Source organism: Haloleucobacter albus (assembly GCF_052492075.1).
This window is the reverse complement of sequence record NZ_JBQWAS010000030.1, coordinates 57,672-115,342: the sequence shown is the minus strand read 5'-3', so window position 1 is coordinate 115,342 and position 57,671 is coordinate 57,672. Positions and strand designations below refer to the sequence as shown.

Annotated in this window: 48 protein-coding genes and 1 tRNA gene (2 of these 49 cut by a window edge); 26 read left to right on the top strand and 23 right to left on the bottom strand. The window is 61.9% G+C overall.

The window, feature by feature from the left end; translation table 11 throughout:
• Nucleotides 1-868 carry the 5' portion of a tRNA glutamyl-Q(34) synthetase GluQRS gene (gene gluQRS, locus ACT6QH_RS14075; RefSeq protein WP_444975457.1) on the bottom strand. The gene continues 59 nt to the left of window position 1, outside the view, so 868 of the gene's 927 nt are visible here — the first part of the coding sequence; its start codon is at nt 866-868; the stop codon falls past the left edge of the window.
• Between the two features lie 342 nt (nt 869-1,210).
• On the opposite strand from gluQRS, the gene ACT6QH_RS14070 reads away from it, so the two are divergent.
• Together ACT6QH_RS14070 and ACT6QH_RS14065 are read left to right on the top strand one after the other, a co-directional pair.
• The gene (locus tag ACT6QH_RS14070; RefSeq protein ID WP_444975456.1) at nt 1,211-1,933 is read left to right on the top strand and encodes an alpha/beta hydrolase; all 723 of its coding nucleotides are present in this window, start codon (nt 1,211-1,213) and stop codon (nt 1,931-1,933) included.
• Between the two features lie 157 nt (nt 1,934-2,090).
• On the top strand, nt 2,091-2,648 hold the full coding sequence (locus ACT6QH_RS14065; RefSeq protein WP_444975455.1) for an HNH endonuclease: 558 nt from the start codon (nt 2,091-2,093) through the stop codon (nt 2,646-2,648).
• A gap of 17 nt (nt 2,649-2,665) precedes the next feature.
• On the opposite strand, the gene ACT6QH_RS14060 is transcribed toward ACT6QH_RS14065, so the two are convergent.
• Nucleotides 2,666-3,190, bottom strand: a complete 525-nt coding sequence (locus tag ACT6QH_RS14060; protein ID WP_444975454.1) for a disulfide bond formation protein B — start codon at nt 3,188-3,190, stop codon at nt 2,666-2,668.
• A 380-nt stretch (nt 3,191-3,570) separates the two neighbouring features.
• Between ACT6QH_RS14060 and irrA the strand changes: the two genes are divergently transcribed.
• Nucleotides 3,571-4,035: an iron response transcriptional regulator IrrA gene (irrA, locus tag ACT6QH_RS14055; RefSeq protein WP_444975559.1), complete on the top strand. Its 465-nt coding sequence runs from the start codon at nt 3,571-3,573 to the stop codon at nt 4,033-4,035.
• Between the two features lie 493 nt (nt 4,036-4,528).
• Entirely contained in the window at nt 4,529-5,185 is a 657-nt protein-coding gene (locus ACT6QH_RS14050; RefSeq protein WP_444975453.1) for an SCO family protein, read from the top strand.
• Here the strand turns inward: ACT6QH_RS14050 and ACT6QH_RS14045 are convergent.
• The gene (locus tag ACT6QH_RS14045) at nt 5,176-7,212 is read right to left on the bottom strand and encodes a glycosyltransferase (protein WP_444975452.1); all 2,037 of its coding nucleotides are present in this window, start codon (nt 7,210-7,212) and stop codon (nt 5,176-5,178) included. The genes ACT6QH_RS14050 and ACT6QH_RS14045 overlap by 10 nt on opposite strands.
• A 381-nt stretch (nt 7,213-7,593) precedes the next feature.
• Here ACT6QH_RS14045 and ACT6QH_RS14040 point away from each other — a divergent pair, with 381 nt between their 5' ends.
• Nucleotides 7,594-8,364: a transporter substrate-binding domain-containing protein gene (locus tag ACT6QH_RS14040; RefSeq protein WP_444975451.1), complete on the top strand. Its 771-nt coding sequence runs from the start codon at nt 7,594-7,596 to the stop codon at nt 8,362-8,364.
• Here the strand turns inward: ACT6QH_RS14040 and ACT6QH_RS14035 are convergent.
• Both ACT6QH_RS14035 and ACT6QH_RS14030 read right to left on the bottom strand, forming a co-directional pair.
• A complete protein-coding gene (locus ACT6QH_RS14035; RefSeq protein WP_444975450.1) occupies nt 8,358-9,026 on the bottom strand; it encodes a TetR/AcrR family transcriptional regulator in 669 nt (222 codons plus the stop codon). The genes ACT6QH_RS14040 and ACT6QH_RS14035 overlap by 7 nt on opposite strands.
• Before the next feature lie 77 nt (nt 9,027-9,103).
• A complete protein-coding gene (locus ACT6QH_RS14030) occupies nt 9,104-9,247 on the bottom strand; it encodes a hypothetical protein (protein ID WP_444975449.1) in 144 nt (47 codons plus the stop codon).
• A gap of 7 nt (nt 9,248-9,254) precedes the next feature.
• On the opposite strand from ACT6QH_RS14030, the gene ACT6QH_RS14025 reads away from it, so the two are divergent.
• Nucleotides 9,255-9,491 (top strand): hypothetical protein, encoded by a 237-nt coding sequence (locus ACT6QH_RS14025; RefSeq protein ID WP_444975448.1) that lies wholly within the window; start codon nt 9,255-9,257, stop codon nt 9,489-9,491.
• 49 nt (nt 9,492-9,540) lie between these two features.
• The gene (locus tag ACT6QH_RS14020; RefSeq protein WP_444975447.1) at nt 9,541-11,205 is read left to right on the top strand and encodes a lysine--tRNA ligase; all 1,665 of its coding nucleotides are present in this window, start codon (nt 9,541-9,543) and stop codon (nt 11,203-11,205) included.
• A gap of 79 nt (nt 11,206-11,284) precedes the next feature.
• On the opposite strand, the gene ACT6QH_RS14015 is transcribed toward ACT6QH_RS14020, so the two are convergent.
• Together ACT6QH_RS14015 and ACT6QH_RS14010 are read right to left on the bottom strand one after the other, a co-directional pair.
• The gene (locus tag ACT6QH_RS14015; protein WP_444975446.1) at nt 11,285-11,716 is read right to left on the bottom strand and encodes a CBS domain-containing protein; all 432 of its coding nucleotides are present in this window, start codon (nt 11,714-11,716) and stop codon (nt 11,285-11,287) included.
• A 194-nt stretch (nt 11,717-11,910) separates the two neighbouring features.
• Nucleotides 11,911-12,660 carry a rhomboid family intramembrane serine protease gene (locus ACT6QH_RS14010; RefSeq protein ID WP_444975445.1) on the bottom strand — a complete coding sequence of 250 codons (750 nt, stop codon included), beginning with the start codon at nt 12,658-12,660 and terminating at the stop codon, nt 11,911-11,913.
• A 194-nt stretch (nt 12,661-12,854) separates the two neighbouring features.
• On the opposite strand from ACT6QH_RS14010, the gene ACT6QH_RS14005 reads away from it, so the two are divergent.
• Nucleotides 12,855-13,526 (top strand): transglutaminase-like cysteine peptidase, encoded by a 672-nt coding sequence (locus tag ACT6QH_RS14005; protein WP_444975444.1) that lies wholly within the window; start codon nt 12,855-12,857, stop codon nt 13,524-13,526.
• Nucleotides 13,527-13,604: 78 nt separating this feature from the next.
• On the opposite strand, the gene ACT6QH_RS14000 is transcribed toward ACT6QH_RS14005, so the two are convergent.
• Entirely contained in the window at nt 13,605-14,351 is a 747-nt protein-coding gene (locus ACT6QH_RS14000) for a TerC family protein (protein WP_444975443.1), read from the bottom strand.
• A 1,267-nt stretch (nt 14,352-15,618) separates the two neighbouring features.
• Here ACT6QH_RS14000 and ACT6QH_RS13995 point away from each other — a divergent pair.
• The 12 genes from ACT6QH_RS13995 to ACT6QH_RS13940 all read left to right on the top strand — a co-directional run bounded on the left by ACT6QH_RS13995 (nt 15,619) and on the right by ACT6QH_RS13940 (nt 32,596).
• Complete coding sequence (locus ACT6QH_RS13995) at nt 15,619-16,320, top strand: TetR/AcrR family transcriptional regulator (protein WP_444975442.1); 702 nt, start codon at nt 15,619-15,621, stop codon at nt 16,318-16,320.
• 60 nt (nt 16,321-16,380) lie between these two features.
• Nucleotides 16,381-16,740, top strand: a complete 360-nt coding sequence (locus tag ACT6QH_RS13990) for an ArsC family reductase (protein WP_444975441.1) — start codon at nt 16,381-16,383, stop codon at nt 16,738-16,740.
• A 165-nt stretch (nt 16,741-16,905) separates the two neighbouring features.
• Nucleotides 16,906-18,072: an LPS export ABC transporter permease LptF gene (gene lptF / locus ACT6QH_RS13985; protein WP_444975440.1), complete on the top strand. Its 1,167-nt coding sequence runs from the start codon at nt 16,906-16,908 to the stop codon at nt 18,070-18,072.
• Nucleotides 18,073-18,097: 25 nt separating this feature from the next.
• On the top strand, nt 18,098-19,189 hold the full coding sequence (gene lptG / locus ACT6QH_RS13980) for an LPS export ABC transporter permease LptG (RefSeq protein WP_444975439.1): 1,092 nt from the start codon (nt 18,098-18,100) through the stop codon (nt 19,187-19,189).
• Nucleotides 19,190-19,263: 74 nt separating this feature from the next.
• Nucleotides 19,264-21,726: an LPS-assembly protein LptD gene (locus ACT6QH_RS13975; protein WP_444975438.1), complete on the top strand. Its 2,463-nt coding sequence runs from the start codon at nt 19,264-19,266 to the stop codon at nt 21,724-21,726.
• A 397-nt stretch (nt 21,727-22,123) separates the two neighbouring features.
• A complete protein-coding gene (gene dnaG / locus ACT6QH_RS13970; RefSeq protein WP_444975437.1) occupies nt 22,124-24,130 on the top strand; it encodes a DNA primase in 2,007 nt (668 codons plus the stop codon).
• 240 nt (nt 24,131-24,370) lie between these two features.
• Nucleotides 24,371-26,353 carry an RNA polymerase sigma factor RpoD gene (gene rpoD, locus ACT6QH_RS13965; RefSeq protein ID WP_444975436.1) on the top strand — a complete coding sequence of 661 codons (1,983 nt, stop codon included), beginning with the start codon at nt 24,371-24,373 and terminating at the stop codon, nt 26,351-26,353.
• A gap of 233 nt (nt 26,354-26,586) precedes the next feature.
• Nucleotides 26,587-29,397 (top strand): [protein-PII] uridylyltransferase, encoded by a 2,811-nt coding sequence (locus ACT6QH_RS13960; protein WP_444975435.1) that lies wholly within the window; start codon nt 26,587-26,589, stop codon nt 29,395-29,397.
• Nucleotides 29,398-29,874: 477 nt separating this feature from the next.
• Complete coding sequence (mnmA, locus tag ACT6QH_RS13955) at nt 29,875-31,062, top strand: tRNA 2-thiouridine(34) synthase MnmA (protein WP_444975434.1); 1,188 nt, start codon at nt 29,875-29,877, stop codon at nt 31,060-31,062.
• A gap of 85 nt (nt 31,063-31,147) precedes the next feature.
• The gene (locus ACT6QH_RS13950; protein ID WP_444975433.1) at nt 31,148-31,792 is read left to right on the top strand and encodes a class I SAM-dependent methyltransferase; all 645 of its coding nucleotides are present in this window, start codon (nt 31,148-31,150) and stop codon (nt 31,790-31,792) included.
• 99 nt (nt 31,793-31,891) lie between these two features.
• Nucleotides 31,892-31,968 (top strand) — tRNA-Met (locus tag ACT6QH_RS13945).
• A 130-nt stretch (nt 31,969-32,098) separates the two neighbouring features.
• The gene (locus tag ACT6QH_RS13940) at nt 32,099-32,596 is read left to right on the top strand and encodes a GNAT family N-acetyltransferase (RefSeq protein ID WP_444975432.1); all 498 of its coding nucleotides are present in this window, start codon (nt 32,099-32,101) and stop codon (nt 32,594-32,596) included.
• Between the two features lie 12 nt (nt 32,597-32,608).
• Here the strand turns inward: ACT6QH_RS13940 and mmsB are convergent, their stop codons facing one another.
• From mmsB to ACT6QH_RS13925, 3 genes are all read right to left on the bottom strand, one after another.
• A complete protein-coding gene (gene mmsB, locus ACT6QH_RS13935; RefSeq protein WP_444975431.1) occupies nt 32,609-33,508 on the bottom strand; it encodes a 3-hydroxyisobutyrate dehydrogenase in 900 nt (299 codons plus the stop codon).
• Between the two features lie 80 nt (nt 33,509-33,588).
• On the bottom strand, nt 33,589-34,749 hold the full coding sequence (locus ACT6QH_RS13930; RefSeq protein WP_444975430.1) for an isobutyryl-CoA dehydrogenase: 1,161 nt from the start codon (nt 34,747-34,749) through the stop codon (nt 33,589-33,591).
• Between the two features lie 210 nt (nt 34,750-34,959).
• On the bottom strand, nt 34,960-36,456 hold the full coding sequence (locus tag ACT6QH_RS13925) for a CoA-acylating methylmalonate-semialdehyde dehydrogenase (protein WP_444975429.1): 1,497 nt from the start codon (nt 36,454-36,456) through the stop codon (nt 34,960-34,962).
• A 218-nt stretch (nt 36,457-36,674) separates the two neighbouring features.
• Between ACT6QH_RS13925 and ACT6QH_RS13920 the strand changes: the two genes are divergently transcribed.
• Nucleotides 36,675-37,640 carry a LysR family transcriptional regulator gene (locus tag ACT6QH_RS13920; protein WP_444975428.1) on the top strand — a complete coding sequence of 322 codons (966 nt, stop codon included), beginning with the start codon at nt 36,675-36,677 and terminating at the stop codon, nt 37,638-37,640.
• Nucleotides 37,641-37,904: 264 nt separating this feature from the next.
• Nucleotides 37,905-38,486: a ribonuclease HII gene (rnhB, locus tag ACT6QH_RS13915; protein ID WP_444975427.1), complete on the top strand. Its 582-nt coding sequence runs from the start codon at nt 37,905-37,907 to the stop codon at nt 38,484-38,486.
• A 103-nt stretch (nt 38,487-38,589) separates the two neighbouring features.
• Here rnhB and ACT6QH_RS13910 read toward each other — a convergent pair whose 3' ends face one another.
• The 5 genes from ACT6QH_RS13910 to ACT6QH_RS13890 all read right to left on the bottom strand — a co-directional run bounded on the left by ACT6QH_RS13910 (nt 38,590) and on the right by ACT6QH_RS13890 (nt 45,668).
• Nucleotides 38,590-38,826, bottom strand: coding sequence for a hypothetical protein (locus tag ACT6QH_RS13910; protein ID WP_444975426.1), 237 nt, complete (start codon nt 38,824-38,826; stop codon nt 38,590-38,592).
• A gap of 13 nt (nt 38,827-38,839) precedes the next feature.
• Nucleotides 38,840-39,988: a cytochrome d ubiquinol oxidase subunit II gene (cydB, locus tag ACT6QH_RS13905; RefSeq protein ID WP_444975425.1), complete on the bottom strand. Its 1,149-nt coding sequence runs from the start codon at nt 39,986-39,988 to the stop codon at nt 38,840-38,842.
• Between the two features lies 1 nt (nt 39,989).
• Nucleotides 39,990-41,549 (bottom strand): cytochrome ubiquinol oxidase subunit I, encoded by a 1,560-nt coding sequence (locus ACT6QH_RS13900; protein ID WP_444975424.1) that lies wholly within the window; start codon nt 41,547-41,549, stop codon nt 39,990-39,992.
• A gap of 649 nt (nt 41,550-42,198) precedes the next feature.
• Nucleotides 42,199-42,732 (bottom strand): CAP domain-containing protein, encoded by a 534-nt coding sequence (locus tag ACT6QH_RS13895; protein WP_444975423.1) that lies wholly within the window; start codon nt 42,730-42,732, stop codon nt 42,199-42,201.
• 128 nt (nt 42,733-42,860) lie between these two features.
• Complete coding sequence (locus tag ACT6QH_RS13890; RefSeq protein ID WP_444975422.1) at nt 42,861-45,668, bottom strand: DUF3772 domain-containing protein; 2,808 nt, start codon at nt 45,666-45,668, stop codon at nt 42,861-42,863.
• Nucleotides 45,669-46,001: 333 nt separating this feature from the next.
• Between ACT6QH_RS13890 and dapE the strand changes: the two genes are divergently transcribed.
• Entirely contained in the window at nt 46,002-47,183 is a 1,182-nt protein-coding gene (gene dapE, locus ACT6QH_RS13885; RefSeq protein WP_444975421.1) for a succinyl-diaminopimelate desuccinylase, read from the top strand.
• Nucleotides 47,184-47,214: 31 nt separating this feature from the next.
• On the top strand, nt 47,215-47,997 hold the full coding sequence (locus ACT6QH_RS13880; protein WP_444975420.1) for an alpha/beta hydrolase: 783 nt from the start codon (nt 47,215-47,217) through the stop codon (nt 47,995-47,997).
• Between the two features lie 290 nt (nt 47,998-48,287).
• On the opposite strand, the gene ACT6QH_RS13875 is transcribed toward ACT6QH_RS13880, so the two are convergent.
• Nucleotides 48,288-49,748, bottom strand: coding sequence for an HNH endonuclease (locus ACT6QH_RS13875; protein ID WP_444975419.1), 1,461 nt, complete (start codon nt 49,746-49,748; stop codon nt 48,288-48,290).
• Between the two features lie 304 nt (nt 49,749-50,052).
• Nucleotides 50,053-50,352 carry a 50S ribosomal protein L28 gene (gene rpmB, locus ACT6QH_RS13870; protein ID WP_444975418.1) on the bottom strand — a complete coding sequence of 100 codons (300 nt, stop codon included), beginning with the start codon at nt 50,350-50,352 and terminating at the stop codon, nt 50,053-50,055.
• 278 nt (nt 50,353-50,630) lie between these two features.
• Here rpmB and ACT6QH_RS13865 point away from each other — a divergent pair, with 278 nt between their 5' ends.
• Nucleotides 50,631-51,860, top strand: coding sequence for an argininosuccinate synthase (locus ACT6QH_RS13865; RefSeq protein WP_444975417.1), 1,230 nt, complete (start codon nt 50,631-50,633; stop codon nt 51,858-51,860).
• A gap of 135 nt (nt 51,861-51,995) precedes the next feature.
• Nucleotides 51,996-52,712 (top strand): NAD-dependent deacylase, encoded by a 717-nt coding sequence (locus ACT6QH_RS13860; RefSeq protein ID WP_444975416.1) that lies wholly within the window; start codon nt 51,996-51,998, stop codon nt 52,710-52,712.
• Between the two features lie 145 nt (nt 52,713-52,857).
• Here the strand turns inward: ACT6QH_RS13860 and dapD are convergent, their stop codons facing one another.
• The 5 genes from dapD to ACT6QH_RS13835 form a co-directional block, all read right to left on the bottom strand.
• Nucleotides 52,858-53,706, bottom strand: a complete 849-nt coding sequence (gene dapD / locus ACT6QH_RS13855; protein ID WP_444975415.1) for a 2,3,4,5-tetrahydropyridine-2,6-dicarboxylate N-succinyltransferase — start codon at nt 53,704-53,706, stop codon at nt 52,858-52,860.
• Nucleotides 53,707-53,763: 57 nt separating this feature from the next.
• Nucleotides 53,764-55,374: a peptide chain release factor 3 gene (locus ACT6QH_RS13850; protein ID WP_444975414.1), complete on the bottom strand. Its 1,611-nt coding sequence runs from the start codon at nt 55,372-55,374 to the stop codon at nt 53,764-53,766.
• A gap of 161 nt (nt 55,375-55,535) precedes the next feature.
• Complete coding sequence (gene fdxA, locus ACT6QH_RS13845; protein WP_444975413.1) at nt 55,536-55,871, bottom strand: ferredoxin FdxA; 336 nt, start codon at nt 55,869-55,871, stop codon at nt 55,536-55,538.
• A 68-nt stretch (nt 55,872-55,939) separates the two neighbouring features.
• Nucleotides 55,940-56,215, bottom strand: coding sequence for an RNA-binding S4 domain-containing protein (locus ACT6QH_RS13840; protein WP_444975412.1), 276 nt, complete (start codon nt 56,213-56,215; stop codon nt 55,940-55,942).
• 3 nt (nt 56,216-56,218) lie between these two features.
• Nucleotides 56,219-57,671 carry the 3' end of a helicase-related protein gene (locus ACT6QH_RS13835; protein WP_444975411.1) on the bottom strand. Its footprint extends 1,733 nt past the window's final position, so only the last 1,453 of its 3,186 coding nucleotides appear in the window; the start codon falls outside the window, past its right edge; the stop codon is at nt 56,219-56,221.

The window sequence follows — 57,671 nt, the reverse complement described above, 5'->3', positions numbered from 1 at the left end:
CATATATCTCCTGCGCCGATACACCCGCAGCGCGCAGAGCCCGCAGGCTGGTTGCCCCATGGCTTTTGGAAAGCTTGTGACCAGCCTCATCCAGAATGAGCCGGTGGTGGTGATAAACCGGCGACGGCAGCCCCAGCAGGCGTTGCAGCAGCACATGAACCACGCTCGCCGCTTTCAGATCCGCCCCACGAATGACATGAGTGACACCCTGAAGCGCATCATCCACCACAACGGAGAGATGGTAGGATGTCGGCGTATCGCGCCGCGCCAGCACGACATCCCCCCATGCATGCGCATCCATATGCTGCACAGCCGCCGGTGAACCGAGCGGATCATCGCCCTGCGTTTCCTGCCAGACCGGCGCTGCTCCCACCACCTCAAGCGCCGCCGCCATATCCAGACGCAGCACGAAAGCCTCTCCCGCCGCGCGCCGTTGCGCCCGCGCGACATCAGACAAGCTGGTTCGCGAAAAGGGATAAAGTGGTGCGCCATCCGGGTCCCGACGGGCCGGCACGCCGCGCGCCTCTTCCTGTGCGACAACCGCACGAGCGATTTCGCCCCGGCTTTCAAAGGTGGGGTAGATCAACCCCATCGCTTCCAGCCGATCCAGAACCGCAGCATAATCGGCGAAATGGGCAGATTGCCGGCGCGGTGGCTCTGCCGCTTGAAGCCCCAGCCAGGCCATATCTTCCAGAATAGCCCGCTCATATTCCGGGCGACAGCGTGCGGAATCGATATCTTCCAGCCGCAGCAGAAACCGCCCCCCGGCCCGCTCGGCCGTGCGCGCATTCAATATGGCCGAAAATGCATGGCCCAGATGCAGATACCCATTAGGGCTGGGCGCGAAACGACACACAAGCGTGCTCATGCCCGCACCCCTTTTGCGCACGGGGACGGACAAGGACAGCAGAACATCACTTCAGGGATGATCGTCATGGCGGGGATCAGGTGACGGGTGGAACCAGGTGGAGGGAAAGAAAGGCAACATAACATGAGAGGGCAAAAGCATGAGCCCTGCCAGGAGCATGGCCCATGCCCGCACCCCATCAAACTTCCCCTACGGAAATAAAAACAGCTTCTCGACCTGCATTTCACCGTCAGGCCATGGCCTGACGGTGCATTTCATGCCTAGAATGTGGGCTCTCCGGCAGCCTGAGATATTCGGCTGCTGTCTGTTCAGTGCGTTTACAAGCCCGGAGGAGCCTTGCTCATGCCCCTTCACGACGAAACGACGCCTGTTCTGGATGGTCCGCGCCTGCCGCCGCGTCATGGCGGCCCCGCAGACAGCCTTGTGGTGCTGCTGCATGGCTATGGCGCCGACGGACGGGACCTGATTGATCTGGGCGAAAGCTGGAGCGCCCATATGCCGGGTACAGCTTTCGTTTCCCCCCACGCGCCCCAGCCCTGTAGCGAAGCCCCGGTGGGCCGGCAGTGGTTTCCACTGGATGCGCTGGACCCACACGAACTCGCACGCGGAGTGGAGGCCGCCGCTCCCATGCTGGAAGCCTTTCTGGCCCAGGAGCTGGCCCGGCTGAACCTGCCCGCCGAACGCATGGCGCTGGTGGGCTTTAGCCAGGGTGCGATGATGGCGCTTCACGCCGGGCTGAATGCCGCCCGGCCGCCGGCGGCTATCATTTCCTATTCCGGCCTGTGGGCAGGCATTGCCCACCCACCTGCGGAAGCCTTCAGCGCGCCACCGCCGGTTCTGCTGGTGCATGGCGCACAGGATGAGGTGGTGCCCTCCGATGCGCTGTTTGCCTCCGCCAACGCCCTGACCAATGCCGGCGTGCCGGTGGAATGGCATATGTGCCCGGACCTGCCCCACGGCATAGATACGGCTGGAATCACACGCGGTGGCGATTTTCTCTCCGCCCTGCTCGGCCCCCAGACCTTCGGCGCGCCACCTCTTGGCGCTCATGGCACCGTGCACTGAAAACAAGATAAAGAAGACAGCTTCACAAGAATGACACGCGCCATGTAGAATATGGCCGCGCGGAAGCGCTGTAGCTGGCGTTTCCCGCGGCACTTTCATGCGTCCGAACTGCAATGCGTCCGTTCTGCACGGGGCGTATGGCGGGGGAGCAAAGCCCTTGAGCTGTGCAATAAAATCCGGCAGCTGGCCTGCCCTTGTGCTCAACGCTGACTATCGGCCTCTGAGCTACTATCCCTTGTCCGTCTGGTCCTGGCAGGATGCGGTCAAGGCGGTGTTTCTGGACCGGGTAAATATCGTCGAATATTACGATAAGGCGGTCCGAAGTCCTGGGTTCGAGTTTCGATTACCCAGCGTCATTTCCCTCCGAACTTTCGTGAAGCCCACCCGACAACCGGCCTTCACCCGCTTCAATGTCTTTTTGAGAGATCGCTTCTCCTGCCAATATTGTGGCTCCCGCGATGATCTCACCTTCGATCACCTCATTCCCCGCGCCCGGGGCGGGCAAACCACCTGGGAAAATGTCGTAACGGCCTGTTCGCCCTGTAATCTGCGCAAGGGCAGCGCCATGCCCGCCGATATCGACATGTGGCCGGCTCAGATGCCCTACCCCCCTTCCATTCAGGATCTTCACCAGAACGGGCGCCAGTTTCCGCCCAATTATCTGCATGAGAGCTGGCTGGATTATCTCTATTGGGATACCGAGCTGGAGCCCTGACCCGGCGCGAAATACCTTCAGCCCTTTCGGGGCCAGAGCGCGCCACAGCTTGCAACACCGCCAAGGCCCGCAGCGATCAGCACGTTCCAGCCCGCCATGGAAACGCCAAACAGCCGCCACGGCGCATCATCACAGCGCGGCACGCGTGCGCCCTTCAGCGCAGCCAGCACATCTGTCGTCATTTGCGGGACACCGCCGGCGCAACTGGCCGGTCCGGCCCAGAAGCCCCATTCCACCCCGGCATGATAGGCCGCCAGCCCCGCATTCGCGAACATGGCCAGAGCCAGCACGCCCAACAGCACCCGCCCCATCCGCACCCATGCGTGATGCTCCGTGCCAAAAACAAGCAGAACAAGGCTGAGAAGGGCCAGAGGCACGCCGGCATAATAGGCCATGCGCTGCTCCAGACATAACGGACAGGGCGCCAGCCCAATAACCAGCTGGAAATACCAGGCCGCCGCCAGCGCGAAGAGAGAGCCCAGCGCGAGAATCAGGGCGCTTGCAGCCGGCAGGGAAAAGGCCGAACGGGGATTTGAGCTCACGCAAACCTCTTCTGAACCGGTCCGTACAGGCGCAACAAACGCCTGCACCGGGCTCCCGAAATGTCATTCCGGGGTATCGCGCATCTGCCGGAATGTCCACCAGCTCAAGCACAAAGCCGCTTCAGCTCCGCCATGGCCTTCCCCACGCGGGCGCCAGTTTAGAGTCATTCTCATTCTACCAGAGAAAGATGGCGCACCCGAATGATTTCGGCTATAAGTCGCAAGTCGTGTTCGGAGGCATTCGCAACTAGAGCGCCTCCCGGACCGACAGACCTGATGGTAGCTCAAGCGGATTGCGGCCTGACATGAACGATATGACTCGAACCCGCTCCGCCTTCGGCATTCCCGTCACGCCGGGCGCTGAAGGCACTGAGGATCTCATGCTTCCAGTGGCACAGTTGCGTGACATTTCCGTGGCGCGGCGCACAGGATGCCCATTCCATGATGTGCGCGAAATGCTGCGCGAAGTGGGCCTGCGCCCCACGCGCCAGCGTCTCGCCCTCGGCTGGCTGCTTTTCGCCAAGGGCAACCGCCATGTGACCGCGGAAATCCTTCATGAGGAAGCCATCAAGGCACGCTTCCCGGTTTCTCTCGCCACCGTCTACAACACCTTGCATCAGTTCACGGAATCCAAACTGCTGCGCGAAGTGGCGGTGGATGGTTCCAAGACTTATTTTGATACCAACTCTTCAGATCACCACCATTTCTATCTCGAGGAGAAGAATGATCTGGTGGATATTCCGGCCCGTGAGGTAGAGCTGAGCCACCTGCCCGAGCCGCCCGAGGGTTATGAAATTGCCCGCGTGGATGTCGTGGTGCGGCTGCGCAAGGTCTCCCGAGTCTGATGGCCTGAGCCTTGCCAGGCTGAATATCACGGGCTGACAGGCATGTTTCTGTCACCCCGAATTGTCGCAAGCCCGGCAGGATTGCGGGCCTTGCGCTCTTTTTCCGGCTGCGGCACCATAAAGCTGAACAGATGGCGCGTGGGCTCCGTCGTCCAAAGGGGGCCAGCTTCTGACATGTCGCCCAGCACGTTCCCAGATCCGCGACAGGTTGCATCTCATGATGCACCAGGTGCCGGGAAACCGGGACCAGATGCACGGCGGCCCGTGCGCCAGCACATCTTCAGCCCTCTTGCCCTGGGCCTTTCAGCGCTGGGCGCGGCATTGCTGCTCATTGCACTCCTTCTCTGGACCCGGTACGGAACGACGGTTTTCTTCGATGTGATGAATGCCGGCCTTGCCACCTGCATGTAGTTTCGCCCTTCAGGGAAGGCCCGTGGCAGGCTGAGCTTTCCGCTCTGCGGCATCATCGTGCCGAACAGAGGAAGTGCCTGCCATGTCCACTCGCCCGCAGAAGCCATCCCGCCCGGCCAAACGCCCGGCTGCCCGGCCATCCACTTCTGCACGCAACCGCACCATTGCCCTGTTCGCGGCATTTGCGGCAGGCGCCGCCATTCTGGTGGCGGTGGTTTCCCTTCTTCTGCCTTCCGCACCACCGCAGGGCATCACATCCTCGGCCAGCGTGGGCGGCCCCTTCCGGCTGGTGGATCAGAACGGCGTGGTGGTGACAGAAGCCGATCTGAAGGGCAAACCCACCCTCATCTTCTTCGGCTTCACCCACTGCCCTGATGTCTGCCCCACCTCCCTGTTTGAAATGTCCGAGATTTTTGCCGCTCTCGGCCCGGATGCCGACAAGGTGCAATCCTTCTTCGTGAGCGTGGACCCGGAACGCGATACGCCGGAGGTGATGAACTCCTACCTCGCCAGCTTCGCCCCGCAATTGCGCGGCCTCAGCGGCACACCGGAAGAGGTGGAAAGCATCAAGCGGCTTTATCGTGTCTATGCCCGCAAGGTGCCGCTGGAAGATGGCGATTACACCATGGACCACACCGCCACCATCTATCTCATGGACAAGACCGGCAGTTTTGCCGGCCCCTTCAATGCCAAGCGCCCGCCGGAAGAGGCCGCGCAGGAGCTGCGACGCTATTTCTGAAGCGCCACCCCAAGGCCGGGCCTGCCGCGCCGGCGGGAAAGGCCGTGCTCGGTCTTCTTCCAGTAGAAAGGCCGCCAGACCAGATCCACCAGCGCATTGAAGGTGGCGACGGAAGCCAGCACCCAATAGACCGGAATGGTCATCACCACGCGCCAGCGCACGCTCTGCCCCCGTCGCCGCCAGCCCATCATCACAGCAAACGCCGCCCCCAGCGTCCCCACCAGCAAGGTGCAGTAGGAAAGCCCGGACACCACGACTTCCAGAGACGTTTCACAGGGCAGCCCCACCACCCCCTGGGACAGATCATACAGCAGCAGCAACAGAAAGAAGGGATGCGCCAGCGCGGCGGCAAAGGGCCCCACGGTCAGCAGCGCCAACACCAGTGTATCCCTCAGCCCCAGCTGCCGCACCAGCGCACCGGGCTGGCGGCCATGCACCAATATGGTCTGCGCCCAGCCCTTCATCCACCGGGTGCGCTGGCCCAGCCAGGCCCGCCATGTCAGCGGCGCTTCCTCGAAGGTTGAGGCAGCAATCACCCGCGTGCGCCAGCCGGCCCGCGCCAGACGAATGCCGAGATCCGCATCTTCCGTGACATTGAACGGGTCCCACGCGCCCACTTTCTCCAGCACATCCCGGCGGAAATGGTTGGAAGTGCCGCCCAGCAAAATGGGAAGCTCCAGCGCGTTCAGTAATGGCAGCAGCACATCGAACTGGGCCGCATATTCCGCTGCGAACTGGCCACTGATCCAGCTTTCATCGCCATTATCCACGCAAAGCCGGGCCTGAACACAGCCCACCTCCGGCTGCCCGCGAAAGGCCGCCAAGGCCCGGCGCAACTGATCCGGCTCCGGCAAATCCTCGGCGTCGAAAATGCAGACATAGGCGCCACGTGTGAAGGCCAGCGCCATATCCAGCGCCTTGGGCTTGGTGCGTGGGCCAATATCGGCAACCGCCACCTCCTCCATGCAGGCTGGCAGCGCCGTAGACGCAATAGCGGCGCGGGTGGCAGTATCATCTGCCTCCACCACCAGCTTGATGTCGAGCTTCTCGGGCGGATAATCCAGCGCGCCCAGCGCTTCCACAAGCTGTGGCACCACGGCGGCTTCACGGTAGAGCGGCACCAGAATGGAGTAGACCGGCAACGCGCGATCATCAGCCGCACCACGCTCCCCCGCCTCACAGCTCTCTTCAGACGGGTGGCGCGGCCATTCCGCGTCATAGAGGCAACCGGCCAGACGCAGGGTAATCCAGAACAGGAAAACCAGAGACAGAACGAATTGCAGAATGAGAAAGCCGGAGGTCACCGGCTGCCCCAGCATCAGGGGCACCAGAAGGGCCGCCAGCAAAGGCGTGGCGATGGCCAGCCCCAACATGGTGGTCACAAAAGGCTGGGAAAGCGTGCCGGCAGAGGCTTCAGGCTTTGTATCACGCAGATGAAAGGCCGCATCCCGTGTCAGAGCCCGGCTGGCGCGGGCCATCACCAGAGCGCGCAGATCGGCAGGCGCCAGAAGCCGAACGCGATGATGCAAGGTGGTATCGGCTTTCAGGGCGCGGGCCAGATGGCGCACCTCCCGCCCTTCTGCGGCCAGATTGAACCGCGTGCGCCCATCCGCCAGCATTTCCGGTACGGCACCCGTGCGTAACAGGGCCTTGAGCGTGGCAGCATCAGGAGGCAGATGCAGATGCTCCGGCTGCGCCAGTTCCAGCCCCAGATGATCGGCCAGACATTGCGCGGCCTGCCGAGGCGTGACATGCCCCTGCGCCACCAGAACCTGATCGCCCCCCACACCCAGATCGCGCGCGCGGCGCGCGGCGGCGGCCAGTACATCTGGCGAGAGAAGGCCACGAAAGGCTTCCAGCTCAACCGGGAGGCGCTCCGGCCCGGCATCCGGCCCGAAACCTCCTCCAGTCTGATCGCCCATATGATCGCCCTTGCTCCCCCGGCGGGCCTGCCCCACCATAGGCGCATCGCCCGCCCCTGCATGCGTGACGCCGGAACCCCTGCGAGCCTGATCCCTGTCGTTCATGAGCCCCCGAACATGCGCATCGACATGCCCCCACGATCCGCCCTCATGACACGCCGTCATCGCGCACGACACATGGTGGTGCGCGCCAGATGCGAACTCAATCACTGGCTGTTCTTTTCCCTCATAAGCAGCAGGCGTTTCACACTCCATTGGCCTGCGGTTGCAGTTTCAGGGGCGACACACAACCCTTGCGGGATGAAGCCTTCCCCAGAACGGGAACAGAAGCGGCGCAGGCCCGGCCGGAACTGGAACCGGCTTCTGGCGAGCCTGCTTTTTCTGCTTCTTCTGCCTGTGTTCGCCCATGCACAGACGGATGAACCGCCCGACCCCGGCACAAGAGCAAAGACAACGGCAGAGACAACGGCAGTATCTTGGCCCGCTGTGACCATTCCCAACTTCTGGAACATGGCCCGGCGGCAGGAGCGACCCGATTCCGCCCGCTTGCCACGCGAACTGCGCTTCGTGACAGCAGACGATTTTCCGCCCTTCAATTTCCGCGATGGCAAGGGGCGGGTCATCGGCTTCAACATTGATTTGGCTCACGCCATCTGCGCGGAACTGGCCCTGCCCTGCGCCATCCAGACCACGCCCTTCGACGCCATTATTCCAGAACTGGAAGAAGGCCGCGCTGATGCGGCCATGGCCGGCATTGCCGTAACGCCAGCCTCCCGGCAAATTCTGGATTTTTCAGAGCGCTATCTGGGCCTGCCGGCCCGTTTCATCGCCCGGAGGGATGATGCCGCCCTGCACCAGCAGGCCACGCCCGAATATCTGGCAACCCGACGCATTGGCGTGGTGAGCCGCACCGCACATGAAGCCTATCTGCGCTCTTTCTTCAACGAGGCGGCGATCCGGCCCTTCCCCGATCTGGCCAGCGCCCGCGCCGCACTGAAGGCCGGCGAGGTAGATCTTCTGTTTGCTGATGGCCCCACACTGGCCCTGTGGCTGAATGGTGCAGATTCGCAAGGCTGCTGCCAGTTTGTCGGCGGCCCCTTCACGGAAAGCCTGTTCTTCGGCGAAGGGCTGGCCGTGGCCGTGCGACAGGGGGATGCACCACTACGCGAAGCCATCAATTATGCCCTTCAACGTATTTGGCAGAAGGGTATCTATACGAATCTGTATCTGCGCTGGTTCCCGGTCAGCTTTTACTGATCCGGCATATCCGCATTTTTGCCTGCTGCCGCCAGAAGCTGCGCCATGGCGCGGATCTCCCCCTCTTTTTCTTCCAGCTGGCCGGTAAGAAGATGAAGCCAGTTGAAGCCGATATAGAGCTGGACCAGCATATCCACCGCCCCGGCCTGCACCTCCCCGCGCGCAGCCGCCCGGCTGAACAGGGTGTGCGCATCCTTCAGACGTCGGGGCATGAAGGTGTTTCGCAGCGAATCAAGCGCTGTCGCACTGGCCTGCGCTTCGGCAACCAGCGCGCGAAAAGTGCTGCCACAAGGGGTTTCCTGCCAGTAGCGCCACAGGGCGCAGGTATAGGTTTCCAGATCCTGCAACAGGCAGCCATGATCGGGCAGAAGCAGGCTGGAGCGCTTTTCCTGGCTGTAAATCTCAATGAAGAGATCCGCCTTGCTCGGCCACCAGCGATAGATGGTCGGCTTTCCGGCTCCGGCCCGTCGCGCCACTGCATCAATTGAAAAGCCGGCATAGCCCTTTTCGGCCAGCAGGCTGCGCCCGGCTTCCAGAATGGCGGCCTGCGTCTCCGGATTGCGCCGCGCACCAATGGAGGCGCGCCGGCAGCCCCCCTCTTCCGTCGGAGACGGCTGCGCTTCTGAAGCATGGACCTCAGGTGCTTCTTTCAAATCGGACACGTCTGGCTCTCCTTTGCGCTTGATATAATCGAAACGGATCGTTTATATCAAGAATAACGAAACGAACCGTTCCGTTATCAGGAATCGCCCATGCCCACATCCACATCCACTTCTACGTCCACCCCCACCGCCTCCTGCCCGCCGCCAGCATCCGCCCCACAGGAGGCCAGCGCAGCCGAAACGGCGCCCGGCCAGACGCCCCGCCGCCCTGTTCTGCGCATACCGCATATGTCGCATCTGCGATTTCTGGCGCTGATGATGGTGGGGGCCTATCTGCTCATCAACGCCATCTTGTATGTTCTGGCCCCGCTCACGGAAGGTTGGCCGATATGGCTCACCACGCTGGTGGCGGTGCCTTTCATGGTCATCGGAATGGTGCATGTGATCGCGCCATTCGCCGCGCCGAAGAAGCCCAAGGCCGCCCCTGCGCCCGAACATGCATCAAAGCCGTCATCCGCGCGTTGACGCCATGGCCGGACATTCCTAAGTTCTCGCTCCATTTCCGGAGCCTGACATGACAGAAACCTCGTCCGCCTCGGCCACGCCTGCCGAACTTGCCGCCGAACTGCGCCAGCTTGCCGAAACCGCCGGCGCGTGGCCCTTCGAGGAAGCGCGCAAGATCGTGGAGCGGCTGAAGCGCAAACCCAAGGACGAGGTTTTGTTCGAAACCGGCTATGGCCCCTCCGGCCTGCCGCATATCGGCACCTTCGGCGAAGTGGCGCGCACCACCATGGTGCGCCATGCCTTTCGTGTGCTGACCGAAGACAAGATCAAGACCCGCCTGCTGTGCTTCTCCGATGATATGGACGGCATGCGCAAGGTGCCGGAGAATGTGCCGGATGTGGAGGCGCTGAAGCCCTATCTCCAGCTGCCCCTCACCAAGGTGCCCAACCCCTTTGGCGGGGATTATGAGAGCTTCGGGCATCACAATAATGCGATGCTGCGCCGCTTCCTTGATACATTCGGCTTCGATTACGAATTCGCCAGCGCAAGCGACTATTACCACTCCGGCAAGCTGGACGCGGTGCTGCTGAAGGCCGCCGAGAAGTATGATGACATCATGGCCATCATGCTGCCCACGCTGGGTGAGGAGCGCCAGGCCACCTACAGCCCCTTCCTGCCCATTTCCCCCACTTCCGGGCGCATTCTCTATGTGCAGCTCAAGGCGGTGGATGCTGAGGCCGGCACCATCACCTTCACCGATGAGGATGGGGTGGACAAGACCATTCCCGTCACCGGCGGGCATGTGAAGTTGCAATGGAAGCCGGATTTCGGCGCACGCTGGGCCGCGCTGGATGTTGATTTCGAGATGTTCGGCAAGGACCACCAGACCAACGCGCCGATCTATGACCGGATCTGCAATGTTCTGGGTGGCGTTGCGCCGGAGCATTTTGTCTATGAGCTGTTTCTGGATCAGAACGGCCAGAAGATCTCCAAGTCCAAGGGCAACGGCCTCACCATTGATGAATGGCTGACCTATGCCAGCCCGGAGAGTCTGGCCCTCTATATGTTCCAGTCTCCGCGCTCGGCGAAGAAGCTGCATTTCGATGTCATCCCGAAGGCGGTGGACGAATATTTCAACTTCCTCTCCCGCTATGAAACGCAGGACTGGAAGCTGCGGCTCAACAATCCGGTGTGGCACATCCATGCGGGCAACCCGCCCAAGCTGGATATGCCGGTATCCTTCACCATGCTGCTCAATCTCGCCTCGGCCTCCAATACCGAGGAGAAGGAAACGCTGTGGGGCTTCCTGCGCCGTCATGTGCCGGGTATCTCGCCTGAAACCCACCCCAAGCTGGATGAGCTGGTGGGCTATGCGGTGCGCTATTTCCAGGATTTCGTGAAGCCGGGCAAGGTGTTCCGCACGCCCGACGAGGTCGAGCGCGATGCCCTGCAAAAGCTGAACGCCGCCCTTGCCGCCCTGCCGGAAAACGCCAGCGCGGAAGACATCCAGACCGCGCTTTACGATGTGGCCCGCCCCATTGAGCGCTATCAGGATTTCAAGGCCAAGAACGCCACACCGGAACGGCCGGGCGTTTCGGTGCAGTGGTTCAATACGCTGTATCAGGTACTTCTGGGCTTGCAGAAGGGGCCGCGATTCGGCTCATTCGTGGAGATTTACGGCGTGCCGGAAACCCGCGCCCTCATCTCCCAGGCGCTTGATGGCACCTTGCAGTAAGCCGGAAGCCCTGGCCTAAAAACCATATGAAGAAAAGCACGTTCCCGGCCGGCGCTTTGCCGGCCGGTTGCGTATGGCATCAGGCCGTCATGATATAATCGCGCAGTTCCGCATGCTGACGCTCCATCTCCTCCAGACGATACTTCACCACGTCACCGATGGAGATGATGCCCACGAGCCGCGTGCCGGAAACCACCGGCACATGACGGAAGCGCCCGCGCGTCATCCGCTCCATGATGGTGGTGATGTTTTCATCCGGGGTGCAGGTCACGACGGCATGGGTCATCACCGTATCCAGCTTTGCTTCCAGCGCTTTGGTTTCATGGCGTGAGAGCAGACGCACAATGTCGCGCTCGGAAATGATGCCCACCACGGCTTGCGCGTCATCCACAATGACAACGGCGCCAATACGGTTTTCCGTCAGGCAGGCGACAGCCTCCGCCACCGTGGCATCCGGCTTCATGGCGACGATATCGCTGCCCTTGTTCTTGAGAATGATGCTGACAGTCATAGGCCATGGCTCCCTTCTTCCGCCTTCCCGGTTGATCCGGTGTTATCCAGGCGGCCCGTTTCCGAAGTGAAATGATCCACACAAGCGGCCTCTCGCACAAGAGCGCAACTCGCACTTGCAGAAAGAAATCGAAACGAGAAAGAAAGTTCCCTCCCGGAACGGGAGGTGCCCAGCCCCTCAGCAGAGCGGACGCCTTACCCTGCCCGACCAGCGCGCACCGGATCAAACAGGTCAAACAACAGCAAGCCGGCCAGGAACCCGCCAATATGGGCTTGCCAGGCCACTTCGGCCCCTTCTGTCCCCGGCAGGGAAATACCTAGCCCCAGCAACAGGTTGAAGCCTACCCACAGGCCCACGAACACCAGCACGCGCCGGTCTCGCAGCCCCTCCCCCAAGGTATGGGCGGTATTCTGCTCGGATGGCGGGCCGGACCAGCGTGGTGAGAGCGCGCCCCCCGGAGCGAAAGCAAAGCGCACCGCAGCCGCCATGACACCTGAAATGGCGCCGGATGCCCCCACCAGCGGTACGCCGCCTTCCGGGTAGCTGAGATAATGCGCCCCCGCTCCGGCAACCGCAGTCACCGCGCAAAACAGGATGAAGCGTGTGGCACCAAACCGCCGGGCGACCGGAGTGCCGAAGGCCACGAACCACACCAGATTGAAGCCCAGATGCATCCAGCTGCCATGCAGCAGCGCATAAGTCACCGGCGTCCACAGGCGCGGACCCAGCCCGGTGGCCGCAAAAAACTCTGCTTCCGGCAGGCCATAGCGGCGCGGAATGAAGGCGAGCTGGAGCAACACCTCAAAATCCACCGCATCACTCAGCAGCAGAACCCGGATGGCATGGATAGCGACAAGCAGCCCGGACAGCGCAACCACACAGGTGGGCGCATTGAAAACGGGCTGGCGCGCAGGGGCGGGCCTGTAGGGCGGAAGCTGAGACACCCCCTGTCCATAAGAAGGCCGACGCATCCGGGCAAGGAAAAAAGGCAAGGCCATCGCCAGCGCGCCAGACCTGTCACCGCTATGCCCGCTTCCGGCCCAATATCTTAACGGATATTAAGGTTAACAAGAGGTTGACGAAGCAATTGCGGCCAATCTCGGGCATTATCATTTCATTAACCGAAGGTGCGGTGCCCATGACAAAGCGCTTCTTCCAGACCCTGACGATGATCCTGCTGCTTGCGACAGCCGGGCCGTTCGTCTCGTTCCCGTTCGGCATGGCCTCCCAGGCTGTGGCGCAGGAGTTGCGGTTTGCCAATCTCTCGGCCAGCTTTGCGCCGCGCCATCTGCCGGATAGCGGATACACATCCGCGCCGAAGGGCTTCGTGCGCTTCTGCGCCGGACACCCGGAAGATTGTCGTGCGCCGGAAAGAACCGTACGAGCCGTGCGTCTCGGCGCGCTTCAGCGCCAGCAGCTCAACCAGATCAACCTCCAGTACAATGCCGCTATCGCCCCCGTGACCGATATGGAACAGCATGGCCAGACGGAGCACTGGTCCTATGCGGAGACCGGACAGGGTGACTGTGAGGATTATGTACTGGAAAAGCGCCGCGCCCTCATCGAAATGGGCTGGCCGGCCTCGGTTCTGCTCATCACCGTGGTGCGCGACCATAATGGCGACGGCCATGCCGTGCTGACCGTGGTAACCGACAAGGGCGACCTGATCCTCGACAATCAGGAAAATGCCATTCTGCCCTGGAAGGAAACCGGCTACCGCTATGTGAAGCGTCAGTCTTATGAAAACCCGAATACATGGGTTTTTCTAGGTGAAACCATGGTGCCGACAGTGGTGGGCGGTCGTCGCTGAAGCTGACATGACGAGCCGGGGACTATCGGCGTCCGGGCGCAGGCCTGCGGACGCCGATAGATTTCAGCTGGGCAGCGCCTATTTGCGAGCCACCTTTTCATGACGCTGCCGGGCCAGCATGTTCAGCCCTTCAATGGCGGCGGAAAAGCCCATGGCAGCATAAACATAGCCCTTCGGCACATGGGCACCAAAACCATCCGCGATCAGCGTCATGCCAATCATGATGAGGAAGCCCAGCGCCAGCATCACTACGGTGGGGTTGGCCTCAATGAATTTGGCCAATGGGTCCGCCGCCAGCAACATGCAGGACACAGCCACGATAACCGCAATAATCATGATCGGAATATGCTCCGTCATGCCCACAGCGGTGATGATGCTGTCAATCGAGAAGACCAGATCCAGCAACAGGATCTGCACAATGGCAGCAGTGAAGCCGATGGAGACGGCAGCCGGCGCATCAAACAGATCATCATCGGGGTGCGGGTCCACATTGTGATGGATTTCCTTGGTGGCCTTCCACACCAGGAACAGACCGCCCGCGATGAGAATGAGATCGCGCCAGGAAAATCCATGGCCGAACAGCGTGAAGATCGGCGTCGTGAGCGTGACGATGATGGCCACCGTGCCCAGCAGGGCCAGACGCAGAATGAGGGCCAGGCTGATGCCGATGCGCCGCGCTTTCTGCCGATATTGCTGCGGCAGCTTGTTGGTGAGGATGGAGATGAAGATCAGATTGTCCACCCCCAGCACCACTTCCATGGCGATCAGGGTGACGAGAGCGACCCACGCGGCGGGGTCAACAGCAAGGTGCAGCAGATAATCCATTCCGGAAAACTTTCACTGACAAGGCAGGCCATGCACAGCCCCCCTGCGCCAACGGATGCTTGCAGCAGCCAAAACGCAACCGGGCTGGACATGCGGAACATCAGGGTGATGGAACGCAAAGACAGCCTCCGTGTGACAGGCCGGGCAGATCATCTGCCGCCGGCCGACACAGGAGCATGAGACACAACACAATGGAGCAAAGGGCGCGGGAGCAAGGGGCGCACGATACGAAAGCGCGATGCGGGCCGCGCCGCTCACTTTCCGCCAGAGGGCGGATCTGCCCCACCGGACTCCGCAGGGCCGGCGCGGGCAAGGGGCGCAAGCGACAGGAAAGACCACGACAGGAAAGACCACGACAGGAAAGGCCACGGCGTGCAGAACCGCAACATGCGCGACCGGGCGGAAGATACTTCTCCCCCCTGCACGAACATGTAGCGATAACAGACGGAAAAAACCGAACTCGCGCGCTGGCTCAAGCGCAAGACAGACATGACGGACCCGATCCCGGAAGCCCTCTCGTCCGCGCTGCCAGGCATATACCCAGACAGCAGCGAAACACGGGAGCTTGCTTGCAGATGATGCGATGATCCGACATCACGCGGGCCATGGCCGAGCCGGAAGGCGCTGCACCACGGTCCGCGCCAGAGGGGCCCGGATCGGTGCCCATAAGGTAAAGCAACTTCCGCGCAGACCAAGCCTCCCTGATCCGCGACAAATCGTCACGCCAACGCGTGTGAAATCATTTTCGAAAGCGTCACGCGTGGCGCGGCCAGACATCGCCGGAAGCATCCGCGCAGATGCACCAGAACCCATTGCCGGCAACGCAACATACCGGAATATCAGGATAAAGCGTCGATCAAAAAAGGAGGGAGGAGAGCGGGGGGCGATGCCCTCCTCCCTCGGCCCGGTCATTCCGCAGGTTGCGGACCACGGAATGACCGAACGGTTCGGTCGACGTTTTTTGACATAGCGCAAGGCATCGGATAGGGCAAGAGAGAACTAAACGGTTCGGTCACTTTGGTGCGCATTCCCCCATTCGGTGCGGCCTCCCGGCCACAGGCGTCCCGGTCCGGGGCAAAACAGGCCTGCTGGCGGCGCAAACACACACCGCCCAGCCGCACAAAGCCGTGTAGAGACCCGCCCAGATGCAGATCTGGCTTGAAGACGCTGGAACAGCAGGGAATATGGCAGAGAAAATGACACGCCATACTCGCCAGCCGCACCCCATATGCTCTTTGGCATTGGGAAATGAAGGAGGAGAGATGCCTTGAAAACACACATGCCCGGCTCACCCGCCTCCTCCGCGAACCTGCACACTCCAGGCGTTGAAGCCTGCGGCCCCCTTCAGGACCACAGCTCCGGGGCCGGGCAGGACCCGGAAAAGCGTCGTCGCATTCTGGCCGGTGCGCGCAGTGTGTTTCTGGAGCGCGGGTTTGATGCCGCCAGCATGGGCGATATCGCCCGTGTCGCCGGCGTCTCCAAGGGCACGCTCTATGTCTATTTCCGCGACAAGGAAGATCTCTTCGCATCCCTTGTCGCGGGGGATTGCACCGCCACCACCGCACGCCTGTTTGAACTGGACACCGAGGAGCCGGATGTCGAAAGGGTTCTGCACCGGCTCGGCATGTCTTTCGTCAGCGCCATGATCCGCGAAGACAATATCGCCATCCTGCGTATGGTGATTGCAGTTGGCAGCAAGTTCCCGGAAATCAGTCAGCGCTTCTTTGAAGCCGGCCCTTGTACCGGCAATCGCCGCCTTGCAACCTACCTTCGCGAAAAGGTAGACCTTGGCCTGTTGGAGATTGAGGATATCGAGCTGGCGACTGCGCAATTTTTTGCCCTCTGCAAGGGCAATATCACACTACCCATGCTTCTGGGCAGTGAACCTGCCCTGGGCCCGGTCGATATCAAGCGGGTTGTCGATGGGGCGGTGCGCTTGTTCATGAACACATATGCCGCCAGACGCTGAACTGCCCCCTCCATATGCGCGGCTGCGCCACCCAACCGATGAACCGGCCGGAAAGGCACCATGACCGTCACCATCTATGGCATCAAAGCCTGCGACACCATGAAGAAAGCCCGCACATGGCTGGACACGCACGGCGTCAGCTACAGCTTTCACGATTACAAGAAGGACGGCCTCTTGCGCCCGGTGCTGGAGGGGTGGGCGCAGCAACTGGGCTGGAGCGTGCTGCTGAACCGCGCCGGCACCACATTTCGCAAGCTGCCCGAAGCCGACAAGAGCGAGCTGGACGCAGACAAGGCGATTGCGCTGATGCTGGAACACACATCCCTCATCAAACGCCCGGTTCTGGATCTGAACGGCCAGCTTCTGGTGGGCTTCAAGCCCGAAGCCTATGAGGCTGCATTCGCCACACCACGAGCCTGATGAACCGCTCTGCGCAAAGGACATTTGTGCATTGCGACGCGTGCCTGTATCCATTCGCCAGTCTGGAGCGCATCCAGTCTGGCCGCACGTGGCGCAAGCGCACACAAACGGCCCGCATCATACCGGGCAAGCCGGGCGCAAGCCCTCTAATGTGACTGAGGATTGATGGGCCGTCTCGATCGCTACATCTTCTCCACTGCGGCCATAGCCTTTCTTGGCGTGGTGGTGGTGCTTGCCGGCATGATCTGGTCTACCCAGGCGCTGCGCCAGCTCGATCTGGTAACCAGCCAGGGGCAGACGATTCTTGCCTTCGTGGCCATTACCGGGCTCACCATGCCCACTCTGGTGCAGGTCATCTCGCCGGCGGCGCTGTTCATCGCCACAGCCTATACGTTGCTGAAGCTGAATGGCGACAGTGAGATCGTGGTGATGGCCTCAGCCGGCATGAGCCCGTGGCGGGTGATCCGGCCGCTGATTCTTCTGGCTGTTCTGGTCTCCGTCTTCTGCGGAGCTCTGGCGATTGAGGTGGTGCCCAATTCACTGCGCATGTTCCGTGAGCAGGTGACGCGGGTGCGGGCGGATGTGGTGTCTTTTGTGGCCCAGCCCGGCCGGTTCATCCAGCTCTCCGAAGGGCTCGTGTTTCATGTGCGTGAACGCGATTCCAATGGCGTGATGAGCGGCATTCTCATCAATGACGGGCGCGATGACAGCGCCATCACCACCTATATCGCCGACCGCGGCCATATTGTGGACAGCAAGGCCGGCACATTTCTGGTGCTGGAAGATGGCTCCATTCACCGCCGGGGCGCGAAGGACAATGGCACCTCCGTGGTGGAATTCCGCCGTTATGCCTTTGATCTGTCCAGCCTCACCCCTGAAAGCCAGGGCGAGCTGCACCTGCCGGCGGAGCGCTCCTTTGTCTATGTGCTGAACCCGCCTGATGATGATTTCTTCAAGCTGGTTCAACCCGGCCGGTTCCGGGAGGAATTGCACAAGCGCCTTTCGGCCGGGCTTTATCCCCTGGCCTTCTTCGCCATTGCCGCAGCGGCACTGGCCCGCCCCCGCACCACCCGGCAGAGCCGCGGCTTCGCCCTCATGGCCATCATCCCCGCCATGGGCATCCTCCAGATCGGCAATTTTGCCCTGATCGGCCAGTTGCGCACGCAGGACATCGCCGCGCCTCTCATCTACGCCCTGCCCGTCATCACCATTCTCCTGTGCGCCATGGTGCTACAGGGCTGGTTGCGCCCGCGCGCACCGGCATGGATGATGCGCACCGCCGAAGCGCTGCGCCAGCGCTTTACCCGTCCTTCCGCACAGCGCCCGTCATGAGCGCGCGCGAACAGCAGTTGAGCTCATGATCGGACGAATCCTCGGCTTCTATTTCGCGCGGCGCTTCACCTGGGCGGTAGCGCTGATTTTCTTCTCCTGCGTCAGCCTCATCATGCTGGTGGATTTTCTGGAGATGGCGCGCCGCACGGCCGACCGCGAGAATGTGACCACGACCATGCTGGCTCTGGTCACCATTTATCGCACACCGGCCTTTACCGAGCAGCTCCTCCCCTTCGCAGTGCTGTTTGGGGCCATGGCCACCTTTGTGATGCTGTCCCGCAATCTGGAACTGGTGGTGGCGCGGGCCGTGGGCCTGTCCGTCTGGCAGTTCATTGCGCCGGCCATCATCGTGGCGTTCCTCATCGGCGTGTTCGCCACCACGGTGTTCAATCCCCTCTCGGCGGACTTCAAGGAACGCGCGAATCAGCTTGAGAGCGAGATTTTCGGCACATCCGGCTCTTTCCTGTCGGATGCGCGAAATGAGTTCTGGATTCGCCAGCAGAGCATTGACGGGCAAGCCATCATCCAGGCCACCGCATCCCAGGATGATGGACGCCAACTTTCCAATGTTGTGGTTTACGAATTCGACCAGAAGGATCGGCTGACGGCGCGGATCGACGCCAAAAGCGCCCGCCTTCTCGATGGCGTCTGGGAACTCACAGATGCCCGTGTTCTGGCTCCCGGCCAGGATCTGCAACGCTTTGAGACCTTCCTCATCACCACCAATCTCGACCCGGAGCGTATACAGGAATCGCTGATGGCGCCCGAAACTGTACCCTTCTGGCAACTGCCCGCAGCTATCCACAGCGCGGAACAGACCGGTTTCGGTGCAGAACGCTACAGGTTGCAGCTGCAAAGCCTTCTGGCGCGCCCCTTTCTGCTGGTTGCCATGGTGTTGATCGCAGCTGTGGTCGGGCTGCGTGTTTTCCGCTTCGGTGGGGTGGGACAAACGATTCTCGGTGGCGTGCTGGCGGGCTTTCTGCTTTATGTTGGCACGAAGCTCGCTGAAGACCTTGGCGAAGCGGGCATTGTTCATCCTGTTGCGGCGGCGTGGTTTCCCGCCACCGTTGGGATTATCGTGGGGGTTCTAGTTCTGTTGCACCGGGAGGACGGATGACGGCCATGCCGCGCCCCATCGCAGGGACAGAAACACAAACTCGCAGCTGCAAGGCTGACGGGAAGGGCATTGCTATGTCGTCTTCCATCGTGGCTGAAAAAGCCAGGCATCCATCCCGGCGCCTGCGCCTGTTGCTGACGACAGCAGCCACTGTTTCCACGCTCCTGCTGGCACAGACAGCCCTGACCGCGCCTGCGCTGGCCCAAAGCGGCATGGCCGCGAACGGCCTCAGCAGCCGCCAGGTTGACCCCAATGCGCGCATGCTCGTGCGGGCCGACCAGCTGGAATATGATTCCAAGCGCGAGACCGTCTCTGCCGTCGGCAATGTCGAAATTTATTATGACGGCGCAACGCTTCAGGCCAATCGCGTGGAGTTGGAGCGCTCCACCAACCGCGTGCGCGCCATCGGCAATGTGCACCTGAAGGACCGTGACGGGAAGGTTGTCACCTCTGAAAATCTGGACCTGACGCAGGATTTCCGCGAAGGCTTCATTGATTCCCTGCGCCTCGACACGCCGGACAACACCCATTTCGCCGCTGCCCGCGCCGACCGCACGGAAGGCAATGTCACCATCTTCCAGAATGGTGTCTACACGGCCTGCGAACCCTGTAAGGAAAACCCGGAAAAGCCCCCGCTCTGGCAAATCAAGGCAAAGCGGATCATCCACGATCAAGAAGAGCGGATGATCTATTACGAGAACGCCAAGCTGGAGTTCTTCGGGCTGCCGATTGCCTATCTCCCGTTCATGTCCACGCCAGACCCGACGGTGAAGCGCAAGACCGGCTTCCTGTTCCCGCAATTCTTCGGCTCCAGCCAGATCGGCTATGGCGCAGGTATTCCCTTCTTCTGGAATATTGCCCCTGATCGCGACATCACGCTGACCCCGTCCTATATCTCGAAGCAGGGCTTCCTGATGCAGGGCGAGTGGCGGCAGCGGCTGATCAATGGCAGCTACTCCATCCGGGCCTCTGGCATCATCCAGCAGGACAAGGATCAGTTCCTTTCCGGCGGTGTGACCCCGCTGCCGGGCTATCGCGACCAGCGCGGCGCGATCGAGACCTCCGGCTCCTTCATGCTGAATCCGTTCTGGAATTTCGGCTGGGACGCCACGCTGGTCTCGGATCGCACCTATCTGCGCGATTACAGCCTTGCGCCGACGGGTGATTTGACCCGCACTTCCACCATTTATCTGACAGGCCAGCGCGACCAGTCCTATTTCGATCTGCGCGGCCTGTACTTCCTCGGCATGACGGTGACCGACAATGAAAAGCTTCTGCCTTTCGTCGGCACGCTGAATTATGATCGGGATTTCAGCAATTCATTGTGGGGTGGGCTCACCAACCTCAATGTGAATGTCACCTCGCTGACGCGGGACAAGGCCAATTTCGTCGGCATGTGGGAGAAGGACGCCTATAAAGGTGCCACGGGCATTCCCACCGGCACCTGTATGCTGACGAACCCGAATCCCGAAGAATGTCTGCTGCGCGGCATTCCGGGGGATTACACCCGCGCCTCTGCTGAACTGGCGTGGAAGAAGACGGTTACAGATGACGCCGGCCAGATGTGGACCCCGTTCGTTTCGGCGCGGGTCGATGTGGCTGCGATGAATGTCGAATCCCTGCCCTACAGCTATCAGTATGGCCCGACCTTCAATGGCCAGAACCCGATGCAGTCCGGCAGCGACAGCCTCGTCCGCGCCATGCCGGTGGTGGGTCTGGATTATCAGTACCCCTTCATCTCGGTGGAGGAATGGGGCGTGCAGACCCTCATTCCGCGCGCCCAGATGGTCGTCCGCCCCGACGAGACCGATATTGGCCGCTTCCCGAACGAGGATGCCCAGAGTCTGGTGTTTGACGACACCAACCTGTTCGAAGTGAACAAATATTCGGGCTATGACCGCGTCGAGGGTGGCGGACGCCTCAATCTTGGCCTCACCTATAATGCCGCGCTCAACAATGGCGGCAAGGTCAGTGCGCTGGTGGGCCAGTCCTACCATCTGTTTGGCAAGAATTCCTTCGCCAATGGCGACATGGCCAATACCGGCCTTGAGTCCGGCCTGGAAACGGACGCCTCCGATTATGTGGCGCGCGTGGCCTTTTCCCCCACGCGGGATCTGGACCTTGTGACCCGCTTCCGCTTCGACAATGAAAATTTCGAGCTGCGGCGTTTCGAGCTTCAAGGTCGCGCCAAGGTTGATCGGCTGAATCTGACGGCCACCTATGGCCGCTATGATGCCCAGCCCCTGCTCGGCTATTTTGATCGCCGCGAAGGTGTCTACACAACAGCCACTTACAAGCTGACAGACACATGGTCCCTGCGCGGTGCGCTGCGCTACAATCTGGTGGAATCCGGCGTGGATTACTCGCTGATTGGGCTGCGTTACCTGGATGACTGCTTCACTCTGGGCCTCAACTTCGTGTCCGACTATTCTCTGGATGGCCCGGATGGGAAGCGCGTGGACAAGGTGATGGTCACCATCGGCCTGCGCACGCTGGGTGAAGGTGGCTTCTCCACTTCCGTAGGCGGCAGCGACTGAGCCTTCTGCGAAATATCTGGCGATGCATGCGCAAGGGGTGGAACCACGGTTTCGCCCCTTGTACATTCAGGGGTGTGAATAAGCAGGATAATGGGTGCAACGCGCCGGTTTCCGCCAACCATAAGAACCGCACCGCGCAAACAGGCTGAAAGCCGCGCACTATGGCGGCAGACTTGCGCGCAGACCTGCGCCAAGCCTTACAATGCTCAATGTGGGTCACCACATCCATCAAAAGTCCGAAGGCCCCATGCCCGGCCCCACAAAGGCCACGCATGGGAGAAGCCGCGTGCATGTACGCTGCGCAATATGGGTGCGGCCTGAATATCGGCACATGCTGCGTGCGCCTTGTTACACTTCTCGTCTTGTCTGAATCCGTTCACCCTGCTGCACTCAGATCATGCGCTTCACACCTGACTTTCTTGATGAGATCCGCGCCCGGCTTCCCGTTTCGGAAGTGGTGGGCCGTCGGGTCAAGCTGCGCAAGCAGGGACGCGAATTTGCCGGGCTTTCCCCCTTCAATGCGGAGAAGACCCCATCCTTCTTCGTCAATGACCAGAAGGGCTTTTACCACTGCTTCTCCTCTGGAAAGCATGGCGATATCATTGATTTCCTGATGGAAACAGAGGGCTTGCCCTTTGGCGAGGCTGTCGAGCGTCTGGCCTCCATGGCGGGCCTGCCTCTGCCGGAAACCACCCCGGAAGCCACTGCACGAGAGCAACGCCGTCACACTCTTCATGAGGTGATGGCGCTGGCCACCCGTCATTTTGAAGAAACGCTCCAGTCCCGCATGGGCGCAAAGGCCCGAGGCTATTTGCAGGATAGAGGACTGGGCCCGGCCACGCAGCAGCGCTTTCGCATGGGATATGCCGCCGGCGAACGCTTCCACCTCAAGGAGACGCTGGGCAAGGCCGGCATATCAGTCGGCGATATGGTGGATTGCGGCCTGCTGATCGCCGGCGACGATATCCCCGTACCCTATGACCGTTTCCGCGACCGGGTGATGTTTCCCATCACCGATATGCGCGGGCGGGTGGTGGCCTTTGGCGGCCGGGCGCTGGAAAAGGATGTTCCGGCCAAATATCTGAATTCGCCGGAAACCCCGCTCTTTCACAAGGGCTCTCTGCTCTATAATGGCTTTTCCGCGCGCACCGCAGCCCGCAATGGGGCGCGTGTGGTGGTGGTGGAAGGCTATGTTGATGTCATAGCCATGGTGGAAGCCGGCTTTGAAGCCGCCGTCGCACCACTGGGCACGGCCCTGACAGAAGAGCAGCTGCAACTGCTCTGGCGTATGAGCGATGAGCCCCTGCTGCTGTTTGACGGCGACAAGGCCGGGCGACGGGCCGCGCACCGGGCCATGGATATCGCCCTGCCTCACCTGAAGGCCGGCCGCAGCCTCGCCTTCGCCACCCTGCCGGAAGGGCAGGACCCTGATGACCTGATCCGCCGGACCGGACGCTCAGGCATGGAAGAGGTGCTGGCGCAAGCCCGCCCGCTCGCCAGCGAATTGTGGCTGCGCGAGAGCGAGAATGCCCAGCTCGATACGCCCGAACGCCGGGCCGCGCTGGAAACTCGCATCCATGAGTTGTCCGCCACGATTGCCGATGAAACCGTCCGCAAGCATTATCGACAGGATCTGATGAACCGGATGCGCGCCCTGCTGATGCCCGGCAGTGCGCGCGAGGGCGGGCGCGGCAGTTGGCAGGGATCGGGCTGGCAAGGTGGTGGACGGCAGGGTAGCGGCTGGCAAGGCGGCGGCAATCGCCGTCAGGGTGCAGGGCGCAAGGGACAGGCCGGCAGGCAGGATGGAGCCGGCCCGCATGTGCCACGCGGTGGCGAGATCGGCCAGAGCGCCCTGGTGCGCGGGCCAGTGGCCAGCCTGCCCCGCAATGAAGCCCTGCTTTTGCTCTGCCTCATGAACCACCCCTTCCTTCTGGAAGAGCAGAGCGAGGAAATCGCCGCCCTGCCCTTCGCCAATCCAGAGGCTGAACGTCTGCGCAATGCTCTGCTGGCCGCCTCCATGGAAGAGGGCGAATCAGGAACATCGACACAGATGGCCGGAGAAAGCGATTTCCCCCCCTTCTGGCGTGCGGAACCGGAGCTGGATGCGCTCGCAAAACGGGTTGAAGCGCTGGCAAACCGCCGGATGGACTGGCCAGCCTATCCCGATGCCTCAAAAGAAGATGCTCTCATATGGTGGAACCAGCGCCTGGCCTTGCATCACAAGGCTCACGCGCTATCTAGAGAATTGAAGGAAGCAGAACGCAGCCTGGGCGAAGATCCGAGCGAGGCGAATTTTGCCTGGTTGTGTGATGTGCAGCAGCGTCTTTCCACGCTGGAGGGAACAGAAGCCCTGATAGAGGGGTTTGGTGTTTCATCCGGGCGGGGGGTGGCGCGTTCCATATGAGCCCTGCACAGGTGGCGGGGCGCCGGATGACAAACAGGGCGGAAGCTGTGCAACCTCAAATGTTGAGGTATTTCTTCCGCAAGTGCAGCAGTTTGCCACGCCTGTTCAGGCCGGCTTAACTGATTTGGCGTTTAAGGGGCAGAAGAAGCCAGTGCCCCGGCCAACAGGATGGGGCGATGGCGGTTTGATACCGCATCGCCATTTCGTCGCTGAAGGCGACGAGTTCAGCAGGAGAAGTCCATGGCGAAACAATCTGCCGAGACGACCGAGGCTCCGGAGAAGGAGAATGACGGCCCCGACGGCCCGTTGCTCGACCTCTCGGTTGCGGCCGTCCGGAAGATGATCAACACCGCCAAGCGCCGTGGCTACGTGACCCATGAGCAACTCAATGCGGTGATGCCCTCGGATGTGACCTCATCCGAGCAGATTGAAGATATTCTCGCCCTGCTGAATGACATGGGTATCAATGTCATCGAAGGTGAAGAGAACGACGACAATCACGAGGAATCCGAAAGCGAAGAGCAGGAGGAATCCGAGGGCGGCGAAGTCGCCCCCACCTCGTCCCGTGCTGTCGCCAAGAGCGAGACCAAATCCGAGCCATCCGAGCGCACGGATGACCCGGTGCGCATGTATCTGCGCGAGATGGGCTCTGTGGAGCTCCTCTCCCGCGAGGGCGAAATCGCCATCGCCAAGCGCATTGAGGCCGGTCGCGAAGCCATGATCGCCGGCTTGTGCGAAAGCCCGCTGACCTTCCAGGCCATCATCATCTGGCGTGATGAGCTGACGGAAGGGCGCGTGCTGCTGCGCGACATTATCGACCTTGAGGCCACCTATGCCGGCCCCGAGGCCAAGGCCCCGACCAATCCCGACAATGCCCAGTCCTCGGAAGAGGGCGAGGATGGGGAGATGGGCGATAATGACAACGCTGATAATGACGACGACGATATGGAAAATTCCATGTCGCTGGCGGCCATGGAAGCCGAGATCAAGCCGAAGGTTCTGGAAACCTTCGACAATATCGCCTCCTCCTATACCAAGCTGCGCCGTCTTCAGGATCAGAATGTCGAATCCAAGCTGAAGAACGAGACGCTCTCCCCCGCGCAGGAGCGCAAGGCCAAGAAGCTCAAGGAAGAGCTGGTGGCCGACATGAAGAGCCTCTCGCTCAATCAGGCCCGTATCGACGCGCTGGTTGACCATCTCTACGGCATCAACAAGCGCCTTGTCTCCATGGAAGGCCGCCTGCTGCGTCTGGGCGAAAGCTATGGCGTGAAGCGCGACGACTTCCTGAAGAACTATCTGGGTTCGGAGCTCGACCCCAAATGGGTGCTGCGCATCTCCAAGCTCGGCACCAGGGGCTGGAAGAATTTCGTCGCCCACGAGAAAGACGCGATCAAGAGCCTGCGCGGGGATATCCATACGCTGGCCACCGAGACGGGGCTCGAAATCGCCGAGTTCCGCAAGATCGTGCAGATGGTGCAGAAGGGCGAAAAGGAAGCCCGGCAGGCGAAGAAGGAAATGGTGGAGGCCAATCTGCGCCTCGTCATCTCCATCGCCAAGAAATACACCAATCGCGGCCTGCAATTCCTGGATCTCATCCAGGAAGGCAATATCGGCCTGATGAAGGCGGTCGACAAGTTCGAGTATCGCCGCGGCTACAAGTTCTCGACCTACGCCACATGGTGGATCAGGCAGGCCATCACCCGCTCCATCGCGGATCAGGCCCGCACGATCCGTATTCCGGTGCATATGATCGAAACGATCAACAAGATCGTGCGCACCTCGCGCCAGATGCTGCACGAGATCGGCCGCGAGCCGACCCCGGAGGAGCTGGCCGAAAAGCTCAGCATGCCGCTGGAAAAGGTGCGCAAGGTGCTGAAGATCGCCAAGGAGCCGATCTCCCTCGAAACGCCGATCGGCGACGAGGAGGATTCCCATCTCGGCGATTTCATCGAGGACAAGAATGCGGTGCTGCCCATCGACGCCGCCATTCAGTCCAATCTGCGCGAAACCACGACCCGTGTGCTCGCCTCCCTCACCCCGCGTGAAGAACGTGTGCTGCGCATGCGCTTCGGTATTGGCATGAATACCGACCACACGCTGGAGGAAGTGGGCCAGCAATTCTCGGTGACGCGTGAGCGTATCCGCCAGATTGAAGCCAAGGCCCTGCGCAAGCTGAAGCACCCTTCCCGCTCGCGCAAGCTGCGGTCGTTTCTGGACAACTGATCCGGCCCCATGGCCCGAAGGAAAGGCGGCAGCAATGCCGCCTTTTTCATATCCAGTTCAAAAGGTGAGCGGGCGCCCCCCGTCGAAGCGGCAGAACGGGCCCGTATTTGCCGCTGGAATACGCAGCCTGCCTGAATTCAAGCCACCACCTCCAAAAGCTTGCCCCTCGCGATTGCGCCGGCTTTGCGTTATTGCTGGGAGCTCATCTTTCACAACGGCGGAACTGTCCCGATATGCCCGTTGTCCGCAAGCGCAAGCCAAACCGCACTATCACCGAGCCCTTTCTCGGCCAGCAGCTCAAAACCGAGATGCACGAGATCGCCAAAGCACACCAGGGCAATGGGCTGGAATTGCGCAACGCCATTGTTGGCCTGCTGAAGGAAGCCATGCAGCAGGCCCGCACCGAGGCCGAGCGCCTGCTGTTTGAAGATGGCTGCGGGCGGTGCTGCTCCATGCGCCTGTCGGCTTTTCAGGACGCCATGATTGCCGGCCTGTTCGAGATCGCGACCACCTATCTCTATCCGGCGGACAACCCCTCCCGCTCGGAGCGCATGGCCATTGCGGCCGTGGGCGGCTATGGCCGCGGCATGATGGCGCCGGGATCTGATACGGATATTCTCTTCCTGCTGCCCTACAAGCAGACGGCATGGGGTGAGAGCGTTACCGAAGCCATTCTCTACATGCTGTGGGATCTGGGCCTGAAGGTGGGCCACGCCACCCGTTCGGTAGATGAATGCCTGCGGCAGGCCCGCGCCGATTTCACCATCCGCACCTCCATTCTCGAGGCACGCTATCTGGTGGGCGACAAGGCGCTGTTCGCGGATCTGGAAGAGCGTTTCGCCAGAGAGGTGGTGCAGGGCACAGCGGCCGAGTTCGTCGCGGCCAAGATGGCGGAGCGGGAAGAGCGGCTGCGCCGTTCGGGCCAGTCCCGCTATCTGGTGGAGCCCAATGTGAAGGATGGCAAGGGCGGCCTGCGCGATCTGCACACGCTGTTCTGGATCGCCAAATATGTCTATCAGGTGCGCACCACCAACCAGCTTGTCGCGAAGGATGTATTCACGCGGGAAGAGGCGCGCCTGTTCACCCGTTGCGAGAATTTCCTGTGGTCGGTGCGCTGCCATCTGCACTTTCTCACCGGGCGTGAGGAAGACCGGCTCTCCTTCGATCTTCAGCGCGAAATGGCCCGGCGGCTGGGCTATACGGAGCATCCCGGCCAGAAGGATGTGGAGCGCTTCATGAAGCACTATTTCCTCGTGGCGAAGGATGTGGGGGATCTGACCGCCCTGCTCTCCGCCGCGCTGGAAGCCCGGCAGGACAAGCAGGTGCCCGGCCTGCGCGGGCTGGTGGAGCGGCTGCGCCCCGGCTCCCGCCGCACCGTGCTGAAGAGCAACCCGGATTTCGTGCTGGATCACAACCGGCTGAATGTGGCCGACCCGGAGGTGTTCAACCGCGACCCGGTGAACCTTCTGCGTCTGTTCCACATTGCCGATGCGCGCAATCTGGCCCTGCACCCCGATGCCATGCGACTGGCCACGCGCTCGCTCTCGCTCATCAATGGCGCATTGCGCGAGAACCCCGAAGCCAACCGGCTGTTTCTGGAAATTCTTGCCTCAAGGAATGACCCGGAAACCGTGCTGCGCCGCATGAACGAGGCCGGGGTGCTGGGGCGCTTCGTGCGCGAGTTCGGCAAGATTGTCGCCATGATGCAGTTCAACATGTACCACCATTATACGGTGGATGAGCATCTGCTGCGCTGCATCGGCATTCTGGCGGAGATCGAGCGGGGCGACAATCCGGAAAACGGCCTCGCCAACGAGCTGATGCCCACGGTGAAAAACCGCACCCTGCTCTATGTGGCCATGCTGCTGCATGATATCGCCAAGGGCCGGCCGGAAGATCACTCCACCGCCGGCGCGCGCATCGCCAAACGTCTGTGCCCGCGTCTTGGCCTCAGCGCCTCGGAAACAGAAACCGTTGCCTGGCTGGTGCAGGAACATCTGGTGATGTCCACCATCGCCCAGTCGCGCGACCTGTCAGACCGCAAGACCATCGAGAAATTTGCTTCCGTCGTGCAATCTCTGGAACGGCTGAAACTGCTCACCATCCTCACCACGGCGGATATCCGCGCGGTAGGGCCCGGCACCTGGAATGGCTGGAAATCCGAGCTGCTGCGCACCCTCTATTATGAGACTGAGCCGGTTCTCACTGGCGGTTTCTCGGAGGTGGACCGGGCGCGGCGCGTGGCCGCGGCGCAGGGGCAGTTCCTCCACGCCATGTCTGCGGAATGGCCGGAGAAGAAAGTGGATGCCTATATCAAGCACCACTACCCGGCCTATTGGCTGCGCACGGATCTGGACACCCAGATGCGCCATGCCCGCTTCATCGACGCCGCAGAAGGTGCCGGCAAGACGATCGCCTCCAAGGCCCGGCTGGAGCCGGAACGCGGCGTCACCACGCTCACCGTTCTGGCGCCTGACCATCCCAAACTGCTCTCAATGATCGCCGGGGCCTGCGCTACCGCCGGCGTGAATATTGTGGATGCACAGATCTCCACCACCACCAGCGGCCTTGCGCTGGATGTGATCGCCATTCGCCGCGCCTTCGAACAGGATGAAGATGAGGAGCGCCGCGCCAGAAAGGTCTGTGAAACGGTGGAGCAGGCTCTGGCCGGGGCGATCCGCCTGCCGGAGATGATGGCCAGAAAGCTGCCCAAGGGCCGGCGCACCTTCTCGGTGGAACCAGAGGTTTCAGTCAATAATGCCTGGTCCAACCGCCATACCGTGGTGGAAGTGACAGGGCTGGACAGACCCGGCCTGCTGTTCCAGCTCACCAACTGCATTTCCCGGCTCAATCTCAACATCGCCTCGGCCCATGTGGCGACCTTCGGCGAGCGGGCGGTGGACGTGTTCTATGTCACCGATCTGACTGGCGCGAAAGTCACGGCGGCCGCCCGCCAATCCGCCATTCGCCGGGCGCTGGTCAGCGTGTTTGAACGGCCGGATGATGAGGACGCCACCCCTCGCCGGGTGGCTGGCCGGCGTTAGAGCCGCAGACAGGCGCGGGGCGCCCCGCGCCTGTTCCCATCCCCGCTCCAGCTCCCGGAAAAGGCCATGGTCGCGGCATTCCGGCCACATGCAGGCCTTTTCAGCCTCTCACAAGGCGGGAGGGATTTTATATGGCTGTGCATATTGCCAGCTTGGTATAAGTTCAAACGGCTTCCCGGTGTTGTGTATGGGGAAGCAGGTTCGAACCTGTCGCGGCATACGGACGGCAAATCGCACCCTGAGAAGGTGCCGTGCATTTTTGCCTTGCCCCCCGGCCGCAACGGTGCGACCACTCCGCCAGCCTGAAGCGCCATGCGCGGCGGGAAGAACATGCAGCAAGGCCCCGCCCTGCCATTCTTTCCCGGCCCCTGCGCGGAAATGTGCGCCACAAGGCCTGCATGACGCACACCGGATGCTTTTCCGGCCTCTGCGCCCTCTTTCATCTGGCCGCCCCGCGCGGCGGCACGAAGACCGAACATGACCCTGGACCCGAGCCTTCTTGATCTTTCAGACGACCCAGCCTCCATCCGGGTGGTGGTGGCCATGTCTGGCGGGGTGGACTCATCCGTGGTGGCCGGCCTTCTCGCACAGGCCGGTTATGATGTGGTGGGCGTGACCCTCCAGCTTTATGACCATGGCGAAATGGCCCATCGCAAGGGCGCCTGTTGCGCCGGGCAGGATATTTACGATGCTTCGGAAGTAGCCCGCACACTGGGCATTCCCCACTATGTGCTGGATTATGAAAGCCGCTTCCGCGAAGAGGTGATTGATCGTTTCGCGGATAGCTACGCCTCCGGCATCACCCCCATTCCCTGTGTGGACTGCAATCGCACGGTAAAATTCCGCGATCTTCTGGCCACCGCCGAGGATCTGGGCGCGCAGGTGCTGGCCACTGGCCATTATGTCTCCACCCGCGCCCTGCCGGACGGACGCCGCGCCCTGTATCGCGGGGCCGACGACAACCGCGACCAGAGCTATTTCCTCTATGCCACCACCCCGGCCCAGCTTGCAAAGCTGCGCTTCCCGCTGGGCGGCATGAGCAAGGATGAGGTCCGCGCCCTCGCCCTTTCCATGGGGCTTGAGGTGGCCGACAAGCCCGACAGTCAGGATATCTGCTTCGTGCCAGGCGGCAATTATGCCGAGGTGGTGGAGCGCCTGCGCCCTGAAGCGGCGGAGGCTGGCGATATCGTGCATCTGGACGGGCGTGTACTGGGCCGCCATCGCGGTGTGCTGCATTACACCATCGGCCAACGCAAGGGACTGGGCATCTCCACGCCCGAGCCGCTCTATGTAGTGGGTATTGATGCCGCCCGTCGTGAGGTGCGTGTAGGCCCGCGTGAGGCGCTGGCCGTGCGCACCATCCACATTCAGGATGTGAACTGGCTGGGTGATCTGCCCTTTGAAACCGCCTGCGCTGAAGGGGCGAAGGTTCATGTCAAGGTACGCTCCACCCGCCCGCCCATTCCGGGCCGGCTGGGCATGGGCGCAGATGGTGAGCCCCGCGTGTTTCTTTCCGGTGGCGAGGAAGGCGTGGCGCCGGGTCAGGCCTGCGTTTTCTATGATGCGCCAGGCTCTGGCGCGCGCCTGCTGGGTGGCGGCACCATTCTGAAAGCCGAGCGCCCTGCGCCGGCCTCTGCTGAAACATTATCAACCGAACTGGCATAGACAATGGCCGAACCGGCAAGCACGGCCGGGCCCGCTGGCAACGCGCCGCACGGGCAAATGCGGGACAGGGCGGAGAGAGGTGAAGATGGCTGTACATTACGATCTTGAAGGCCAGAAAAAGGCCTATGCCAAATGGGCGCCCATCTATGACAAGGTCTATGTGAAGCTTCTCGCCGATGCGCAGCGCAAGGCGGCCACCACCGCCGCCCGCTGTGGCTCCAACATTCTGGAAGTGGGCGTGGGCACTGGGCTGGTGCTGCCCTATTATCCGTCGCACTGCCATGTCACCGGTATCGACCTTTCGGCCCAGATGCTGCGCAAGGCTGTCGAAAAGAAGGTGCAGCGCTCGCTTGGCCAGGTGGGACTTCTGGCCGCCATGGATGCCTGCAATCTGGGCTTTGCCGACAACAGCTTCGATGCCATCACCGTGCCCTTCGTCATCACCCTCGTGCCTGATCCTGAAGGCGCGCTGGATGAAATGCACCGCGTGCTCAAGCCCGGCGGCGAAATCATCGTGGCCTCAAAGCTCGGCGCAGATGAAGGCCCCGTCATGCATATTGAGCAGGCGCTGGCCCCACTGGTGAAAAAAGTGGGCTGGTCCATCGCCTTCAAGGCCAGCCGGCTGCGCAACTGGGCGGCCCGCTACCCGGATATGGAAGTTGTTGATATTTCACCTGTCTTCCCCGTCGGCTTCTTCAAGCTGGTGCGGATGCGTAAAAAGGTGCTGTGAACAGCGCACGCTTTTTGCCGTCTCTTTCTTGACAGATACGGACGGGCGTTCGTATATGCCGGTCTCTGCTGGTGCGGTGCTTCGCACCAGCCCGGTCGTGGCAGCGTAGCTCAGTTGGTGAGAGCGCCGGATTCATAACCCGGAGGTCGGCGGTTCAAGTCCGCCCGCTGCTACCACTTCTTCCCATTCGTCACCTGTGGTCTTTATCGCGGGAAGAGCCCTTCCGAAGCTTCTCCTTCCTTGGTGCGCAGATCTGCCCGATGGCGGCCCAGCCTGCTGATATGCGCCAGCCTCACCCGAGAAGACATGCAGATCCGCCCCGCCAGCCCCGAAGATGCCGACGCCATCTGGTCCATCATCGGCCCAGTTATCCGTGCGGGTGAAACATACGCCCTTCCCCGCGACATGAGCCGCGCAGAAGCCCTCGCCTACTGGATGGGCGCGGACAAGGAAGTCTTCGTGACGAAAGAGGAAGGCGCAGCGGCAGAGGTTCTCGGCACCTATTACATGCGCCCCAACCAGCCCCTTCACAGTGGCGGCGAGCATGTGTGCAATTGCGGCTTCATGGCCAGCGCACAAGCCGGCGGCCGGGGATTGGGGCGAGCCATGTGCGCCCATGCGCTCGCGCATGCTCGCACACGCGGCTACAGGGCCATGCAGTTCAATTTCGTGGTCAGCACCAATCTGCACGCCATCCGGCTGTGGGAGGCGCACGGCTTTGAAACGGTGGGCCGCCTACCGCGCGCCTTCATGCATCCACACAAGGGTTATGTAGATGCCCTCGTCATGTATCAGGAACTGTGAGCCGACACGGCTTCAGCCCTGTTCGCGGCCAGCGCGAATCCATTCGATGATGCCAGAGAAATCCTTGCCCTCATGGCCTTCCTCGGCAAAACGGGTGTAGAGCGCGGTCGCCGCCTCACCCAGCGCAGTGGATGCGCCAGCCCCCTGCGCCGCCGCCTGCGAAAGCCGCAGATCCTTCAGCATCAGCGCGGCGGCGAAGCCCGGCACATAGCCACGATTGGCCGGGCTGGCCGGCACCGGCCCTGGCACCGGGCAATAGGAGGTGAGCGACCAGCACTGGCCCGATGAGGTTGAGGCCACATCAAACAGGGCCTCATGCGAGAGGCCCAGCTTCTCGCCCAACACGAAGGCCTCGCTGACCGCAATCATCGAAATGCCGAGGATCATGTTATTGCAGATCTTCGCGGCCTGCCCGGCGCCATCGCCCCCGCAATGCACCACCTTGCCGCCCATCACATCCAGCACCGCATGGGCGGCAGCGAAGGTCGCGTCCGCACCACCCACCATGAAGGTGAGCGAACCGGCCTCCGCCCCGCCGACACCGCCCGAAACCGGCGCATCCAGGCTGGCATGTCCGGCCTTCTGCGCCGCCTCGTGAAAGGCGCGGGACGAAGCGACATCAATGGTGGAGCAATCAATGAAGAGCGTGCCCGTGCCCGCCTGCGCGAACAAGCCACCCTCCCCCGTCAGCGCGCCCAGCACATGTTTGCCGGAAGGCAGCATGGTAATCACCATCTGCGCATCTTCAACAGCGCTGGCGGCATTTTCCATCACGCTGATGCCCCGCGCCCCGGCCTGCGCGCAGGCGGCAGCGGAAAGATCAAAGCCTGTCACCTCATGGCCGGCCTTCACGAGATTGGCGGCCATGGGCACACCCATATTGCCGAGACCGATAAATGCAATTCTGGCCATTTTATCCTCCCTGAGATGAAGCCCGGGCCCGCTTCTGAACCTGTTCTTGTGATTATAGCCAAGGCATTGAAGCTGTTTTCTCAGCCGTTTCTGGCAATCAGCTCCCGCGACACAATCAGCCGCATGATCTCGTTGGTGCCCTCCAGAATCTGGTGCACACGCAGATCCCGCACGATTTTCTCGATTCCATAATCGGCCAGATAGCCATAGCCACCATGCAGTTGCAGCGCCTCGTTCGCGACGGCGAAGCCACTGTCGGTGGCCACACGCTTGGCCATGGCACACAGGCGCGTGGCTTCCGCCCCCTTCGTCACATCGGCGAGTTTGGCGTCCAGAGCCGCTGCCGCGCGCCACAGGAAAGTGCGCGCCACTTCCAGATCCGTCGCCATGTCGGCCAGACGGAACTGAAGCGCCTGGAAGCCATCCAGCGTTTTTCCGAAAGCTTTGCGCTCGCGCATATAGGCCAGCGTACGGTCCAGCGCCGCCTGCGCCCCGCCCAGAGAGCAAGCCCCGATATTCAGCCGCCCGCCATCCAGCCCGGACATGGCGATGGAGAAGCCTTCGCCCTCCGCACCCAGCCGGTTGGCCACCGGCACCCGCGCGCCTTCAAACATTACCGCGCGGGTAGGCTGCACATTCCAGCCCATTTTCTTTTCATTCACGCCGAAGGAGAGGCCGGGCGTTCCCTTTTCCACCACCAGTGCGGAAATGCCCTTCGGCCCATCACCGCCCGTGCGTACCATCACCACATAGATATCAGCATCGCCCGCGCCGGAGATGAACTGCTTCTGACCCTCCAGAATGTAGTGATCGCCCTCCCGCACGGCGCGGGTTTTCAGGGCGGCGGCATCCGAGCCCGCACCCGGTTCAGTGAGGCAGTAGGAGGCCAGTTTCTCCATGCTGCACATGGCGGGAACCCACTTGCGACGCTGGTCGTCAGTGCCAAAGCGGTCGATCATCCATGTCGCCATGTTATGGATGGAGAGATAGGCAGAGGTGCCGGGGCAACCTTCGGCCAGCGCCTCGAAAATCAACGCTGCATCCAGCCGGGAAAGGCCGGAGCCGCCGACATCCTCGCGCACATAGATGCCGCCCATGCCCAGCGCCGCCGCCGCCCGCAGGGTCTCCACCGGAAAGTGCTTCTTCTCATCCCATTCCACGGCATGGGGGGCGATTTCATCCTGTGCGAAACCGCGCGCCATATCGCGAATGGCCTGTTGTTCCTCGTTCAGGGAAAACATCCCGTCTCCTCTGCCTGCTGCATCCATGCTCTGGTTCCGGCCCACCCGGCGCATTACACCAGCAGCCTGGCCACAAGGAAAATGCGCCGGAATCAATGGCCGGACCATAACCGGCCCTGTTCGTCGCGCAGAACACGCCTGGCGCGTTCCAGAGCGGAAAAGGCCAGCCCGTGCCGCCGGTCGGGGGATGAGCCGGCGGCACTTCAGGCCTCACCCCATGGTGGGGATCACGAAATCCGCCCCATCCTTGATGCCGGAAGGCCAACGGGAGGTGACAGTCTTGGTTTTGGTGTAGAAGCGCACGCCATCCGGCCCGTGCTGGTTCAGATCGCCGAAACCGGAGCGCTTCCAGCCGCCGAAGGTGTAATAGGCCAGCGGCACCGGAATGGGCACATTGATGCCCACCATGCCCACATCCACCTTGGCGGCGAAATCGCGGGCAGCATCACCATCGCGGGTATAGATGGAAACGCCATTTCCATATTCATGCTCGGTGGGCAAGCGCAGCGCCTCGCGATAATCCGCCGCGCGGACAATGGAGAGCACAGGGCCGAAGATTTCTTCCTTGTAGATGCGCATATCCGGCGTTACTCGGTCGAACAGGCAACCGCCCATATAGAAGCCGTCCTCATACCCCTGAAGGGTGAAATTGCGGCCATCCACCAGCAGTTTCGCCCCTTCACTCACGCCCGCATCCACATAGGATTTGACGCGGTTGAGCGCCTCCCGCGTCACCAGCGGGCCGAAATCGGCGGCCAGATCGGTGGAAGGGCCAACCTTCAGCGCCTCCACGCGGGGCACCAACTTTTCCACCAGCCGGTCTGCGGTCTCCTCGCCCACCGGCACCGCCACGGAAATGGCCATGCAGCGCTCACCCGCCGAACCGAAGCCCGCACCGATCAGCGCATCGGCGGCCTGGTCCATATCGGCATCCGGCATGATGATCATATGGTTCTTGGCGCCGCCAAAAGCCTGCACGCGCTTGCCATGGGCCGAACCGCGCGCATAGATATATTCCGCGATGGAGGACGATCCCACAAAGCCCACGGCCTTGATATCCGGGTCATCCAGAATGGCATCCACCGATTCCTTGTCGCCATTCACCACATTGAGAATGCCCGCCGGCAGGCCGGCTTCCATCATCAGTTCCGCCAGACGCATGGGCACGCCCGGATCGCGCTCGGAGGGCTTGAGGATGAAGGCGTTACCGCAGGCGATGGCCGGTCCGAATTTCCACATGGGAATCATGGCCGGAAAGTTGAACGGGGTGATGCCCGCCACCACGCCCAGCGGCTGGCGCATGGAATAGATATCAATGCCGGGGCCAGCGCCTTCGGTATAATCCCCCTTCATCAGATGCGGAATGCCGCAGGCGAATTCCACCACTTCAAGCCCGCGCTGAATATCGCCCTTCGCATCAGGAATGGTCTTGCCATGCTCGCGGGCGAGAAGTTCCGCCAGCTCATCATAATTGCGCTGCACCAAATCCAGAAACTTCATGAGCACACGGGCGCGACGCTGCGGATTGGTGGCGGCCCAGGCCGGCTGGGCCGCCTTCGCATTTTCCACCGCCGCACGCAGTTCATCCGCACTGGCCAGCGCCACCTTGCCGATGACCTCCCCCGTCATAGGCTGGAACACATCGGCCGTACGGCCAGATTTGCCCGCCACATGCTGGCCACCGATGAAATGTCCGATCTCGCGCATGGGTTCCTCCTCCAGATATCGTGCAGCCTTGCCCGGCATATCTGCCTGTAGCGGTCTGCATCCTTGTGGCGGGGTGGCGCCGCGCCGTATTGGCTGCGCCGAATGTGTGCAAGAACATGCACCCCGCTGTTTCCAAGAGCAGGATGCGCTATCTTTCTGCGCACATCCACATCAATTCGCGCACCATATATGTGCGTAGATCTACATATGGAGCCCGCGTGCCGGATCACCCCATTCCACCAAACGATGCCTCGCCCGCCCTGCCGCAAGGCGATTTTGACTGGTCGGACCTGCGCTTCTTTCTGGCGGTGGCGCGCGCCGGACGGCTAACCGTTGCCGCAGCCCGGCTGGGCGTTGAGCATTCCACCGTAAGCCGGCGCATCGCCGCGCTGGAAAACAGCTTCAGCGCCAAGCTGTTTGACCGCAGCCCCCGCGGCTATGGGCTGACGGCGGCCGGCGAACGCCTGCTGGCGGCGGCCGAGAATATGGAAAGTCTGGCGCTGGCCGCACAGGGAGCCATTGGCGGGGCGGATCTTGGTGTAGCCGGCACGGTGCGCATCGGCGTGCCAGATGGGTTCGGCACGCTGTTCCTCGCCCCCCGCATCGGCGAGCTCGCCCGCCAGCATCCCGACCTGGATATACAGCTTCTGGCCATGCCGCGCCTCTTCTCTCTTTCACGGCGCGAGGCGGATATCGCCATCTCCCTCAGCCGGCCAGCAGCCGGGCGTCTGCATGCGCGAAAGCTGTGCGATTATCGCCTGCGGCTTTACGCGGCACGCGGCTATCTGGCCCGTCACGGCGAGATCACCAGCCGGGCACAACTCTCCAGCCATCCCTTCATCGGCTATGTGGATGAGCTGATCTATGCGCCAGAGCTGGATTATGCGCCGCAGGTGGCGCGCGATCTGCGCATCCGCATCAAGAGCTCCAGCCTGGTCGCCCAGCTTTTCGCCACACGCGGCGGGGCCGGCGTGTGCGTGCTGCCCTGCTTCATGGGAGATCTCTTCGCCGGCCCGGACGAGACGGCGCTGGTGCCGGTTCTGCCGCAAGAGGTCAGCCTCACACGCAGCTTCTGGCTCATCACCCATAGTGACATGCGTGATCTGGCCCGTGTACGCGTGGCCGCAGAATTCATCGTGGAGGTTGCCCAGAAGGGCCGCCATCTGCTGATGCCGGCAGGCTGAACCCCAGCCTGGTGCCTGGTGCCTGGGGCCGGACAATCCTCGCCCCATCCTGTATGGAAGAAGCCTCTGCGCATATGGCTTCAGCCGCCCGATCCCACTGCGGATGAAAACGCCCAGCCGCCCCTCCAGATCTGCCGAAGGCATCCCATGGCCTCACGCCCCAAAACCCCCTCCAAAACCGCCTCAAACAGCAAAGGCAGAACTGGCCGCCCCCGGCGCGCGCCCGCACCAGAACTGGATTTTGCGCGAGAGCAGGCGCTCCATATGCAGGGGTACCATCTGATAGCCGGAGCTGATGAGGTGGGTCGCGGGCCACTGGCCGGACCTGTCGTGGCTGCGGCTGTCATTCTGGACCCGGCGCAGGTGCCGCAAGGCCTGGCCGATTCCAAGAAGCTCAGCGCCAAGCGCCGGGAAGTGCTCTATGCGGAGATCTGCGCCAGTGCGGAACTGGCCATCGCCATTGCCCCGCCGGAGCGTATCGACAGGGACAACATCCGCCAGGCGACCCTCTGGGCGCTGGCGCAGGCGGTACGAGGCCTGCCGCGGGAGCCGGATCTTCTGCTCGTGGATGGCAATGATCCACCACAGGCCACCTGCCCGGTGGAAACCATTATTGGCGGTGACGGATTGGTGGCCTCCATCGCCGCCGCCTCCATTGTCGCCAAGGTGGCGCGGGACAGGCTGATGACCCGCCTCGGCACGCAATATCCGGCCTACGGGTTCGAGAGGCATATGGGTTACGGTACGGCCGCCCATCTGGAAGCTCTGCGGAGCCATGGCCCCTGCCCGCATCATCGCCGCTCTTTCGCGCCGGTGCGCGCCCAGCAATTGCTGCTGGACGAATGAAAAGCTGACAAAACAACACAGCAAAAAGGCGGCCCATGGCCGCCTTTTCAATTTCCGCCCCGCCCTGAAAACCTCCAGACCGGGCCTGTACCCCCTTAGGGCTTCAGTTTTTCGCGCTTTCGGCAGCGGTCTCATCATCCAGCTTGATGATGGGCTCGGAAATGCCGCGCTCGGCATCATCCTGCGCTTCAAAAAGCACGCCGGCAGACACGGCCAGCAGGACCATGAAGCCCGTACCCAGAAGCCAAGAGAGGTACCACGGCCCGTAATCCCCGAGGATTACGGCGAGAAGAATGGCGATGACGGTAATCACCATCGCAATGACATAACGCCAGAACATGGTTTCTACCCCCTCAGAGCGCGTGGTCCGATGTCTCGATCTGCTTCACATCCACCTTGCCACGCATGACCCAGAAGGCCCAGCTGGTGTACCAGATGATGATCGGCATGAAGACGATGGTGAAGCCCGTCATCCAGCCCAGCGTGCGCAGGCTCGAGCCCGAGTTCCACACCGTGAGGCTGTGCGAGGGATGCGTGATGGACGGCATGAGGAACGGGAACATGGATGCGCCCACCGCACCGATCACGCCGGCCCACACCAGCACGCCGAACCACCAGGCCACCAGCGGACGCCGCGCCGCCAGAGCCACAAGGCCCAGAATGAGGCCCGCATAGGCCAGCCCCGGCAGCACCCACAAGATGGGATGCTTCACATAATTCACCAGCAGTGCGCCGGGCACATAGACCACTTCCTGATGAAGCGGGGTCTGCTGTGCGGCGGCTGCCGGGCCGGAAACCAGCTGGTAGCCGCTGAGATTGGCCACCCAGAAACCGCCAATGGTGAACAGCACAATCGCCGCCACAGCCGCAGCCATGGCCGCCGTGCGGGCACGCCCGCCCACCGGTTCACCCGCCGCGCGCCCCAGCATGCAGCCGCCCATATAGACCGCCAGCGACACGGACATGAGGCCACACAGAATGGCGAAGGGATTGAACAGCTCAATGAAGCTGCCGGTGTAGAAGGAACGCAGCCGCCAATCGAAATTGAAGGGCACGCCCTGCAACACATTGCCGATGGCCGCGCCGAACACCACCATGGGCAGGAAGCCGGAGATGAACAGCGTGGCGTCCCACGCGGCACGCCAGCCGTCAGACGGCATCTTGCCGCGATACTCAAAGCCCAGCGGCCGCACGATCATGCTCCACAACAGCAGCAGCATGACGATGTAGAAGCCGGAGAAGGCCGTGGCATAGACCAGCGGCCAGGCGGCGAAGATGGCGCCGCCGCCCAGGATGAACCACACCTGGTTGCCATCCCAATGCGGGCCGATGACGTTCAGCGCCACGCGCCGCTCGCTGTCGGTCCGCCCGACATAACGCAGGATGGTGCCAACGCCCATATCCATGCCGACCATGACGCCGATCCCGCCCAGCAGCACGCCGAGCAGCACCCACCACAGCACCTTGAGGATGGCGTAGGCCTCGAAAGCAAAGACTTCCATATCAGTAGCCTCCCGCCAGCTGGGTTGCGCCATGCGCACCCTGAACATCATCCGGTCCCTTGCGGATGAAATGCACCATGAGGAACATCTCGATGATGGCGAAGATGGTGTAGAGCAGCACGAAGCCGGTGATCGAGAAGATCATGTAGCCTTCGCTGTGCGTGGAGGCCGACAGCCATGTGGGCAGCATTTCATAGACTGTCCAGGGCTGACGCCCCACTTCCGCAACCAGCCAGCCCATTTCACAGGCCAGGAACGGCACCGGAATCATGAGCACGCCCAGCCACAGGAACCAGCGGCGCTTCTCCACCTGATTGGTGAGGGAGATAAGCATGGCGAACACCATATAGGCCAGCATCACCAGCCCCAGAGCCACCATGACACGGAAGGCCCAGAACACGATCCACACTTCGGGGATGGTATCACGCGCGGCCTTGACGACCTGTTCGTCTGTCACCTGCGTCAGATCCGGCGCATAGCGCTGCACCAGCAGGCCATAACCCACATCGGCCTTGTGCGCCTCGAACTGCGCCAGGGCTTCAGGATCATGCGGATTGGCGCTCAGCTTTTCCATCGCCAGAACGGCGGGAATGCCATTGCGGATACGCTCCTGCGCCTGCACCTCAAGCTCCTGCACACCCGGCAGGGTTCCGCTGAGCGAATGGGTGACGAGAATGGACAGCAGCGCCGGAATCTGGATCTCGAAATCGTTGCGCTGTTCTGCCTGATTGGGCAAAGCAATGGCGTTGAAGGCCATTGGCGCCGGCTCAGACTTCCACAGCGCTTCCATGGCCGCCAGCTTGGTGGGCTGCACATGCGCGCCGACATAACCCAGCGCATCACCCAGGGTAATCACGCCGCCCGCGCCCAGCACACCAAACACAGAGGCCACGCGCAGGGAGCGCTTGGCAAATTCCATGTGGCGGCCACGCAGCAGATAATAGGAACTCACGCCACACACGAAGATGGCGGCGGTGAGATAGCCGGCCAGCACCGTATGCACGAACTTGGCCTGCGCATCCGGGTTGAAGAAGAGCTGGCCGAAGCTTGAAAGTTCCATGCGCATGGTGATGGGATTGAACACCGCACCATCGGGATGCTGCATGAAGCTGTTGGCGACCAGAATCCACAACGCGGACAGGTTGGAACCCAGCGCGACCAGATAGGTTACGGTGAGATGCTGCGCCTTGGTGAGACGATGCCAGCCAAACACCATCAGACCGATCATGGTGGATTCAAGGAAGAAGGCCATCAGGCCCTCAATCGCCAGCGGTGCGCCGAAGGTGTCGCCCACAAAGCTGGAATAGAAGGACCAGTTGGTGCCAAACTCGAATTCCATGGTGAGGCCGGTGGCCACGCCGAGGGCGAAGTTGATCAGCAGCAGCTTGCCCCAGAACTGGGCCATCTGCTTGTAGACCTCCCGCCCGGTGGTGACATAAATGGTCTCCATCACCGCCAGAAGAACGGTGAGACCCAGTGTCAGCGGCACGAACAGGAAGTGGTAGAGCGCCGTGGCGGCGAACTGCCACCGCGACAGGTCCACGACCAGATCATTGACCATATTGAAGCCCCCTCATGAGAACCAACCTCATATTGCGATGCAGCATGGCGGTGGTCCGCAACGGCACGCGCAGACCATGACCAGGCGCAAGGTCCGGATCGTCGCGGCAGAATGGGTGACTTCTTTCGCTTTCGTCAACAGTCTAAAATGATACCAAGCTCAAACTTGGATCTGTGTGAGTGCTCGTTTTTTGCGATGTGTCAAAATACTTGCCCCTTCGGCAGGCTGGTTTGAGCATTTGTTTTGCCACACCATGATGAAGAGTTGCGCTGGAAAGGCCGATGCAGCGCCACATGCACATGGCCACATATCCGGCTCAGCATCACCGTGATTCCGCCATTTTCAGCGCAGCAACATGCTTGAAGGTCATGAGGCCCCCCGCACGATCAACAGCAGGCCGCAACCACGCGCCCATCGTCACGCGTAGATGCAGGGCTGATATTCAGGCACAGCCCGGCGAATATCAGAGTTGCAATTTATGCAGGTCAGTCGTGTGGATTTCAAAGGCCATCCCGCCTCAAAATCCGGCCTTACGCAGAGGCATCAGGGCGGGCCTGTCATCTCCCGCCAGATTTCCGCTCATCATCTCTGCCGTGCAGGCAGGCAATCTTGCCCATCCCGCCGGATACGCCCCTTCCGGGCTATGCCTTCAGCGGGGGGCGGCATCCGGCTCGGCCAGAACCAGCGCCCAATAAACCTTATATTTGGAACGTGGCGCATTGGCCGTGGCAATGCCCATGCGGGTCATTCCGGGTGCCAGCATATTCTTGTTGTGCGAAGGAGAATCGCGCCAGCCCGAGAAGGCTTCAGCAAGGGTGTGATAGCCGGCCCCCACATTTTCCACCGCAGCCCGCGCATTGTAGCCGGAAGCCTTCATGCGGGTGATGAAATTGCGCCCCCCCACCTCATGCGAGAGCTTGTTGGCCTTCGCCATGGCATTGGCCTGCTCCTGCGCAATCTGGTTCAGGGCCGGGTCCAGCGTCACCGGGCTGAGCCCGCGCCCTGTGCGATATTCAGAAAGCATGGCCGCCGCAGCAGCAGCATCCACGGGCTTCCCGGTCTGCGCGAGATTGGTATAGAAGGCGGGCTGCTCCCCCATATTGTCTGAAGAGCACCCCGCCAGGAACAGGGCGACAGCAAGCCCGGCCGGCACGAAGAGGGGAAGACGAAATGGGAGGCGCATGGCGGCTCCAGAAGGGCGGTGAAAAGGATTTTCACGCCGCCCGCCCCGGAAGGCGGAACGGCACAAGGGCCATCATGCTGGCATAAACAAGTTGCAAACGCGTTAATCGCGACCATTCATCACTGCCATCAATCGCTGCCATGCGGCGGCTTCGTCCTGGCTTTCACCAGCCTGTTCATCTCTTCGTCCGCGTCTGAAGACGCGCGCGCAGGCGACTGCTTTTCCGCGTCTCCGCGCGCCTCGGCAATGTTTTCAAGACGGACGGCCGGCGTCTCGGCCTCCCTCACCGGCGGCGGCACCATATCCGCCGGCGCACGCGCCATTGAGGCCCAGGGCCAATAGGCCAGGCCAACACCCGCCTCACGGAACCGGGTGAGAATGGCGAAATGCAAATCTGAACGCACGGTCGCGCTGAAATCCACATTGGCCACCACACAGCGCAGCTCGAAGCCCAGCCCCATCTCGGAAAATTTCAGAAGAAGCACCCGTGGCGGCGGTGTCTGCAACACCTGCGGATGATCGCAGGCGCAGGATACCAGCAGATCCCGCACCAGTTCCGGGTCGGCATCATAAGAGGCATTGAGGGTGATGATGATACGGCCGCTGGTATTGGCATGGGTGAAATTCTTCACCATGCCGGTAATCAGATCCGAATTGGGCACGATGACCGCCGAGCGGTCGAAGGTCTCGATCTCGGTGGAGCGCACCGAGATGCGCCGTACATAGCCCTCTTCCCCCTTCACATTGATGGTGTCACCCACGCGAATGGGGCGCTCGGCCAGCAGGATGATGCCGGACACAAAGTTGGACACGATGGACTGAAGGCCGAAACCAATACCCACCGAGAGCGCACCAGCCACCAGCGCCACATTTTCAAGGTTCAGCCCCAGTTCGGACATCGCCACCATCAATGCGGCAATGGTGCCCACATAACCCACAATGGTGGAAATGGAGGATTGCAGCGAAGCTTCCAGCTTCGTGCGGGGCAGAACAACCCGCGAGATCCAGCGCTGCACCATCTGCGCAAGGCCCAGGCCCAGCAACAGCAGCGCCACCGCATAAAGCACATTCCACGCCGAGATGGTGACATTGCCAATGCGAATGCCGAATGAGAAATCGGCCAGCATTTCCATCACGTCGATTGTGCTGGTGCCCCAGCTTCCCACCACCAGAAGCACGGCCACCAGAAGCAGAACCACCTTGAGCAGGCCAGCCAGAATGACGCCGATCAGCTCCAGATTCATGGGTGAGAGGCCCAGTAGCCGGGCCACGGGGCGCAGGCGACGGTGCTCTTCCTCGCGTGAGCGATCCTCAAAGGCTGCATCAATCAGCGCATAAAGCACATAGAGCACGCCCAGAATGATGCCCGCCAGCACCAGCCGGCCCGCCACAAAGGCCGCGAAGCTCACATAACCCGCCGCCAGCCCCACCACCATGAGCGCCACCAGCAGCCAGACCAGAAAGCGGATCCATTCCGGGCTGCGGGTGCGGGGAGAGGCGCCCGCAGCGGCCACGACCCCTTCAGCAGCTCCTTCCGTCTCCTCCCCCATATCCTTGCGGGAGAGATACACCAGAAAGCGCGCCAGAAAGCCGGCGATCATCAGCGCCATGACGCCACTGCTCACCACCATAAGCGATAATGGGGCAAACAGGGTGCGATGCAGGGCGAAGAACACCACCGCCAGCGCCATGGTCCACACCGCCCAGGAGAAATATTTGAAGGCCACCGCCGCATCATGATCGGATATCGGCGTCAGGCGTCGCCAGGGCTCGCCCGGCGCGATGGCCGCACGCGCCATGGCGGTGCCGAAAGCCTTGAGAGTGACGGCGGCGATCAGCCCTTCGATCAGCCCTTCCATTCGTGTGGGAATGGCGTCGAACAGTTCTGCGAACATCACCCCGCCGGCGACAGCGAGAGGGGCCACCGCCGCCTCCAGAAACAGCACCTTGATGGCCTCCAGCGCGGCGCGCCCGCGCGAGAATGTTGTGCCCTCCGCCGGCGGCGGCGGCGTGCGCAGGCGGGTCCGCACAAGTCGTCCCACCACCACCACGGCCAGCACCACCGCAAGGCTGCCGGCCAGAATGCCCAGCCCGCCCCATCGCCCCTCTTTCTGGATGATGAAGGCCCCCCAGTCATTCAGCAACAAATGGGTCGCCCGGAACTCTCCCGACACGCTGGCTACGGCCTCGGTCCACAAGACCGGATCAAACATTGACGGGGAGCGCTCAAACAGAAGGCTGGTGAACAAGGCCCGGCGGCGCGTGCTGATGCGATTGGAGAGCCCCTCCGCCTGCTCGGACAAGGCGCGGATGGGGGTCAGCACCCCTTCCAGGGCAGAGGTCAGCGCCGTCAGCCGCGCCCTGTCCGCCACAACCAGCGGATCTTCCGCCGCCCCATCGGTCGGGGCCGGCGGCAAGGTGGCCAGGCGGCTGCGGATTTCCGCAAGGCGCGGCACCAATTCATCTGTCACCTTGCCGAGCTCACGCCGAATGGGAACGATGCGCCCGCGCAATTCATCCAGATCCGCCGCGCGCAAGCCTTCCACGGCCAAGGCACTCTCCAGACTGGCCAGAGAAGCACGAGCGGTTTCAATCTCGGCGCGCGCTGTCGTCAGCAAAGGATCTTGCGGCACGAACGGGGCTGACGGCGCGGCGGCGGACGCCTCACCCGGCGCGGCCCCATTCTTGTCGGCAGGCTCCGCTTCAGAAAGCGTGATCTTTTCCGCCTGGCTGACAAAGCCGGATGAGGGAACGGTTTGCGCCTCGGCACGGCTTGTGGCGGCGGGCAACGCCGCCAGCATGAACAGCAGCAGGCCAGCCAGAAGCGCACCGGCTTGTGCGAAACACCGCCCGCTCCGGCCCGGAATTGCAGGCTTATATTCCGACGGAACCAGCCCGCACCACACCGTAGCCCCGCCTGTCCGCCACACTGCCATTGTCTTTATCTCCACGCCCCGGCGCGCTTCATCTTCATCTGAAGCCCATGATGCACAAGCCGACGCCTCGGGCAGATAAGCCATAAGTGCGAATTGCGGCCAAGTCCTTGCTTGTATCCCCTTGCTTGTATCCCCGCGAAGGGAAACCGGATCTCCCGCCCGGCATGCGCGGGAAGGCGGCGCATGAGCCGTGACAGCACATTGCCACGGCCCCATGCGCCCGCTATGCCATGCCACATCTTTCCGCGACGAGCCCCCTGCCGGATAAAGGCCCGCCGCGCCACACAGCCAGTTTCACCGCGCCCGGCCCGCCGGACACCCGCGAGGTTCAGCATGACGTCTCCAGCGCCCGTTCAGCCTATCAGCCCCTCCGATGCGCGCGATCCCGTCGCCCTCGCCGCAGCGCTTATCCGTGCGCCCTCTGTCACGCCGGATTCACAGGATGCGCTGGAACTGGTGGCCCACACGCTGGAGGCCGCCGGCTATCATGTGGAACGGCTGACCTTCGACAGCGGCGGCATTCCCATTCCCAATCTCTATGCCCGCATTGGCGACAGCGCGCCCAATCTGTGCTTTGCCGGCCATGTGGATGTGGTGCCGGTGGGCGATGCCGGCGCATGGAAGCTGGACCCGTTCGCCGGGCAAGTGGAAGACGGGCTGCTGCATGGGCGCGGTGCGGTGGACATGAAGGGGGCCGTGGCGGCCTTCATGGCGGCAGCGCTGCGATACGGCAAGCCGCAGAAGGGTTCCATCTCCTTCCTCATCACCGGCGATGAGGAAGGCCCCGCGCTGGATGGCACGGTGAAGGTGGTGGAGTGGCTGCGCGACAAGGGCGAAGTGGTGGATCACTGCATTGTCGGCGAGCCCACCAACCCGGCCGCCATGGGCGATGCCTTCAAGATTGGCCGGCGCGGCAGCCTCTCCGGCATCATCACGGTGAAGGGGGTGCAGGGGCATGTGGCCTATCCGCATCTGGCCGATAACCCCATTCCGCGTATGGTGCGCCTGCTTGCGGCGCTGATGGCCGGGCCGCTGGATGAGGGCACGGCCTTCTTCCCCCCCTCCAATCTGGAGGTCATCACGGTGGATGTCGGCAATACCGCCTCCAATGTGATTCCGGCGCAAATCACGGCCCGCTTCAATGTGCGCTTCAACGATCTGTTCACACTGGAAACATTGCAGGACGAGATCCACCGCCGTCTCGATGCGGCAGGTGAGCCTTATGAGCTGGATTTCGTGCCCGGCGCGAGCCAGAGCTTCATCACCGCGCCCGGCCCTTTCGTGGAGATTGTCTCCGAGGCCGTGGCGTCCGTGACGGGCCGGCAGCCCGAGCCCTCCACCTCCGGCGGCACCTCCGATGCCCGCTTCATCAAGGATATCTGCCCTGTGGTGGAATTCGGCCTGGTGGGGCGCACCATGCACAAGGTGGACGAGGCCACGCCCGTGCAGGATGTGACAGACCTCACCGCCATTTATGAGCGCATTCTTGCGCGCTATTTTGCCCATTTCGCCTGAAGCAGGCCCAATGCCAGACAGGGAGCAGACCATGGCCGCACAGGAAATGTCCGCACACGAAACCCTCAGCCATCTGGATGTGCAGGGGCGCAGCATTGCCTTCAAAAGCCTGCCCGGCGCGCCGGAAAAGCCCGGCCTGTTCTGGCTGGGGGGCTTCAAATCCGACATGGAAGGCTCCAAGGCCGGCCATCTGGTGGAATATGCCAGAGCCCACGGGCTGGCCAATGTGCGCTTCGATTATTCCGGCCATGGCATTTCCGGCGGGGATTTCGAGGACGGCACCATTTCGCGCTGGCTGGAAGAATCTCTGGCCGTGTTCGAAGCCACGACCCGCGGCCCGCAGATCGTCATCGGCTCCTCCATGGGCGGCTGGATGGCGCTGCTGCTGGCCCGCACGCTGGCGCAGAAGGCCCCCGACCGGGTGAAAGCGCTGGTGCTCATCGCCCCCGCGCCGGATTTCACCGAAGATCTGATGTGGGCCGAATTTCCCCCGCCGGTGCGCGAGCTGGTGATGAACACCGGCAAATTCCTCAAGCCCAGCCTGTATGGCGAGGAACCCTATGTCATCACCCGCACGCTGATCGAGGATGGTCGGCGCAACCTGCTGCTGGGCGCGCCCTTCGCCGTGGGCTGCCCGGTGCGCATCCTTCAGGGCTCTGCCGATACCGATGTGCCCTGGCAGCACGCCATGCGCCTTGTAACCGGGCTGGCGGAAGATGATGTGGTGTTCACCCTCATCAAAGGCGGCGACCACCGCCTCTCCCGCCCCCAGGACCTGACCCGCCTCAGCAAGACTGTGGATGAGTTCTTGTGAGGGAAGCAGGCTGTCTATGACGTGGGGGTATTGAGGAGCGGATTGCTTGGCAGCTTATGTAGATGCACCCAAATTCGACCTTTCTGCACAAGTCATAAGGCTGTTCTAAGCGAGGTCTGGATTGGGGTGGATTTACGACGGTCCGCTTTCGAGGTTTGCCCATCAGAAAAACGGACTTTCGCAACAGCCCTCCCAATTCGCGTTAAGACCGCTCGTAACCAAGCTTCATCGTCGGCATAATAACAAGCGGCCCTGAAACAGGCGATCACCAGCGTTGCATTCGCCATGCGTTATCGTTTGAGAAACTTTAGGCGCGGCGAAAGCGCAATCGGTTTCGTGCCGCTCAGATCCCACTCATTCCATTTGGCGACTGCTTGGTAGTGGCGGAACGTCTTTTTGAAGTCCGTTTCCTCGAAGAAGCCTAAGAGGTTCCACTGGTCTTGAGTCGAGAAGGGAACAGCAAAGACGAAAACGTGGCAGCCCAGCCTGAACTCGCCGATGACGTGCGGTAGGCGCGGATGTGGTGCTCGCCGAGTGTAGACGGTGATCTGCGCCGACGGATTGGGAGGCAAGTAAACCGTCGCCATCTCCACCTTGGGCAATGGCTGGTCCACATGCAGGCCATATCGCACCCATTCGATAGTCTTCATCAGGTTTGGTAGGTGCTCCTTGTCAAGAACCGACAAAACGATTTTCACCAGAGAGCGGTAAATTGACATCGGCACAAGGGGAGCGCCTGGGCCTAGGGTAACTTCTAACGCGTTGTCGTCAGGCTCGGTGACGGTATGTGCCTGAATCACCACCTTTTGACCATCGTGCTGGAGGGTATCCTTGCCGAACTTCAATTTAGGTCGCCCGTTGTTCCCGCCCCGCCCCTGAGTTCCGAGAAATACACGCTGCACGTCCAGCATCCCGATCAGAGAAGGCTCGGTATGCTGACCAAAATATTCGTTGCATTCGTCGCATTCCTCGGCTGACTTTAGATGGTCGTTACCGAGAGCAGTGGGGATCACGTGTGCGACTTTCTTGAAGGAAGTCTCGTTAGCCGTACGGTGACAAAAACGGCAGGTGCGCGGCAGGTTACCGGTGCTGATTGTGGTCTTACGATCAGTGCGAGGGTTCTTCAAGTCATAGAGGACAAGCAGACGGTCGAAAAGATCGTCCGAAGGGCCTTTGGTTGGTGGGGTCTCGGGATGGTTGAGCGCATGGAGATAGTTCTCTAGCTCCAAGCGGTCCTTGCTCGAAGATGGCTCGCCCGGCAGCAACAAGAAGTACTTACCGTCAGGCACCCTCCCAATCTTCTGCTTCAATTTGTTGAGCTGCGGCACCGCTGCCCCGTAACGTTTCACCAGTTCATCGAGTGCTATGCGCATTTCGGGCGTTACCAACTGGCCCATAGCAATCTCCACACGCTCGCCATCTATCGTCCCGAACGTAGCGACGATCTCTTGTATGGCAGCGGAATGCTCCTGCTGATAGCGGAACACCATTGCGGCACCGTCGCCTTCAGTCATCAAGTATAGTGCGATGGCGTTATAGATCGCCGGGCCAGTCGGCATGAACACAACGTGTGCGTGCTCTAAGGCATGCCGGATTGCATCCAAGTTATTGGAGATAGGCTTGCGCGCGCCCTTCTCAAAGTCGGCGACCGTCGACACGCCTACGCCCGCAGCCTTCGCGAGATCATCTTGGGACCACTGCACCAGAGCCCGAGCTGCTCGCACATCTTCAGGAGTCAATTCGATGGTCATGACATTCTCCGACATCAACGATTTTCATTTACATCTGATATTTTCTTCACCCTGTCAATAGGGCAGTTTTCTCGACATCGTGGAATGTCCGCTTTATGGAGGGCTATGCTCGGGCCTGGACGTCCCATATGGGGTCGAAACCCGCCACCGCCCACCTCATAACCGCGATAGATCATCAGCCCCAAGCCTGATGCACGCTCAACCCAAACAGCAAAAAGGCCGCGAGCAGATCTGCTCGCGGCCTTTTCTATCTCATTGTCTTCAGGGCGTGGCGGGGGTGCCCGCCGCCCTTCAGCCGGAAAACTCAGGCCGCAGCCTGGGTCTCATTCACGGCCTTGACGACCTGGCGCTTCAGCTCGAGCGCGCGGGGGGAAAGCTCCTCGTCGCGGGCCTTCTTCAGGAAGGCGTCGAGCCCGCCGCGATGGTCCACGCTCTTCAGCGCATGGGCGCTGACACGCAGGCGCACGGCGCGGTTGAGGGCATCGCTCTGGAGCGTCACATTGCACAGGTTCGGCAGGAACCGGCGCTTGGTCTTGCGGTTGGAGTGGCTCACGAGGTGGCCAGTCATAACCGCCTTTCCGGTCAGATCACACCGCCGGGACATGGCAAAAGTCCTTCTTTGCGTCAGATGACGCGGGGAACGCGAGCCCGACCACACGGCCGTGCGCACTCACCCGCTGTATCGGGAGCGGCTCCTATAAGGGGCATACGCCCGCGCGTCAAGGTCATCACCCCGTCATATCGGCCAGAAAGGGCCGTTCGGGTACAGAAACAGGGCAAACAGGGACGTTTCCGCACCCTTATTGCCACAAGCGCTTGCCAGCGCCACATGCACGCCTATAGTCCGCCTCGAAACTGACCCTAACGCATCCGAGAGACGAGATGGCGCGTGATGTGAAGAAGGTGGTGCTGGCCTATTCCGGCGGGCTCGACACCTCGGTGATTCTGAAGTGGCTCCAGACGACCTATAATTGCGAGGTCGTCACCTTTACGGCCGATCTCGGCCAGGGGGAAGAGCTGGAACCGGCGCGCAAGAAGGCGCAACTGCTCGGCATCCGGGATGAGAACATCTTCATTGAGGATGTGCGCGAGGAATTCGTGCGGGATTATGTGTTCCCCATGTTCCGCGCCAATGCGGTGTATGAGGGACTCTATCTGCTCGGCACCTCCATCGCCCGCCCGCTGATCTCCAAGAAGCAGATCGAGATTGCCCGCAAGGTGGGCGCCGACGCCGTGGCCCATGGCGCCACCGGCAAGGGCAACGATCAGGTGCGCTTCGAGCTGGCCTATTATGCGCTGGACCCGGACATCACCGTCATCGCCCCCTGGCGTGAATGGGATCTGACCTCCCGCACCCGCCTGCTGGAATTTGCAGAGCAGCACCAGATTCCGATCGCCAAGGACAAGCGCGGCGAAGCCCCCTTCTCCGTGGACGCGAATCTCCTGCACTCCTCCTCCGAGGGCAAGGTGCTGGAAGACCCGGCCGATGACGCACCGGAATATGTCTATCAGCGCACCATCTCGCCCGAGGATGCGCCCGATGAGCCCACCCTCATCACCATCGCCTTCGAGAAGGGCGATGCAGTGGCCATCAATGGCGAGGCAATGTCTCCCGCCACCCTGCTGACCAAGCTCAATGAACTGGGCAAGGCCAATGGCATCGGCCGGCTGGATCTGGTGGAAAACCGCTTCGTGGGCATGAAGAGCCGCGGCGTCTACGAGACCCCCGGCGGCACCATTCTGCTCTCGGCCCATCGCGGCATGGAAAGCATCACGCTGGATCGCGGCGCGGCGCATCTGAAGGATGAGCTGATGCCCCGCTATGCAGAGCTGATCTATAACGGCTTCTGGTTCTCGCCCGAGCGCGAGATGCTGCAAGCTGCTATCGACCACACCCAGACCTATGTGACGGGTGAAGTCACCGTGAAGCTCTACAAGGGCAACGCCACGGTGGTGGGCCGCATCAGCCCCTATTCGCTCTACAATCAGGAACTGGTGACCTTCGAGGAAGGCGCGGTGGCCTACGATCACCGCGATGCGGCCGGCTTCATCAAGCTGAATGCCCTGCGTCTGCGCACGCTGGGCAACCGCGCACGCAACATCTCCGAGTGAGGCTCCGCGCAGGGCTTCTGCGCACCATGAAGAAAACGCACGCCATGGCGGGCTCTCCTGCCCTGGCGTCTTCTCCGGCTCTGGCGCCCTCTCCTGCCACCAGCCGGATGACAGGCAGCAGAAGGCGATCTGACCATGAGGCTGTTCGTACTGACAGGGGCCGGCATTTCCGCAGAAAGCGGCATGGGCACCTTTCGCGATACAGACGGCATCTGGTCCCAGTTCGACCCGATGAAGCTGGCCACACCCGAGGGCTTCGCACAGGACCCGGCGCTTGTGCATGATTTCTATAATGCCCGCCGCCAGAACCTGCTGGAAGCCAGCCCCAATGCAGCCCATACCGCTCTGGCCCGGCTGGAGGATGCGCTGACCCAGCGCGGCGGCGACCTTTATCTCTGTACCCAGAATATAGATGATCTGCACGAGCGCGCCGGCTCACGCCATGTCGCGCACATGCATGGCGAACTGCGCAAGGCGCGCTGCATGTCCTGCCATGCCGTCACCGCATGGGATGGCCCGCTGGGCCTCGCCGACAACTGCCCCTCCTGCCAGAAGCAGGGCAGCTTGCGCCCGCACATCGTCTGGTTCGGGGAAATCCCGCTCTATATGGATGATATCGCCCACGCGCTAGAGGAGGCGGATATGTTCGTCTCCATCGGCACCTCCGGCTCGGTCTACCCCGCCGCAGGTTTTGTGAGCGAGGCGCGCGATCTGGGCATCCGTACCAGTGAGATCAATCTCGATCCGTCCGACAACGCCTATCTGTTCGATGAGCGCCATTATGGCCCAGCGAGCGACGCTGTACCCGCGTGGGTAGACAGAATCGTAAAGGCTCTGGAAGCGCGCGGCTGAGCTTCGCCCCCATCTCCTTCCACAGCTCATGAAAAAGGCCGGACCGTTTTGCCCCAAGGCATGGCGGTTCCGGCCTGTTTTATCTGGCCAAGCGGCCAGCACATCAGCCAGCGCCACCACAAGTCAGACGCCGGCTGCCTGTGAATCAATCGCGCAACAGATCGTTGACGGAGGTCTTTGAGCGGGTCTGCGCATCCACGCGCTTCACGATCACCGCGCAGGACAGCGAGGGGCCGGGCGTGCCATCGGGCAGCGGCTTGCCGGGCATGGAACCGGGCACCACCACCGAATAGGCCGGTACTTCGCCAATGAAGATTTCGCCGGTATTGCGATCAATAATCTTGGTGGTGGCAGAAATGAACACGCCCATGGAGAGCACCGCGCCCTCACGCACGATCACGCCTTCCACCACTTCCGAACGCGCGCCGATGAAGCAGTTGTCCTCAATGATGACCGGGCCGGCCTGTAGCGGCTCCAGCACGCCGCCAATGCCCACACCGCCGGACAGGTGCACATTCTTGCCGATCTGCGCGCAGGAGCCCACCGTGGCCCAGGTATCAACCATGGCCCCCTCGCCCACATGGGCACCGAGATTCACGAAGGACGGCATCAGCACCACATTCGGGGCGATGAAGGCCGAGCGGCGCACAATGGCACCCGGCACGGCGCGAAAACCGGCTGCGCGGAATTCCGCCTCACCCCAGCCCGCAAACTTGGAGGGCACCTTGTCCCACCAGTGCGCGCCACCGGGACCGCCGGTGATGACTTCCATATCATTCAGGCGGAAGGAAAGCAGCACGGCTTTCTTCAGCCACTGGTTCACCTGCCAGTTGCCATCCGAGCCACGCTCGGCCACACGGGCCTTGCCGGAATCGAGCAGGTTGAGCGCGGTTTCAACAGCATCACGCACCTCGCCCTGGGTGGTGAAGCCGATCTCGGCGCGGTTCTCGAAGGCGGCATCAATGACAGATGCAAGCTGGGCTGTGTCGGACATGGTTTCCTCCGTTTGGCCGGGTACCCGGCATGTTCAGGGGCAGACAGGCAACAACGCTCAGGCGCGCTCTTTCACCGCCACGAATTTCAGCTTGGGCCATTCCTCAATGGCGCGATCCAGCACCCACTGGCTGCGAGCGAGATAAACCGCTCCGTCATCGCGATCCCGCCCCGTGGAGGAACGGTTGCTCTCCATGAAGCGCTCCACCTCGTCCTGATCGCCGGTGATCCAGCGTGCGGTGACATAGGAGGTGGTCTCGTAGCGAATCGGAACGCCATATTCCTTCTCGAGACGCGCCGCGAGCACATCAAGTTGCAGCATCCCCACCACGCCAACGATCGGGGCCGGATCGAAGAAAGGCTTGATAACCTGCACCACGCCTTCCTCGGCCATATCCTGCAATGCCTTTTGCAGCTGCTTGGCCTTCATCGGATCAGACAACAGCACCCGACGCAGGATTTCCGGCGCGAAATCCGGCAGGCCCTCGAAACGGATGGCCTCGCCTTCCGAAAGTGTATCGCCGACCCGCAGCATGCCATGGTTGGGAATGCCGATAATGTCGCCAGCGACCGCCTCATCCACCGTCTCACGGTCCTGCGCGAAGAAGAAGATGGGGTTGGCAATGGCCATGTTGCGCTTCTCGCGCGGGTTGAACAGCTTCATGCCGCGCTTGAAGGTGCCGGAGCACATGCGCACAAAGGCCACGCGGTCCCGGTGGTTCGGGTCCATATTGGCCTGCACCTTGAATACGAAGCCGGAAACCGTGTTTTCACCGGGCTCCACGGCGCGGCCCTTTGCGGCGCGCGGCACCGGGCACGGGCCATCGCGGCCGAGCCCTTCCAGCAACGGGGCAACCCCCGTTTCCTTCAGCGCACTACCGAAATAGACCGGAGACAGGTGTCCCTCACGGAACGAGGTGAGATCGAAAGACGGCAGAACACCCAGCGCCAGCGAAAGCCCCTCGACGGCCTCCGTCATGATATTCTCTTCAACGCCCTCAAGGCCCAGCAGGTCTTCCGGCTCATTGAAGGGCACGATGCGCTCCAGCGGACCGCCACGGGTGGTGGCGAGCATGGCGCGCTTGTTGGGAATGTCGATCAGGCCGCGGAAATCCACGCCAAGCCCGATCGGCCAAGTCATCGGCGTGAGATCCAGCGCAAGCGATGCGGAAATGTCATCCATCAAGGCGAGCGGATCTTGCCCCTCTCGGTCCACCTTGTTGATGAAGGTGAAGATGGGAATATCCCGCAGGCGACACACCTCGAACAGCTTGCGCGTCTGGCTTTCAATACCCTTGGCTACGTCAATCACCATCACCGCCGCATCAACGGCGGAAAGGGTGCGGTAGGTATCTTCGGAGAAGTCCGAGTGGCCGGGCGTATCGAGCAGATTGAAGACGGTGCCATCCTGCTCGAAAGTCATCACCGATGAGGTGACGGAGATCCCGCGCTGCTGCTCAATTTCCATCCAGTCCGATCGGGTGCGGCGGCGCTCACCGCGCGCCTTCACATGGCCGGCCAGACGAATGGCGCCGGAGGCGAACAGCAGCTTCTCCGTCAGCGTGGTTTTACCCGCATCCGGATGGGCGATGATGGCGAAGGTGCGACGGCGGGTATAATCCGGCAAATTGGCCGCCGGGGCGACGCCGGTTTCAGTGTGTTCGAGCATGGCGGCCATATAGTCCAAAATGCCCCGCCGGGAAACGGCAAAGCACAAGTCAGCGTCATGCCCCGGCCTGATTGCCGGGGTACCGGATGGGGCGGCGGAACGATATGGCGAACCCGGCCAACCCCGACCGGGCTCCTCTCAGGCCAGAAGGCCGCGCAGCCTCAATCCCCCTTGCCGGGATTGGGAGAGAGCTTCTCTTCCTTGTTGGGCTTGCCATCCCACTCGTCATAACCCGGCATCGGGTCCTTCTTGAGAGTGATGTTGGGCCACACCTTGGCGTATTCGGCGTTCAGCGACAGCCACTTTTCCGTTCCGGGCTCCGAATCGGGTTTGATGGCTTCAGCTGGGCATTCCGGCTCGCACACGCCGCAATCAATGCACTCATCCGGGTGGATGACCAGAAAGTTCTCGCCCTCGTAGAAACAATCCACCGGGCACACAGACACACAGTCCGTATATTTGCAGAGGATACAGTTCTCGGTGACGACGTAGGCCATGGGGGTCTTCCTTGTCGCGCTGCACCGGACCCACCATCGGGCATGACGCAGCTGCGCTCAATTACACTCTAGTTTTCTGTGATTTCTTCAAAAAGCACAGAAGTCGATGTAGCATCTCCGCGCCGCTCGGCAAAGCCGACAATGCGCAACAGGCGGGTTGCACTATCAAGAGATATGGTAAGCACCTGCCCTGTTCGTACCATCCGTGATGGGGTGGTGACACGTGCGCCATCCAGTCGCACATGCCCGGAGCGAATCAGTTCGGCGGCATTCGCGCGGGTGCGTACCACCCGCGCGTGCCAGATCCAGCGATCAAGGCGCTGGCGATCGGCGCATTCGCCCACCGCTCAGCTCCCCTTCTTCTCCGTATCCATGCGCGCCTTGAGGGCGGCCAGAGCGGCGAAGGGGCTATCGGGATCCATCGGCTTGTTGCGACGTTCCTGCTGTGCGGGGCGATGATCGTTCTTGCCACCACGCCCTTCCTTGCGAGGCGAACGCGGCGCGCGCTCACCCTCACCTTCCGGCCGCTCCCGACGACGCGGGCCACCACCCTCGCCCTGTCCACCGCCAAATCCGCCGCCATGGCGCTTGCCAAAGCGCTGCGCGCCCGACGACTTGCCTTCTTCGCGGCCGCCATCCTTGCGCTCGCCCTCACGACGCTCCCCACGGGGCGCATTCGCATTGCGTGCATTGCGATCCCGACGCACAGCGCCCGGAGGACGACCCGGACGCCACACCTCGATCATTTCGGGCTCGGCGGGGGCCTCTTCCACGGCCGCTTCTGTCTCGACAGGCGCAACGGCCTCGCCTTCCGCAGAGGCTGTGACCGGGGTTTCGGCCAGAGCTTCAGTGGCAGTCGCGGCAGGTTCCACCTCAGCCTCAGCCGCAACCTCTGCCACCGGCGCGGTTTCAGCCGGCGCTTCTGCCGATGCTGTCACCGTTTCCGCCGCACCTTCCTGCTCCGCAGCGGGAGCAGACGGCGCATCGTTCAGAAGATCCGCCTCAATGGCGCCTTCAGGGGCCGGGGCCAGTTCGGCCGGCGCAACGGCTTCGGGCTCCGGCGGCGGGGCCGGGCGACGCTCCATGCGATAGCCAAGAGACTTCAGAATGGAAGAGAAATCCTCACCCGCGCAACCCGCCAGCGAGGTCATCGCCACCGTCACCACGAAACCGCGCCCATCCACTGCGCCCGCCGGCTTGGGAGCCGTGGAAGCCGGACGCCAGTCCAGCGCCGGACGGATGAGATCGGCCAGGCGCTCCAGAATATCCACGCGCACCGCCCGCTCACCGCAGACGCGGAAGCCCACGGCGCGATACAGGCCCTTCTGGATCTCGTGATCCACCGGAATGGAGGTACGACCGGAAGCGGCCAGGTGCGGCAGCTCATCCAGCCCCTTCTGGGCGAGGCCGCCATGCTTCAGCGCATATAGCTCCAGCGCCAGCGCGCGGGGGGCGGGCTTGAGCAGGGCGGGCATATAGATGTGATGCGCACCGAAGCGCACCCCATAGCCGCGCAGCGTGGCGCGCGCCGTCTGATCGAGGCTCTTCATGTCCTCGGCCACGCGGGAGCGCTCCAGCACGCCGAGCGATTCGACAATCTGGAAGGCAATGCCACGCGCAAGGCCGGTGACATCTTCTGCGGCGGCCAGCTTGTCCAGCGCCCCCAGAAGCTTTTCGATATGAGCGGCCACCCACAAGGTGAGGCGCGCCTCCACCTGATCGCGCGCCGGGCCGGTCAGATGCTCATCAGCAATGATCTTGAAGCGCGGCTTGAGCACCTCATCGCCTGGAATGAGCTTG

Excerpts from the sequence above, each read along its gene's own strand:
- ACT6QH_RS14070 (WP_444975456.1), top strand. The coding sequence starts at position 1,211 with ATGCCCCTTCACGACGAAACGACGCCTGTTCTGGATGGTCCGCGCCTG.
- irrA (WP_444975559.1), top strand. The coding sequence starts at position 3,571 with ATGCTTCCAGTGGCACAGTTGCGTGACATTTCCGTGGCGCGGCGCACA.
- ACT6QH_RS14050 (WP_444975453.1), top strand. The coding sequence starts at position 4,529 with ATGTCCACTCGCCCGCAGAAGCCATCCCGCCCGGCCAAACGCCCGGCT.
- ACT6QH_RS14045 (WP_444975452.1), bottom strand. The coding sequence starts at position 7,212 with ATGAACGACAGGGATCAGGCTCGCAGGGGTTCCGGCGTCACGCATGCA.
- ACT6QH_RS14030 (WP_444975449.1), bottom strand. The coding sequence starts at position 9,247 with ATGCGCAGAACAGGGCGGCGGGGCGTCTGGCCGGGCGCCGTTTCGGCT.
- ACT6QH_RS14025 (WP_444975448.1), top strand. The coding sequence starts at position 9,255 with ATGTCGCATCTGCGATTTCTGGCGCTGATGATGGTGGGGGCCTATCTG.
- ACT6QH_RS14020 (WP_444975447.1), top strand. The coding sequence starts at position 9,541 with ATGACAGAAACCTCGTCCGCCTCGGCCACGCCTGCCGAACTTGCCGCC.
- ACT6QH_RS14015 (WP_444975446.1), bottom strand. The coding sequence starts at position 11,716 with ATGACTGTCAGCATCATTCTCAAGAACAAGGGCAGCGATATCGTCGCC.
- ACT6QH_RS14005 (WP_444975444.1), top strand. The coding sequence starts at position 12,855 with ATGACAAAGCGCTTCTTCCAGACCCTGACGATGATCCTGCTGCTTGCG.
- ACT6QH_RS14000 (WP_444975443.1), bottom strand. The coding sequence starts at position 14,351 with ATGGATTATCTGCTGCACCTTGCTGTTGACCCCGCCGCGTGGGTCGCT.
- ACT6QH_RS13990 (WP_444975441.1), top strand. The coding sequence starts at position 16,381 with ATGACCGTCACCATCTATGGCATCAAAGCCTGCGACACCATGAAGAAA.
- lptF (WP_444975440.1), top strand. The coding sequence starts at position 16,906 with ATGGGCCGTCTCGATCGCTACATCTTCTCCACTGCGGCCATAGCCTTT.
- lptG (WP_444975439.1), top strand. The coding sequence starts at position 18,098 with ATGATCGGACGAATCCTCGGCTTCTATTTCGCGCGGCGCTTCACCTGG.
- ACT6QH_RS13975 (WP_444975438.1), top strand. The coding sequence starts at position 19,264 with ATGTCGTCTTCCATCGTGGCTGAAAAAGCCAGGCATCCATCCCGGCGC.
- dnaG (WP_444975437.1), top strand. The coding sequence starts at position 22,124 with ATGCGCTTCACACCTGACTTTCTTGATGAGATCCGCGCCCGGCTTCCC.
- rpoD (WP_444975436.1), top strand. The coding sequence starts at position 24,371 with ATGGCGAAACAATCTGCCGAGACGACCGAGGCTCCGGAGAAGGAGAAT.
- ACT6QH_RS13960 (WP_444975435.1), top strand. The coding sequence starts at position 26,587 with ATGCCCGTTGTCCGCAAGCGCAAGCCAAACCGCACTATCACCGAGCCC.
- mnmA (WP_444975434.1), top strand. The coding sequence starts at position 29,875 with ATGACCCTGGACCCGAGCCTTCTTGATCTTTCAGACGACCCAGCCTCC.
- ACT6QH_RS13950 (WP_444975433.1), top strand. The coding sequence starts at position 31,148 with ATGGCTGTACATTACGATCTTGAAGGCCAGAAAAAGGCCTATGCCAAA.
- ACT6QH_RS13940 (WP_444975432.1), top strand. The coding sequence starts at position 32,099 with ATGCAGATCCGCCCCGCCAGCCCCGAAGATGCCGACGCCATCTGGTCC.
- mmsB (WP_444975431.1), bottom strand. The coding sequence starts at position 33,508 with ATGGCCAGAATTGCATTTATCGGTCTCGGCAATATGGGTGTGCCCATG.
- ACT6QH_RS13930 (WP_444975430.1), bottom strand. The coding sequence starts at position 34,749 with ATGTTTTCCCTGAACGAGGAACAACAGGCCATTCGCGATATGGCGCGC.
- ACT6QH_RS13925 (WP_444975429.1), bottom strand. The coding sequence starts at position 36,456 with ATGCGCGAGATCGGACATTTCATCGGTGGCCAGCATGTGGCGGGCAAA.
- rnhB (WP_444975427.1), top strand. The coding sequence starts at position 37,905 with ATGCAGGGGTACCATCTGATAGCCGGAGCTGATGAGGTGGGTCGCGGG.
- ACT6QH_RS13910 (WP_444975426.1), bottom strand. The coding sequence starts at position 38,826 with ATGTTCTGGCGTTATGTCATTGCGATGGTGATTACCGTCATCGCCATT.
- cydB (WP_444975425.1), bottom strand. The coding sequence starts at position 39,988 with ATGGAAGTCTTTGCTTTCGAGGCCTACGCCATCCTCAAGGTGCTGTGG.
- ACT6QH_RS13900 (WP_444975424.1), bottom strand. The coding sequence starts at position 41,549 with ATGGTCAATGATCTGGTCGTGGACCTGTCGCGGTGGCAGTTCGCCGCC.
- ACT6QH_RS13895 (WP_444975423.1), bottom strand. The coding sequence starts at position 42,732 with ATGCGCCTCCCATTTCGTCTTCCCCTCTTCGTGCCGGCCGGGCTTGCT.
- ACT6QH_RS13890 (WP_444975422.1), bottom strand. The coding sequence starts at position 45,668 with ATGGCAGTGTGGCGGACAGGCGGGGCTACGGTGTGGTGCGGGCTGGTT.
- dapE (WP_444975421.1), top strand. The coding sequence starts at position 46,002 with ATGACGTCTCCAGCGCCCGTTCAGCCTATCAGCCCCTCCGATGCGCGC.
- ACT6QH_RS13880 (WP_444975420.1), top strand. The coding sequence starts at position 47,215 with ATGGCCGCACAGGAAATGTCCGCACACGAAACCCTCAGCCATCTGGAT.
- ACT6QH_RS13875 (WP_444975419.1), bottom strand. The coding sequence starts at position 49,748 with ATGACCATCGAATTGACTCCTGAAGATGTGCGAGCAGCTCGGGCTCTG.
- rpmB (WP_444975418.1), bottom strand. The coding sequence starts at position 50,352 with ATGTCCCGGCGGTGTGATCTGACCGGAAAGGCGGTTATGACTGGCCAC.
- ACT6QH_RS13865 (WP_444975417.1), top strand. The coding sequence starts at position 50,631 with ATGGCGCGTGATGTGAAGAAGGTGGTGCTGGCCTATTCCGGCGGGCTC.
- ACT6QH_RS13860 (WP_444975416.1), top strand. The coding sequence starts at position 51,996 with ATGAGGCTGTTCGTACTGACAGGGGCCGGCATTTCCGCAGAAAGCGGC.
- dapD (WP_444975415.1), bottom strand. The coding sequence starts at position 53,706 with ATGTCCGACACAGCCCAGCTTGCATCTGTCATTGATGCCGCCTTCGAG.
- ACT6QH_RS13850 (WP_444975414.1), bottom strand. The coding sequence starts at position 55,374 with ATGCTCGAACACACTGAAACCGGCGTCGCCCCGGCGGCCAATTTGCCG.
- fdxA (WP_444975413.1), bottom strand. The coding sequence starts at position 55,871 with ATGGCCTACGTCGTCACCGAGAACTGTATCCTCTGCAAATATACGGAC.